The following is a 47,423-nucleotide window of genomic DNA, read 5'->3' on the forward strand; positions in this document are numbered from 1 at the left end:
CGGCCTGCACCGCGGGGTTTTCGGAATAGCCCTCATAGGAGCGGCCCCAGCGGTCGTCGCGGGGCACGGCCACGGTGGGGCCGAAAGTCCAGTCGACGCCAGTGGCCGCGACCTCGCGGGCGGTGGCCTCGCCGATGCGGCGGATGAGGTCCGGGTCGCGCGCGGCGCCCAGGCCGACATTATGCGGGAAGATGGTGGCGCCCAGGACGTTGTTATGGCCGTGCACGGCGTCGACCCCGAACATCAGCGGGATCTTCGCGCCAGGCCGTTTGGCGGCGGCCTCCCGAAAGGCCCGCCCCAGTTTCACCCACTCGATGGCCGGGGCGCGGTCGTCCCCGCCGGGGGCGGAATTGCCGCCGGCCAGGATCGAACCCAGCGGATAGGTGAGAAGGTCTTCGGGGCGGATGGAGCTGATGTCGCCTTGGACGACCTGGCCGACCTTCTCCTCCAGCGTCATCTTCGCCAGCAGGTCGGTGATGAAGGCTTCGGTCTTTTCGTCGGTCAGGGCCGCGGGGCTCTTGGCCTTGGGCCAGATCGTCGGGTCGACGGCGGGCGCGGCGGCAGGCGCGACCGTCGCCAAGCCCCAGGCCATGGCAGCGGCGAGGGCAAGACTCGAAGTGCCTGCAAGCATGGCCATGACGCCGCCAATCCACTCGTAGTGTCAGGAAAAAGGGGCGGCGCGGCGTCGCCGCCGCGCCGTGAGCTCCGGGGACGAGCTCAAAACCGGGCGTGCAGGCGCACGCCCCAGGTGCGGGGAGGATTGTAGAAGCCGACCCAGGTCCCGAGGTTGGTGGGTCCCGAGGTCGGGGTGCCGTTGGACGAGGCGCCGATGTTCTGGATGTCGGTCTTCACCGCCTCGTTCTCGATGTTCTGCACGAAGGCCTCGACCTGCCAACGGTCGTCGGGGGCCTCATAGCGGACCGCGAGGTCGGTCTTGGTGTAGGCGTCCTGCGCGCCGGCGCCGCGATAGAGCGACGGATAGACGTTGTTGAAGGCGCTGATGACGGTGTCGCCCTCGTAGTGGAACTGGATCCGCGGCACGATGCGTCCGCCACTGGCCAGGTCGAAGTCGTGCTCGTAGATCACGGTGGCCGAAAACTCCGGCGCATGGCGCAGGGGTTGGCCGGCCAGGTCGACGGTGTTGGCCAGGTTGCCCTGGTCGAAATAGGTGGTGTCGATGCTCAGGAACTCGTCGTATTCGGCGTTGAGGATGCTCGCGAAGCCGGACAGGCGGTCGTTCTCGGTGGGCCGCCAGGCGAATTCCAGCTCCACGCCCTTGATCGTGGCCGCCGCGGCGTTGGAGGTGACCAGCTGCTGCTGACCCGACGGCAGGCGCTCCACGGCGGAGACCTGCAGGTCCTGGTAGTCCATGAAGAACGCCGCCGCGTTCAGGGTCAGGGCGCCGTCCAGCAGCACCGTCTTGGCGCCCACCTCGTAGCTTGTGAGTTCCTCGGGCAGGTGGCGGCGTCCGCCGTCGGACAGGCCGCCCGACTTGAAGCCGGTAGAGACCGAGGCGTAGGTCATGACGTTCTCGGACAGGTCCCATTCGCCGCGCACCAGCCAGGTGGTCTTGGAGTCCTTGGTCTGGCCGTCATTGATGCCGCCGCCCGGCCAGGCGAAGGTCGGGTTGGCGGGCGTGGTATGGGCGCTGTTGCAGGTGGCGAGCGTCACGGGCGTGCCTGGGCCGAGGATACGGCTGCCTGAGCCGATCGTCCCGCCGAAATCGCTGCAGACCCAGTTGCGGCCGCCCCTGTCCTCCTTCTCGTCCGTCGTGCGCCGGGCGCCGAGCGTGAGGCGCAGGGCGTCGGTGACGTCGAAAGTGCCCTGGGCGTAGAAGGCCCGGGAATCCAGGGTGCGCTTGGGTTGGATGAACGACATCGACCAGGCCTGGTCGCCGGGGGCGCTCGGCGTGACCACCAGCGGCCCGGTCCCGGGCACGGCCGAGGAGGTGATGTCGATATCGAACCGGATGGCGTTGTCTTCCGAGGCCAGGAACGCGCCGACGATCCAGTCGAAGCGGCCCTCGCCCGTCGATCTGGCCTGGATCTCGTGGGAGTAGCTGTCGAAGGACGAGTTGTCCGTCCGGTGCTCCTGCTTGAAGCCGGGCGTCGCGCCGGCATCGTTGTCGGAGGCGTTGCGGCGGCTCATCTGGTTCAGGCCGCCGATATAGGAGACCTCCACCCAGTCGGCCGGGCGCCAGTCGACCCGCAGCCGGTAGCCTAGATTGTCCTGATCGAGGAAGCCGGGGGTGTCGACGAGGGCCGAGTAGCGGTCGGTCCCGGGTCGCGGTGTCTGCAGCAGCGCGATGTTCCCCGTACCCTGGTCCTTGAAGTACTCCACGGCGCCGGTGACGGTGAGCGCCTCGGACGGCGCCCAAAGCGCGGTCAGGCGGAAGCTCTGCTGGTCGGCGTTATTGTACTTGTCGCTGAACACCGCCGGGGACCGCGCCTGGAAGGCGACGTAGCCGTCGTGCTTTTCGGTGGCCGCGGCCAGGCGGATGGCGAAGGTGTCCGACAGCGGGATGTTGACATGTCCGCGGGTGGAGAAGCGGTTGTAGTCGCCGACCGTCACCTCGACGTCGCCCGAAAACGCGTCGAACTTCGGTTTGGCGGTGACGATGTTCACCGAGCCCGCCGTGGAGTTGCGGCCGAACAGCGTGCCCTGCGGCCCGCGCAGGACTTCCACGTGGCTCACATCGTACATCAGCTGGGTCGCGCCCTGCGGCCGGGGCGAATAGACCGAGTCGATATGGAACGAGACGGCCGGGTCGCCGAGTTCGGTGTGGTTGGACGAGCCGATACCGCGCAGATAGACGTGGACCCCGCCGGAATCCCCGTGCTGCTCGACGGTGAGGTTGGGCACCAGCGACTGCAGCGAGGCCAGGTCGCTGACCTTGGCGTCGTTCAGGGAAGACTGCGAAAAGGCCGACACCGCGATCGGGGTGTCCTGAAGCAGGGTCTCCCGACGCAGGGCGGTGACGATGAGTTCCTCCACGGAGGTGGGCCCGGTCTGCGCATAGGCGGGCGCAGCGATCAGAGCCGCGGCTCCGGCGAGCAAGGCGGCGCGATAGTTGGTCATGATGTCCTCCCCAGCTGGCGCCCTTTTGGCGGGCCCTGGCCATGGATGAAGCGTGTCCGGAAATGACAGCGCTGTCAATAGGATGTCTGAGGCATATTTATTCCGTTGTAGTTTCAAGGAAATTTTCCGACACTGGCGTCGAAAATAGACATTAGGAGAGACAGCGCTGTCAATATTACCCTTGGCCCACAGGGATGCGGGCCGCGCGCGCCAGCCTGGGCGGCGCGGAGGATTCGCGCGCGATCAGGGTGTAGGCGGCTTGGTGGACACGCTCCAGGCCGTCGTCGGTCTTGGCCTGGGCCGCGCTGATGAGCATACGGGCGGCGGTCTCGGCCATTTCGGCCACCGGCTGTCGGACCGTGGTCAGCTGTGGCATCGAGAACTGCGCGCTTGGCGTATCGTCGAAGCCGACCAGGGACAGATCGGCCGGCACGGCGAGACCGCCGCGGCTGGCCGCCTGCAGCACGCCGAACGCCATATCGTCGTTGGAGGCGAAGATGGCCGTGGGCCGTTCGGCGCCGGCGAGCATCCGCGCCCCGCACTCGAACCCGGACGTGAAGGTGAAATCGCCCTCGAGGACCCAGTCGTCGCGCACGGCCAACCCATGCTGGGCCATGGCCGCCTCGAAGCCTTCGCGACGCAGCCGGCTCGCGGCGTAGCGCGGATTGCCGACGATGAAGCCGATCTCCCGGTGGCCGAGGCGGGCCAGGTGCACGGTCATGTCGAAGGCCGCCCGCCGTTCGTCCATATAGACCCGCCGGCCGCGGTCCAGCTGGGTCTCCGGACCCAGCCGGACATAGGGTGTGCCGCGGGCCTCCAGAACGTCGAGCACGACGGAGGCATCGGAAATCGGCGGCGTCAGGATCACCCCGTCCGGCTTCAGCGACCCCAGCACCGAGGACATGTCGCGTTCGAGCGTCGGGGAGCCCGGATCCACCAGCTCGATCATCAAATGGTACCCGGAGTTGCGCGCCTCGATCAGCGCGCCCAGCTCCATTCGGCTCAGATAGTCGTTCCCGCGCCCGCTCCGCCAATGCTCGATCGTCAGGTCGGCGTCGACGAAGGCGGCGATCAGATAGGACGACGAACCGGCCAGGCTGCGGGCCGAGAGGCTGGGCCGATAGCCCAGGGCGTCCACCGCCTCCTGGACCTTGGCCCGCAAGGCGACGCTGACGTTCTGCTCACCGTTCAGCACGCGGGAGACGGATTTGATCGAGACGCCGGCCCGCTCGGCGACGTCGTAGATCGTCACGGCTCCCATGCGGCGAGGTCCTCTCGGGCGCGCTCGCGGAGGTGCGGCGCACGCACGCCATCTTGCCCGGCCGGCCAGCGAACGCAAACCGGAGCGCTTGCCGTGGAGCGCGAGAGCCTCGATCCTGCCTGCGGGCGAGGGGAGCCAGCCGCATGACCGACACCACCGCCCCGCCGGTTCGCGCGCCGGTCAGCGGCCTCTTCATCGCGGGCCTGACCCTGGCCCAGGTCGGGGCGTTCCTCTCGTTCACGCCGCTGCTCTCGATCCTCGTGCCGTTGAAAGCCGCGGCCATCGATCCGGTGAACAAGGCCGCGATCATGGCCGAGGTCAGCCTGTGGGCCGCGGTCATGGCCGGGCTCGCCAACCTGCTGGCCGGGGCGGTGAGCGACCGGACCCTCTCGCGGTTCGGTCGGCGGCGGCCCTGGATCGCCCTGGGCCTCGCGGGAACGGTCGCCTCGTACCTGGTGATCATGGCCGCCGACGAGTACTGGGGTTTGCTGGCCGGCCTGCTGATCTTCCAGCTCTGCTTCAACTTCCTGTTCGGTCCGCTGCTGGCGATCCTACCCGACCAGGTGCCCGATGCGCAGAAGGGCCGGGTTTCCGCTTTCGCCGGGCTTGCCCCGCCGTTGGGCGCCGTCTTCGGCGTGGTGCTCACCGGCGTGCTGCTGCCGACCGAAGCCATGCGTTACGCCGCTATCGCCTTCATTCTGGTGATCGCGATCGGGCCGTTCGTCGCGTTCGCCCGCGACCCGCCGAGCGCAGAGCGGACCTGGCTGCGCCTGACGCCCCGGCCGCTCAAGTTCGCGGTCATCAATCCCGTGGCCTATCCGGATTTCGCCGCCGCCTGGCTGTCGCGGCTCCTGATGCAGCTGACGCTCAGCGTCGTCTCGATCTTCGCCCTCTTCTACCTGCAGGACCGGGTGCGGGGCGCGCCAGGCCCTTCGGCCGAGGCCGGCCTGGCGGTGCTGATCGTGGTCGCCACGGTCTTCCACATCGCCACCAGCCTGGCGGGCGGGTTCCTCTCCGACCGCTGGGGGCGGCGCAAGCCGTTCGTGATCGCCGGCGGCCTGTTCCTCGCGGCGGGGACCCTGATCCTGGCCCTGGCGCCGGTCTGGCCGGCGACCATCGTGGCCTATGCGCTCTACGGCTGTGGGTTCGGCCTCTACCAGACCGTGGACGCGGCCCTGGTCGCCCAGGTGCTACCCTCCCTGCGCGACGCGGGCCGCGATCTGGGCGTGCTGAACCTGGCCAACACCATCCCGCAGATCCTGGCGCCGATCCTCGGGCTCTGGCTGCTGGGCGGCAGCCAGAACTACACCGCGCTCTTCGCGCTGGCCGCCATCTCGGCGCTCCTGGGCGCGGTGGTGGTGAATCGTATCCGCTCAGTGCGCTGACACCGCCGGCCACAGCCGCCTGGCCCAATCCGACCGGGAGGACGTTACGGGCGCGATGACGCGAGTGCGCGGCGAGCGGCCTGTGAAGGGCGGCACGAGAGCGCCAACGACAAACCACCAGGCCGCGTTGGGGGGCATGTCCCGTCGGCGACGTTCGTCGCCGTGAATTTCAAGGGAAGAATGGTGGATGCGACAGGGATTGAACCTGTGACCCCCTCGGTGTGAACGAGGTGCTCTCCCGCTGAGCTACGCATCCTCCGGAAGGGATGCGCCTATAGCCCGGTGGCTCGCGCCGTTCAAGCGGTGAGAAGACGAACGCACGCCGTGGGCAGTTCGTCGAAGTGGCCGATGAGGATGTCAGGGGCCAGTTCCGCCGCCGGAACCTCGGTGTAGCCGAAGCTCACCAGGACGAGCGGCACCCGCGCGGCGCGCGCGGCGCCGGCGTCGGTGGCGGCGTCGCCGATCATCACGGCGCGGCCGATCGTCCCGCCGGCCGCCTCGATGGCCGCGGCCAGATGGCCGGGATCGGGCTTGGCGGCGGGCACGGAGTCGCCGCCGACCACGGCGTCGAACAGCTGGGCGAGATCGAGCTTTTCCAGGATTCCGACCGAGAGGCCGGTCAGCTTGTTGGTGCAGACCGCCAGCCTGGCGCCGGCCGTCTTCATCCGCGTCAGAGCCTGGACCGCGCCGGGAAAGGGCCGGGTCAGGTCGGCGCTGTGCGCACCATAGTGGGCGATGAAGCGCGCGAAGAGGTCGTCCATGCGCGCGGCGGGGAGCGAATGGCCCTGGGCGGCGAAGCCCCGCTCGATCAGACGGCGCGCGCCGTGGCCAATGAGGGGGCGGCCCTCCTCGAGGGGCAGGGGGGCGAGCCCCTCCTGGGCCAGTAGCAGGTTCAGGGTCCCGATCAGGTCGGGGGCGGAGTCTACCAGGGTGCCGTCCAGGTCGAGGACAAGCGTCGCGCCATTCAGCGCTGAGAGATCGGCCAAGGCGCGCGCTCCATCGAAACCGCTCGCCGTTTCAGCTAAACGCCGCAAGATTGCAACGTTCCGCCCGACTCGAAGGACCGCTCGATGACCGCACGCGCCGCAGTGATCATGGCCGCCGGCCAAGGCACGCGCATGAAATCGCCCCTGCCCAAGGTGCTGCACAAGGTCGGCGGGCGGGCCATCCTCGACCGGGTGATCGACACGGTCGAGGCGTCAGGCTGCGAGAAAATCGTGGTGGTGGTCGGCGATCATAGCCCAGCGGTGCGTCAGTTGGTGGAGGCGCGGCTCGGCAAGGAGGCCGTGGCGGTGCAGGACCAGCCGCTCGGCACGGCCCACGCGGCCCTGGCCGCCCGGGACGCCCTGATGGACTTCGAGGGCGACGTGCTGGTGCTGAACGGCGACTGCCCGCTGCTGGCGCCGCAGGATCTCGCGCCCCTGTTCGCCATGCGCGAGGCCGGGGTGGCGTTGGCCATGCTGGCCTTCGAGCCCGCCGACGCCCTGCTCTACGGCCGGGTGATCCGCGGCGCCGACGGCCACGTGCTGCGCATCGCCGAGCCGAAGGACGCCACGCCCGAGGAACTGGCGGTGAAGGTCTGCAACGCCGGCATGATGGCCGCTGACCGGCGGCGGCTGTTCGACTGGCTCGCCAAGGTCGACAACAACAACGCCAAGCAGGAATTCTACCTGACCGACATCGTCGGGATCGCCGTGGCCGAGGAGGCGTTCGTCAAGGCCGCCGTCGCGCCGGAGAGCGCGGTGATGGGGACCGACACGGCCATGCAGCTCTCCCAGGCCGAGGCCGTCTTCCAACAGCGCCGCCGCGCGCATTTCCTGGCCGAGGGGGTGCAGATGCTGGCCCCCGAGAGCGTTCACTTTTCCTGGGATACCCAGATCGCGGCCGGCGCCCAGATCGAGCAGTTCGTGGTCTTCGCCCCCGGCGTCAGCGTCGAGACCGGCGCGGTGATCCGCGCCTTCAGCCATCTGGAGGGCGCCAAGGTGATGGCCGGGGCCTTGATCGGGCCCTATGCCCGCCTGCGGCCGGGCGCCGAGATCGGCGAGAACGCCCACATCGGCAACTTCGTCGAGGTCAAGAAGGTCAAGGTCGGCGCGGGCGCCAAGGCCAACCACCTGGCCTATCTGGGCGACGGATCGGTGGGGGCCAAGGCCAATATCGGAGCCGGCACGATTTTCTGTAACTATGACGGCTTCGATAAGTACGAGACCCACGTGGGGGAGGGGGCCTTCATCGGCTCCAACTCGGCGCTGGTGGCGCCGGTGACGATCGGGGCCGGGGCCTATACTGGCTCGGGTTCGGTGATCACGCGCGACGTCGCGCCCGACGCGCTCGCCCTGGAGCGCGGGCCCCCGGTGGAGAAGGAAGGCTGGGCGGCGCGCTTCCGGGCGGCCAAGCTCGCCAAGAAGGCCAAAAAATAGCGTCGCGGGCGCGGAAAGCTTCGCCTATGTCAGCGTCATGAGCGCGACGATCGACGAGCAGAAGCGGGCTAGCGGCGAGGCCGCCGCGGCCCTGGTGGAATCCGGCATGGTGGTCGGGCTGGGCACCGGCTCGACTGCGGCCTGGTTCGTCAAGGCCGTGGCGGCGCGAGGTCTGGACATCGTGGGCGTGCCGACGTCGGTGGCCACCGCCGAACTGGCGGCGAGCCTGGGGATCAAGCTGGCCGAGCTTGGCCAGGTGAAGTCCATAGACCTCACCGTCGACGGCGCCGACGAGATCGGGCCGGCCCTGTCGCTGATCAAGGGCGGAGGCGCGGCCCTGCTCCGCGAAAAGCTGGTCTGGGAGGCTTCCAAGCGCTGCGTGGTCATCGCCGACGCCGCCAAGCGGGTGAAGCTGCTGGGCCAGTTCCCCCTGCCGATCGAGGTGGTGGCCTTCGGCCACGAGACCACGGCCCTGCGGATCTGCGACGCCCTGGCCGAAAGCGACCTTGGGGTCGCGCCGCGCCTGCGATTGAAAGAAGGGGTCCCGGTGAAAACCGACGGCGGCAACCTCATCTATGACGCGGCGTGCGGGCGGATCGAGGAGCCCGCCCTGCTGGCCGCCGCGCTGAAAAGTGTGACCGGCGTGGTCGATCATGGCCTGTTCCTCGACCTGGCCGACCTGGCCCTGGTGGGTACGCCCGACGGCGTGGTCACCCTGGAACCCTAAGGAGCGTAAGCCTTGGCGAAATATGACTACGACCTCTTCGTGATCGGCGCGGGCTCGGGCGGTGTGCGCGCCGCCAGGCTGGCGGCCATGAGCGGCGCCAGGGTCGCCATCGCCGAGGAGCACCGGGTCGGCGGCACGTGCGTGATCCGCGGCTGCGTGCCCAAGAAGTTCATGGTCTACGCCTCGGAGTTCGCCCACAACGCCGAGATCGCCGAGGGCTACGGCTGGTCGGCCAGCCAGGCGACGTTCGACTGGAGGAAATTCCTCGAGGCCAAGGACCGCGAGATCGCCCGCCTGTCGGGGATCTATGTCACCAATCTGAACAACGCCGGCGCCGAGGTGGTCCACGCCAAGGCGCGCCTGAAGGACGCCCACACCGTCGAACTGGAAGGCAAGGGGGTCTATTCGGCCGAGAAAATCCTGATCGCCACCGGCGGGCGGCCCTGGAAGCCCGCCGACTTCGAGGGCGCCGAGCACATCATCACCTCGGAAGAAGCCTTCCACCTGCCGGAATTGCCCAAGCGGATCATGATCGCCGGCGGCGGCTATATCGCCGTGGAGTTCGCCGGGATCTTCAATGGCCTGGGGGTGGACACCACCCTGGTCTATCGCGGGGCCAACATCCTGCGCGGCTTCGACGACAACATCCGCGCCCACGTCACCGAGGAGATGAAGAAGCGCGGCATCAAGGTGGTTCTCGGCTGCCAGCACGAGCGCATCGAGAAGACCGCCAGCGGCTATGTCAGCCACATGAGCTCCGGCTCGGCCGTAGAGAGCGACCTCATCATGTTCGCCACGGGGCGCAAGCCCTACACTGACGGGCTTGGCCTGGAGAGGGCGGGCGTCAAGCTGAACGAGGTCGGCGCGGTGGCCGTCGACAAGTTCTCCAAGACCAATGTCGACAACATCTGGGCGGTCGGCGACGTGACCGACCGGATCAACCTGACGCCGGTGGCGATCCGCGAGGGCGCGGCCTTCGCCCAGACCGAGTTCTACGACAACCCCACCAGCTTCGACCACGACATGGTGGCCTCGGCGGTGTTTTCGCAGCCGCCGGTGGGCTCGGTGGGCCTGTCGGAGGCCGACGCCCGCCACCAGCACGGCAAGCTCGACGTCTACCTGTCGCGCTTCCGGCCGATGAAGACGACCTTCTATGGCGGCGACGAGCGCTGCCTGATCAAGCTGGTGGTCGAGACCGCCACCCAGCGGATCGTGGGCTGCCACGTGGTCGGACCCGACGCGCCGGAGATCATCCAGATGGCCGCCATCGCGCTGAAGATGGGCGTGACCAAGGCCCAGTGGGATTCAACCTGCGCGGTCCACCCGACGCTGGCGGAGGAACTGGTCACCCTGCGCGAGAAGTATATGCCCCAGGAGCTCGGCGCGGCCGCATGACCGACGGGGCGGCGAACCCTCAGGCGCGGGTCTCGGCCTGGTCGGGCTGGGTCCTGGCCGGGCTGTTCGTCCTGGTCCCCTTCGCCGCCTGGGGCGGGCCGCTGGCCTTCGCCCCGATCCTCGCCCTGGCCGGCCTGCTGACCTTGAGGGGGCTGCGGATCATCGACGCCGACCGGCCGGCGGCCATCTCGGTGGTGGTGATCCTGGCCTGGTCGCTGGGCTCCATGGCCTGGAGCCCCTACACGCCCAGCGACCTCGAGGGGGCCACCGCCTTCAAGCTGATCGCCCAGGCGGCGCTCTACTGGGCCGTGCTCTGCGCCGCCCGCGACGCCACGCCGGGAACCCGGGCCGCCGCCCTGCGCATCCTGGCCTGGAGCCTGGCGGCGCTGGGCCTGCTGATCAGCATCGAGACCGCCACCGGCGCCTGGGTCTACCGCGCGCTACGCGATGCGATGGGTGATCCGATCCGGCCGGACCTCGCCGTCAAGAACGTCGCCCAGGCCGGGTTCGTCCTGGCCCTGCTGACTCCCGCCGCGGCGCTGGGCGCCATCCGCACGGGGGAGAGCCGCTGGCTGATCCTGCCCATGGCGGCGGGCAGCGTCGGGGTGGGCCTGCTGTTCGCCACCGACGCGCCGCTGGTCGCCCTGGTCGCGGCCCTGGCCTCGGGCCTCGCCGTCTATCGCTGGCCGGTCGTGGCACCCCGGGTGATGGCCGGCATGGCGGCGACCTTCTTCCTGGGCGCCCCGGCCATCGTCTGGGCCGCCCAGAAGCTCGGCGTCTATGCGATGGTCGAGGCCAGGATGCCGCTCTCCTGGGAGATGCGGATGGGCTATTGGCGGCGCGCGGTGGCCTGGATCGGCGACCACCCGATGCGCGGCTGGGGGCTGGACGCCAGCCGGATGTTCTCGCCGGGCATCAAGCTGCATCCGCACGACACGGCCCTGCAGCTCTGGCTGGAGCTCGGCCTGATCGGCGCCACGGCCGCGGCGGTGTTCTGGGCCACCATCCTGGCCGGACTCAGCCAGCCCACGCGCGATCCGGCCCGGGCGGTGGGGGCGGCCACGGCGGCGGCCTATCTCACCTATTCGGCCTTTTCCTTCGGGGTCTGGCAGGAATGGTTCCTGGCCATCGGAGCCCTGGCGGCGGCGGCCTGCCTGCTCGCGGCGCGACAGCGGGCGGCGGAAGCCCCATCGACGGCGCGGCCCTTATCGGAGTAGAAGGCGCGGTTTCGTTTGCCCGCAAATCCGCGTGCAGGCGTGGAGTTGAGACATGACCGAACACTGGACGCCCGCTTCGTGGAGAAAAAAACCCGCGAAACACCTGCCCACCGACTATCCGGATCAGGCGGCGCTGGCCGGTGTGGAGCAGACCTTGCGCGGCATGCCGCCGCTGGTGTTCGCCGGCGAGGCGCGGCGGCTGAAGAGCCTGCTGGGCGATGTGGCGGCGGGCAAGGCCTTCCTGCTGCAGGGTGGCGACTGCGCCGAGAGCTTCAAGGAATTCCACGCCGACAACATCCGCGACACCTTCCGGCTGATCTTGCAGATGGCGGTGGTGCTGACCTTCGCGGGGGGCAAACCCGTTGTGAAGGTGGGCCGCATGGCCGGCCAGTTCGCCAAGCCACGCTCGGCGGCCACCGAGACCATCGAGGGGGTCGAGCTGCCCTCCTATCGCGGCGACATCATCAACGGCATGGACTTCGACGCCGCCAGCCGCGTGCCCGATCCCCAGCGCCTGCTGCAGGCCTACGGCCAGTCGGCCTCGACGCTCAACCTGCTGCGGGCCTTCGCCGGCGGCGGCTATGCCGACCTCTACAACATCCATCGCTGGACCCTGGGCTTCGTGGCCGACAGTCCGCAGGGCGCCAAGTACCGCGAACTCTCGGAGAAGATCAGCGAGGCCCTGACCTTCATGGCCGCCATCGGGGTCACCCCCGAGAGCCAGCCCGACCTGCACCGGGTGGAGTTCTTCACCAGCCACGAGGCCCTGTTGCTGGGCTTCGAGGAGGCCATGACCCGCGTCGATTCCACCTCGGGCGAGTGGTACGACACCTCCGCCCACCTGGTCTGGATCGGCGAGCGCACCCGCGACCTGGACGGCGCCCATGTCGAGTACTTCCGCGGCATCCGCAACCCGATCGGCGTCAAGTGCGGCCCGACCATGGAGCCGGACGATCTGCTGCGCCTGATGGAGACCCTGAACCCGCGGGACGAGCCCGGCCGGCTGACGCTCTACGGCCGCTTCGGCGCCGACAAGATCGCCGCGCGCCTGCCGCGCCTGCTGGACGCCACCAAGCGTTCCGGCCGTACGGTGGTCTGGGCCATCGACCCGATGCACGGCAATACGCTGACCGCCACCAACGGCTACAAGACCCGCCCCTTCGACCGCATCCTGTCGGAGGTGAAGAGCTTTGTGGAGATCGCCAAGGCCGAGGGCGTCCACCCCGGCGGCGTGCACCTGGAGATGACCGGCCAGAACGTCACCGAGTGCCTGGGCGGTGCGCGGGCCCTGACCGAGGGCGACCTGGCCGACCGCTACCACACCCACTGCGACCCGCGGCTCAATGGCGAACAAGCCCTGGAGCTCGCCTTCCTGGTGGCCGAGAAGCTGAAGGAAGAGCGGATCGAGGCGGCCCTGCGCGCGGCGGTCTGAACCGTCGCAGGGCCCCTGTGCCTCCGCGGCCACCGGCGCCCTGAAAACGGGCGCCGGCGAAGAAGCTTCGCTTGCCGCCGCCGCGATGAACCGCCACCTTCCGGGCTTCTTTGAAAACCGGTGCTGAAATGGCCGATCCGGCCCACGCGCCCCTTCCTGAAGGGCGCGAACAAAACGTCGTCCGCAAGGAAACGGCCGAGCTGTGGAAGCTCTCCTGGCCGGTCGTGCTGTCGCGCCTGGGCATCATGGTCATGGGCCTGTCGGACGCCATCGTGGTCGGACGCTTCTCGGCAACGGAACTCGGCTACCACGCCCTGGCCTGGGCCCCCACCAGCGTGGTGGTGACCATGGCCGTGGGCCTGCTGACCGGCGTCCAGGTGATGACCGCCCGGGCGATCGGGGAGGGCCGGCGCGAACGGACCGGGGCGGTGCTACGCCGCGGCCTGGCCTACAGCTTCTGGATCGGCGTGGTCTCCATGGCCGTGACCCTGCTGGCGGGACCGGGCTTCCTGCACGTGATCGGGCTGGAAACGGACCTGGCCGACGGGGCCAGCCGCGCCATGCTGATTTTCGCCCTGTCCCTGCCGGGCTACGCCTTCAGCGTTGCCGCCAGCTTTTGGCTGGAGGGTTTGGGCCGGCCCGGACCGGGGGCGGTGATGATGTGGATCGCCAATGCGGTGAACCTCGGCCTGCTGCTGATCCTGGTGCCGGGGAACTTCGGCCTCCCGGCCCTGGGGGCGGTCGGCGGCGCCTGGGCGACCACAGGGGCGCGGACCTTCCTGGCCGTCGCCATGCTGGTCTTCATCTTGATGATGAAGGAGAGCCGGACGCTGGGGGTGTTCGACAAGCCGGAGCGCGACCGGGCCGCCGAGCACGAGCAGCGCCGCATCGGCTATGGCGCGGGCGCCTCGAACTTCTTCGAGGTGGCGGCCTTCGCCTCGATGAACATCTTTGCCGGCTGGATGGGCGGGCTGACCGTGGCCGCCTGGGCGGTGGTGCTGAACGTGGCGGCCCTGGTCTTCATGGTGCCGCTGGGCCTCTCCACCGGCACCGCCGTGATGGTCGGCCGGGCCTATGGGGCTCGCGACAAGGGCGGCGTGGTGCGCGGGGGCCTGATCGGCTTCGCCATGACAGCGGCGTTCGGAGCGGTTATCTCCCTGGTGATCTGGCCTGCCGCCGGGCTCATCAGCCAAGCCTACACCTCCGACCCCCGGGTGATCGCCATGGCCTCCGCGGCCCTGGTGCTGTCGTGCCTGTTCTTCCTCGTCGACGCCCTGCAGGTGGTGATCGCCCAGGCCCTGCGGGCGCGCGGCGACGTCTGGCTGCCGACTTTCACCCACCTGACCAGCTATGTGTTCGTCATGATGCCGCTGGCCTGGTGGCTGGCCATCCCGATGAATCTGGGCTTGAACGGCATCGTCTGGGGCGTGGTCGGCGCCTCGTTCCTGTCGGCGGGCCTGCTCGGCGCCCGGTTCTGGCAGCTCAGCCGCCGGCCGCTCTAGGCGATTTCTCGAGCATTTGACGAAGGATTCACCGCGGTCTGTCAGGACTGGGCCATGGTCCCGTCCACGCAGAACGCCGCCCGGTTCCTCCTGATCGCCGCCGGCCTGATCTGCGCCGTCGGTATGATCGGCCCGTTCCAGGGCGTGGAGAAGGCCTTCGTGCCCGCCGACAAGGCGGCGCACTTCATCGCCTTCTATGGCCTGACCGCCCTGATGATGGCCGCCTTCCGCAAGAACCGCCGGCTGGAGATCGCGCTCTCGGCCGCCCTGCTGGGCGGCTCGATCGAGATCGCGCAGATGGTCGTGGGCCGCGGTGTCAGCCTAAGCGATCTGGCCGCCGATGCGGCCGGCGCCTTCGCGGTCTGGACGCCCATGTGGCTGCAGTCCTTGCGCAGCGGGCCCTACGAGGAGCGTCGGGCGCAGGCGGCGAAAGCCGCCGAGATCGCCTAGGCTTCCACGCCCAGGATCCAGCCTTCTTCCTGCTCCGCATCCAGCACCACGTCGGCCGCGGCGGTCTTGCCCGGCCCGAAGGCCGCCGCCAACTTGCCCGCCTCGTCCAGCTTGGCGAAATGCTCGGCGGTCACCCGCACCTGGGCCTGGTCCTTGACCTCGCCGGGCGCCGGCTGGGCCTTATAAAGCGACGGATAGACCTCGGCGACCACCACCTCGACCCCGGCCAGGTCGGCCTCGGTGAGGGGCTTGAAGCCGGTCTCGAAGGGCCAGGCGCGCAGCGCGTCGCCGCGGGCGAGCTTCAGGCGGCGGACCGCCGGGATGCCCAGGATCGCCTGACCGCCCACTGAGCCGTTGTAATAGAGCTTCCAGATCGACGAGGCGCCCTTGGCGGCAAGGTCGGCCCGGCGGAACTCCGGCAGATCATCTGGGCCATGGGCCTTGGTGCGCTTGGGCTGCAGGGTGGTGAGCGCGTCCTTGGGCGGGCAGCCCCAGAACGGGAAAGGCCCGCCGGTCAGGCGCCGGTTGATTTCCGAGCCCACGCCGAAGCGGTTGTTGGTGTTGTCGGCCTTGTCCTTGACCATCTTGTCGAGCTGGTCCCAGACCGCGCGCCAGGGAAGCTCGCCCGGCAGCTTCAGGCCGGCGGCCAGGCCGCGCGGGAAGCCCAGCGGGAAGTCGAAGCCCACCAGGGCGCGCTCGCCGCGCTTCCTCAGGTCGTCGAGGATCTCGGCCAGCTTCTTCTCGGCCTCGGCGCGGGTGGCCGGGTTGTGGCTCTCATAGGCCAGGCGGAAGCGCACATCGCGCTTCATCACCCCGATCCAGACGGAATCCGCCCCCGTGGACGGCTTGGCCGCCGCGCTCCAGTCGACGATCACATAGGCGCTGAAGAGACGGGACACTTGAGAAGCTCCGGGGAGGATACCCCGGGCTTGTAGCGGCTCGCTCCCGGCGGGCCAACGCCGGAAGCGGCCGTAGCCAAAGGAAACTAGGAGAGCTTGACCAGCATCTTGCCGAAGTTCTCGCCGGAGAAGAGCGCCAGGAAGGCGTCGGGGGCCTTCTCGATGCCCTCCATTACGGTCTCGCGCCACTTGATCTTGCCCGCGGCGTGCCAGTCGGCGAGCTCCTTGTGGAAGGCCGGCTGCAGGTCGTAGTGGCTGGAGACGATGAAGCCCTCCATGCGGAGCTGCTTGCCCACGGTCAGGAAGATGTTGGAAGGGCCGGGCGGGGGCGTGGCTTCGTTGTACATCGAGATCATGCCGCACATGGCGAAGCGGGCCTTGAGGTTGGCGGAGTTGAGCGCCGCCACCAGATGGTCGCCGCCGACATTCTCGAAATAGACGTCGATGCCCTCCGGCGCGGCGCGCTCCAGGGCCGCCACGATGGGCTCGGCCTTGTAGTCGATGGCAACGTCGACCCCCAGCTCGTCGCGCAGGAAGGCGGTCTTCGCAGGCCCGCCGGCCGAGCCGATCACCTTGTGGCCCTTGAGCTTGGCGATCTGGCAGACCACCGAGCCGACGGCGCCGGCGGCGGCCGAGACGAACACCACATCGCCCTCCTTCAGGGCCGCGACCCGCAGCAGGCCGGCATAGGCGGTCATGCCGGGCATGCCGGCGACGCCCAGGAAGGCCTGGACCGGCAGGCCGAAGGTGTCGAGCTTCTGGACCGCGGCGGCCGGGGCGTTGAAGGCCTCGCGCCAGCCGAAGAAGCTCTGCACGAGGTCGCCCGGCTTGAAGGCCGGATCGTTGGAGGCGATCACCTCGCCGGTGGCGCCGCCCTGCATGGCCTCGCCCAGGGCGAAGGGCGGGGTGTAGCTCTTGGCGTCGTTCATGCGCCCACGCATGTAGGGATCCACCGTCATCCAGGTGTTGCGCACCTGGACCTCGCCGGGGCCCGGATCGGGCAGGGTGATCGTGGTCAGTTCAAAGTTGTCGGCGGTCGGTAGGCCGACGGGGCGGCTCTTCAGGCGGATCTCGCGCGAGGTCGTCATGGGGGGCGTCTCCTTACACCGTAAGCGGCGTTCAAACGGATGTTTAAGACAAAGCGCCGTGTGGCGTCGACCCACAACGGCGTGTTAGGCGCGCAGCGAGCGATTTTCGGAGCTGAGTCCATGGCTGAACCCCTGCGAGGCGGCGTCATCGGCGCCGGCGTGTTCGGCGGCCACCATGCACGCAAGTATGCCGGGGCGCCGGGGGCGGTGCTGTCGGCGGTGCTGGACACCCACCATCCGGACCGGGCCGCGGCCATCGCCGTGCCCCTGGGCGGGCGGGCCTTCTACAAGCTGGACGAGTTCCTGGAGGCGGTGGATGTGGTCACCATAGCCTCGCCGGCCAGCGTCCACGCCGAGGGCGCGCTGGCGGCGCTCGCCGCCGGCAAGCCGATCTATGTGGAAAAGCCCCTGGCGGTCAGCCTGGCCGACGCTGACAAGATCATCGCCGAGGCGGCCAAGCGGAAACTGGTCATCGCCTGCGGCCACCAGGAGCGGGTGGTGTTCCAGGCCATGGGCCTGTTCGACATCCCCGAGCAACCCTTGAGGCTCGAGTCCGTGCGCCACGGCATGCCCTCGGAGCGCAGCCTGGACGTCTCGGTGGTGCTGGACCTGATGATCCACGACCTGGACCTGGCCCTGTCGCTGTCGGCCGCCCAGCCCATGGCGGTGGAGGGCGCTGGCAAGGTCGACTTCTCCGGCGGCTGGGACCGGGCCCGCGCCGAGGTCAGTTTCGACGACGGCTTCACGGCGCTCTTCGACTCCTCGCGCATGGAGCTGGCGCGCAAGCGGACCATGAAGCTGGTCTATCCGTCGGGCGAGGTGGAGATCGACTTCGTCACCCGGGCCTTCCGCAACACGACGGGCTATCCGCTAAATCCCGACTATGCCGACACCCCGGCGGTGAAGGACACCCTGGCCACCAGCGTCGAGGGCTTCCTGGCCGCCGTGCGGGGCCAGGCGCCTCGCCCCATCGTGACGGCGGAGGAGGCGGCCAGGGCGCTCGATCTGGCGCTCGCCGTCGAACAGGCGTTGGAGGACGCAAGGTAAGGGCGCTAGGCTGGCGAAAACCTCGGGAGGAGCCTCGCCATGGCCCAAGACGCCTACGATTTCTCGTTCAATTCCATCGATGGCGCGCCGCTGCCCCTGACCAGCTTCAAGGACAAGGTGGTCCTGGTGGTGAACACCGCCTCCAAATGCGGCCTGACCCCGCAATACGAGGGCCTGGAAAAGCTCTATTCCGAATACAAGGACAAGGGGCTGGTGGTGCTGGGCGTGCCCAGCAACCAGTTCGCCGGTCAGGAACCGGGCACGGACGCCGAGATCGCCGACTTCTGCATGACCAACTTCTCGGTCGACTTCCCGATGACCAGCAAGACCGACGTGAAGGGCGACGAGGCCCATCCGTTCTACAAGTGGGCCAAGGACACCCTCGGCGAACCCGCCGAACCGGTCTGGAACTTCCACAAGCTGCTGGTCGGCAAGGACGGCAAGCTGATCCGCGCCTTCGGCCCGCGAACCGAACCCCTGGACAACGAACTCACCGGGGCGATCGAGGCGGCGCTCTAAGGCGTCGACGTGGCCGTGGACTTGGGATCGATGTTTTGGATCTTGGTGATCGCGCCGATGTTTATCGGATCAATCGCGACGTTTCGGTGGGGCTCTAGAGGGTTGCTCGCGGCGCTAGCCGCCGGCCCGGCGATAGGGTTGGGCCTTGGTGTCTACGTCTTCATCCATGAGATCAGGCATCCGCCAAAGGTCATTCCGTACTCAGGGCCGGTGCTTCCCTTCATGTTGATCGCCATTCCAGGTTTTGTGATCGGCGGCGTGGGTGGCGGCGTCGGCTTGGTCGTTCGCGCATTGTCCCGGCGCGGGAGCAAGGCGGCGCACTAAGGCTTCACCTACTCAACCCAACGAAGCTCAATCCCGCTTCGGCCCGCGAACCGAACCCCTGGACAACGAACTCACCGGGGCGATCGAGGCGGCGCTGTAGGGCGACACCCGCGCTGAAACTTCATCGGAGCTTTGCAACACCGTCACCTGCCTAGTCCAGAGCCACGCCTTCGAGAAAATCAGGGTTCGAGGGCGTCATGTGGTTTGCGGGTTTCAAGCGTCGGCTTTGGGCGACGGCGGCCGTTTCGATCCTGGGTATGGCTGTGGCCGGCTCGGCCGCGGCTGAGGACGGCGTCGTTGACGAGGTGATCGTGACCGGCACCCGCGACACGACGCGGACCCAGTTCACGACCCTGGCCCCCGTCGATGTGCTGTCGGAGGAGGCGATCAGGGCCTCGGTGTCCAGCCAACTGGGCGACAGCCTCGCCCAGCTCGTCCCGTCGTTCAACGTCCAGAAGCTGCCGACCTCCGACGGCCTGCAGTTCGTTCGCCCGGCGACGCTGCGCAACCTCTCGCCCGACGAAACCCTGGTCCTGCTGAACGGCAAGCGCTTTCACCGCTCGGCGTTCCTGGGGTCGCGGGGATCGCAGGCGCCGGATCTGGCGCAGATCCCGACCCTCGCGATCCGGCGCATCGAGGTCCTGCGCGACGGCGCCTCGGCGCAGTACGGCTCCGACGCCATCGCCGGGGTCATAAACATCATCCTCAACGACCAGCCGGGCTTCTCCGCCTTCGGCCAGGGCGGGCAGTATTACGAAGGCGACGGCCGGAGCTATCGACTGGGCGCCCGCGCGGGCTTTGCGATCGGCGAGGGCGGGCATGTCTCGGCCACCGCCGAGTGGTCAAAGGCCGACGCCACCTCGCGCACCCGCCAGCGTCCCGACGCCATCGCCTTCCAGGCCGCCAACCCGACCGTCAAGATCGACAACCCGGTCCAGCGCTGGGGTAACCCCGACCTGGAAACCTATCACTTGGCCCTCGACGCGGCACTGCCGGTAGGCGCCATGGGCGAGGTCTATGGCTTCGCGACCTACGCCGAGACGGACGGGGTCAACGACATCAACTGGCGCAATCCGGCGACCAACCCGGCGATCTTCAAGACGACGCCGATTTTTCCCGGATTCGACCTGAAGACGATCTATCCGGGCGGCTTCACGCCGCACGAGGGCATCGAGGCCAAGGACTACCAGGCCGTGGGCGGCCTTCGGCAGAGCGCCGGCGAGCGGTTCACCTGGGACCTCAGCGCCTCCTACGGCCGCAATCAGAGCGGCTTCTTCCTTGAGAATTCGATCAACGCCTCGCTGGGTCCCAACAGCCCGACCGCCTTCGACCTCGGCCGCCTGATCCAGCGAGAGTTCAACCTGAACGCCGACGCCGTCTATCGGCTGGAGATCGCCGGGCTCCCCGAGCCGGTCAATGTCGCCTTCGGCGCGGAACGCCGCTTGGAAACCTTCAAGATCGAGACGGGCGATCCGGCGTCCTATGCGGTCGGGCCCGGCGCCGCGGCGGGCCTGGCCCCAAATTCGAATGGCTTCCCCGGGTACAATCCCCAGCAGGCCGGCGAGTGGGAGCAGGAGAGCTATGCTGGCTATGTCGACATCGAAAGCCAGCTCACGGAGCAATGGTCGCTGGGCGGCGCCCTGCGCTATGAGGACTTCTCCGAGTTCGGCGACACTCTGGACGGCAAGCTCGCGACACGCTTCGCATTCACGCCCGACCTGGCTGTCCGCGCCTCCTATTCGACCGGCTTCCGGGCGCCGACGCCGGGCCAGCTCAATTCTACCAGCACCTCGCAGGGACTGGACACCGTCACGCTCCAGCTGTTCACCGCCGGACGCCTGTCGCCGCTGAACCCCGTGGCCGCCTTCCTGGGCGCCAAGCCTCTGCAGCCCGAGGAGTCCGAAACCCTCACCGGCGGCCTGGTCTGGCGCACGGATTTCGGCTTCTCCGGCTCGATCGACGCCTACCAGATCGACGTCACCAAGCGCTTCAGCACCTCGCCCTCGATCACCGTGACGCCGGCCATTCGAGCCCAGCTCGTGGCCCTGGGCGTCTCGGGCGCCTCGGCCTTCACTTCGGTGAGTTGGTTCACCAACGATTTCGACACCCGCACGCGCGGGATCGATGTGGTCGGCTCCTATCGACGGGAGGTGGGCGCGGGCCGGCTCGACCTGACCGCGGCCTACAATTTCAACGAAACGACGGTGACCTCAGGCTCAATCGCCGCCAGCGCCACCCAGAAGCGACTGTTCGAGGAGGCCCGCCCGAAGCAGAACCTCACCGGCTCGGCGACCTACGCTATCGGCCCGGTCGAACTGCTGGGCCGCGTTCGCTACTACGGCAAGTGGACGGACTCCACCGGCAACGCCACCGGCGACATCTTCCAGGCGTTCGGCGGCGTCACCCTGGTCGACCTGGCGGTGACCTATCGCGCCAATGAGAACATCTCGATCCGCATGGGCGCGGAGAACGTGTTCGACGCCTATCCCGACGAGGCGGTGTTCCAGGCGAGCCGCGGCCTGGTCTATTCCCGCAACGCTCCCTACGACACCAATGGCGGGCAGTACTATCTGCGGGTGGACGCGAGCTTCTAGGGAGGGCGGCGTGACCGGCTTCACGCGAAGGGGGCTGATGGGCGCCGGGCTGGCCTTGGGGCCGGTCGCGGCCGCCGCGGCCGATGGAGATCCCTGGGCCAAGGTCGCCGCCCAGTTCGACGTCACCCGCGAGGTCGTCCAGCTGGAGAACGGCAACTGGGGCATGATGGCCCGACCGGTCCTGGAGGCCTATGGCCGTCACCAGGAGATGGTCAATCGGCGCACCTCGTACTATTCGCGCCGGCTGTACGGCCCGAATCTGGAGCGGGTCCGCGACCGGGTCGCGGCCTCACTGGGCGTCGACAAGGCCGAGATCGCCTTCACTCGCGGCGCGACCGAGGCCTTGCAAGCGCTGATCGGCGGCTACAACCGGCTGCGGCCGGGAGACGCCGTGCTTTATGCCGACCTCGACTATGACAGCATGCAATCGGCCATGCGGTGGCTGAAAGCGCGCCGGGGCGTCCAGCCGATCGCCATCGGCCTGCCGGAGCCGGCCACTCATCAGGGCCTGATCGACGCCTACGCCAAGGCGCTGGCCGACAATCCGCGTATCCGCCTCATCCTGCTGACCCAGGTCAGCCACCGGACGGGTCTGGTGGCGCCGGTCGCCGAGATCGTCGCCATGGCGCGGGCGCGCGGCGTCGACGCCATCGTCGACAGCGCCCACGCCTGGGGACAGCTTGATTTCAAACTTCCGGACCTCGGCGCCGACTTCGTCGGCCTGAACGCCCACAAATGGATCGGCGCGCCGGTGGGCGTGGGGGTGCTCTACATCCGCCAAGGCCGGGCCGTGGACATCGACCCCTATATGGGTAGCGCCGACTATCCCGAGGGGGACGTGCGCGACCGGATCCACTCCGGCACGGCGAACTTCGCCGCCTTCCTGGCGGTCGCCGATGCGCTCGACTTCCATGAGCAGGTCGGCGTAGGCGCCAAGGCTGCTCGGCTCGCCCAACTGCGCGCCCGCTGGACCGATCCCCTGCGCGAGGCTGGCGGTATCGAAATCCTGACGCCGCCTGATCCGCGGCTGGCGAGCGCGATTGGCGCGGTTCGACTGCGCGGCCGATCGAGCCCCGCGGAAAATGCACAGCTCGCGCGGACGCTGCTGGACCGGTTCGGCATCTTCACCGTCGCGCGCACGGGCCTGGCCAGCGGCGCCTGCGTGCGGGTCACGCCGGCGATTTTCACCAGGGACACCGACATCGACCGCCTGGTCGCGGCGCTTCGGACGCTCGGGGCGTCCTAGGCGCGCACGAAAGGATATTGTCGTGGCGCCCCGTCTCGCCACCGCGACGTGCGGTAGGGCCGCTCATATGGTCGTCATTTGAGGAAGTCTTGCCCCAACCCTTGGCGCCGCCAGCCTCCGCCGTTAGGGAAGACGCCTCTTCGTTGGAGGCGTCGTCATGACCAGGAAGCCGGACGGGACTTGGGACAAGTCAAACCTGCCCAGCCGTCACGTGACCGAGGGGCCCGCGCGGGCGCCGCACCGGTCCTATTATTACGCCATGGGCCTGGGCAGCCGTGAGATCGCCCAGCCGTTCGTGGGCGTAGCCTCCTGCTGGAACGAAGCCGCCCCCTGCAACACCGCCCTGATGCGCCAGGCCCATGCGGTCAGCGTCGGCGTCAAGAACGCCGGCGGCACGCCGCGCGAGTTCTGCACCATCACCGTCACCGACGGCATCGCCATGGGCCATGAGGGCATGCGCTCGTCCCTGGTCAGCCGAGACTTGATCGCCGACTCCGTCGAGCTGACCATGCGCGGCCACGGCTATGACGCCCTGGTGGGCCTGGCCGGCTGCGACAAGAGCCTGCCGGGCATGATGATGGCCATGCTGCGGCTCAACGTGCCCAGCGTGTTCCTCTATGGCGGCTCGATCCTGCCGGGCTCCTGGCAGGGCCGGGACGTCACCGTGGTCGACGTCTTCGAGGGCGTCGGCATGCACTCGGCCGGCAAGATGAGCCTGGACGACCTGTGCTCGCTGGAACAGCACGCCTGTCCGTCCGACGGGGCCTGCGGCGGCCAGTTCACCGCCAACACCATGGCCTGCGTGTCGGAGGCTATCGGCCTGGCCCTGCCGCTGTCGGCCTCGCTGCCGGCGCCTTACCTGAACCGCGACGAATACGCCGTGGCCTCGGGCGAGGCGGTCATGCGGCTGATCGAGACCCAGCTTCGTCCCCGCGACATCGTCACCCGCAAGTCGTTCGAGAACGCCGCCGTCGTGGTGGCGGCCACCGGCGGCTCGACCAATGGCGGCCTGCACCTGCCGGCCATGGCCCATGAGTGCGGGATCGAGTTCACCCTGCGCGACTTCGCCGAGATCGCCCAGCGCACCCCCTACATCGCCGACCTCAAGCCCGGCGGCCGCTTCGTGGCCAAGGACATGGGCGAGGCGGGCGGTATGCCCATGCTGCTGAAGACCTTGCTGGAGAACGGCCACATCCACGGCGACTGCATGACGGTGACCGGCAAGACCCTCGCCGAGAACCTCAAGGACGTGAAGTGGCGCGACGACCAGGTGGTCATCCGCAAGGCCTCCGAACCACTGTCGCCGACGGGCGGCGTGGTCGGACTGTGGGGCTCGCTCGCCCCCGACGGCGCCATCGTCAAGGTGGCCGGCATGACCAGCCACCGCAGCCATCGCGGCCCGGCCCGGGTGTTCGACGGGGAACAGGCCTGTTTCGACGCGGTCGAGGCCGGCGACTACCAGGACGGCGACGTCCTGGTCATTCGCTATGAGGGAGCCCGCGGCGGACCGGGCATGCGCGAGATGCTGTCGACCACGGCGGCGATCTCCGGCCAGGGCCGCGGCGACAAGGTGGCCCTGGTCACCGACGGCCGCTTCTCCGGCGGCACGCGTGGCCTCTGCGTCGGCCATGTGGGTCCCGAAGCCCAGATGGGCGGCCCGATCGGCCTGGTGAAGGACGGCGACATCATCGCCATCGACGCCGACGCCGGAACCATCGAACTGGAAGTCGACGTCGCCGAGCTGGAGCTTCGCCGCAAGGATTGGAAGCCGCGCGTGACCAACTACCAGTCCGGCGCGCTCTGGAAGTACGCCCAGATCGTGGGGCCCGCCCACCTGGGTGCGCTCACCCATCCGGGGGCGGCGGCCGAGACCCACGTCTACGCGGACCTCTGACCATGCGCACGCTCGGCCTTCTGGGCGGGATGAGCGCGGAGTCGACCACGACCTACTACCAGGCGCTGAACGGGGGGGTGCGCGAGCGGCTGGGCGGCCTGCATTCGGCGCAGCTCGTGCTCTGGTCGGTGGACTTCGCGCCCATCGCCGCGATGCAGGCCGAGGGCGACTGGGACGGGGCGGGCGCGGCGCTGGCCGAGGCCGCCGCGCGCCTGGAAGGCGCCGGGGCCGAGGCGATCCTGCTGTGCACCAACACCATGCACAAGGTGGCGCCAGCCATCGAGGCGCGGGTGGGGATACCGCTGATCCATATCGGCGACGCCACGGCCCTGGCGGTGCGAGCCAGGGGCTGTTCGCGGCCGCTGCTGCTGGCCACCCGCTTCACCATGGAGCAGGACTTCTACAAGGACCGCCTGCACGGCCACGGCGTGGGGGCCCTGGTCCCGGACCAGGCCGACCGCGACCGCCTGCACACCATCATCTATGACGAGCTTTGCCAGGGCGTGGTGGATCCAGGGTCCAAGCGCGAAGCCCTGGCGATGATCGCCAAGGCGCAGGGCGCCGACAGCGTCATCTTCGGCTGCACCGAGGTCGGGCTGCTGTTGTCGCAGGCGGATATCGCGCTGCCGGTGATCGACTCGACCCTGGTCCACGTCGAGGCCGGCGTCGATTTCATGCTAGGCTAGGGAAGCGCCGCCACGCCGAACATATAGGGGTGGCCCCAGACCAGGGCGGCCCAGATGGCGACCGCCAGCAGGATGCGCCACCAGCCGATCTCGCCGAGCTTCAGGGACTGCTTGCCCGCCAGGATCGCGGCGAACGGGACGTTGGAGGTCTGGGCCGCGAACCCGTCCCAGGTGGCGCCCAGGGCCCGCTTGCGCTTGGCGTCGATACTGGAGGTCCCGAACAGCGCCAGGACCAGCATCGACCCGAACAGCACCAGGCTCGCCCGGTCGCCATTGACCAGCAGATGGCCCAGCGCCCAGATCGCCACGCCCCACAGGAACGGATGGCGGGTGATGCGCAGCATGCCCTTCACGACGTCGGGCCGCTCCAGCGCCCCCTCCTGGCGTACGCCGGTGGGGTTGGGGGTGGTCAGGCCCGGGACGATGAGCAGCATGGCCAGGAGCTGCAGGCCGAGCTGGATGTGGCGGGTGACCGGCGTGACCTGCCAGTAGGCGGCGTTGCCGGGGTCGGCGCGCGCCGCGGCGAAGGCGAAGCCCAGCCAAGTCAGGCCGGCGATCGAGGCTAGGGCGAAGAGGCCCGTATAGGGGCCTTGCCCGATGGCGCCGGTGATCGCGTCGCGTACGCGAGTGCCGGACACAAGCAGGTGCAGCAGGACGAAGAACGCCGCGGCGGCGAGCAGACTGGTCATGGGCGAGGCCTCCCCAGGTGTGGCGGAGCCTGCGCTAGGGGTGGCGAGCCGTCAACGACGCTCGGGATCGGGCTCGTCGTCCTCGTCGAAGGGCGGTTCGTCGTCGTCGAAGTCGTCCGGTTCCGGCGCCCAGGGCGGCACGGCGGGCGGCGGCGGGGGCGCGGCGACAGCCACGACAGGCTCCGGCGCGCGGGGCGCATTGGGTCGGCGTAGGATCGCCTCAGCGCGGGCGAGCCAGCGGTTGGCCTCCTGGATCGCCTCGGCTGGGGTCGAGGGTTTGCGTCTGAGCTCGTCGCCGGCCATCCAGAGGTCGAGCTCGAAATCGGCGTGGTTCGGGTCGTCGAAGATCAGCCGCAGGGTGACCCGCGAGGCTTCCGAGGCCAGATGATCCAGAGCCTTGCGCGGCTCGCCGCGGAAGGCGCGGGCCACCACCTCGCCGTCGACAATGATCTCAACCCCTACCAGCTCGTAGATCCGGTAGACCAGGCACCAGGCGCCGCTGTCCCAGGCCACGGCCGCCAGGCCCGAGGTGAAGCTGAACCCCGCGCCCTTGCCGCGCCCGCGGGCGACGACCACCGCCTCGGGCGGGCTCTTGAGCACGTTGCGCAGGGCGCGCCGCACGCGGCGGCCCTCGTCCATGTACCAGATGACCGCCGATCCCAGCAGCGTCACGGCCACGCCTACGAGCGCCAGCAGCAGCAAAAGCCGGGGGAGTTCATCCATGCCGGCACGCTAGCGGGGTTTGCTAGCCGGGCTCAAGCCTTAGCCGTTAGGCGCGATCCAGCGCCGCAGGGCGGCCAGCATCCGCCAGCCGACGATCAGCAGCACGACCGCGACGACCGCTAGCACCGCGGCCACGCCGACGGCCGCGGTGGGATGGGTCAGGACCAACCACAGGCCGCCGAGGCTCGCCACGTCCTCGGCGGTGCTGACCGCGATGTTGCTGAACGGCTCGGGACTGGCGTTCACCGCCGCCCGCGCGCCGGCCTTGGCGCCGTGGCTGAGCAGGGCCGCTCCGCCCCCTAGCAGGAAGACCGCCACCTGCCAGGCGGGATCGGAGGCGTCCACCACCGCCAGGGCCAGCAGCGCGCCGCCCAGCGGCCGGATCAGCGTGTGGACCCCGTCCCAGAGGGTGTCGAGCCACATGACCTTGTCGGCGAACAGCTCGGCGATCGCGCCGAGGGCGGCGACGCCGATCACCCAAGGGTTGGCCAGGACGTCCAGGGCCGCGATCTTGTCGGGCAGGTCCAGCAGGCCGACCCGCATGGCGATCCCGACAGCGACGACGCAGGCATAGAGCCGCCAGCCGGCCAGAAGGCTGAGGCTCGCCGCGACGCCCATCAGTTCGATCGCGCCCACGGGCGTCTACAGATCCAGCTCGACCACCACCGGCACGTGGTCCGAGGGCTTGTCCCAGCCGCGCACGTCGCGGTGGATCACGCAGCCGCGCAGCAGGTCGGCGGCCTGGGGGGAGAGCAGGGCGTGGTCGATGCGGATGCCGTTGTTCCGCTGCCAGGCGCCGGCCTGGTAGTCCCAGAAGGTGTAGGCCTCCGGGGAGCCGTCGATCATCAGGAAAGCCTCGGTGAGACCCAGGTTCTTCAGGCCCCGGAACGCCGCGCGGCTCTCCGGCTGGAAGAGGGCGTCGCCCAGCCAGTTGTTGGGGAACGCCGCGTCGCGCGGTTCGGGGATGACGTTGTAGTCGCCCACCAGGGCCAGCGGCTCCTCGTAGGCCAGCAACTCTTGGGCGTGGGCGTTCAGCCGGGCCATCCAGCGCAGCTTGTAGCCGAACTTGTCGCTCTCGATGGGGTTGCCGTTGGGCAGGTAGATGGAAGCCACGCGCACCGGTGTGGGCCCGGAGACCACCGCCTCCAGATAGCGGGCCTGCTCGTCCTCGTCCTCCCCCGGCAGGCCCTTGCGGACGTCCTCCAGCGGGGTCTTCGAGAGCATGGCCACGCCGTTGTAGGATTTCTGGCCGTGGACGGCGACGTTGTAGCCCAGCCTCTCAAAGGCCTCGGCCGGGAACTTCTCGTCGACGCACTTGATCTCCTGCAGGCAGGCGACGTCCGGCGAGGCCTCCTCGAACCAGCGCAGCACGGTTTCCAGCCGCGCATTCACCGAATTGACGTTCCAGGTGGCGATTCGCATTGACGGCTCCCTTGCGGACCGGGACGCTAGAAGTCCTGCGGGAGGCGCTCAAGCCCTCGCGGACGCCTGAGCGGGGGGCATCTGAAATGTTACGGTGGTTTGTCGTCGTCCTGGCGGTCTCGTTAGGCTCGCCGGCCCTCGCCGCGGTGTGCGCGCCGCAGAACATGGTGCGCGTGGGCTCGGTCAACGCGACGCCGGGTCTCGACCCCGCCTCGCCCTTGGCTAGGCCGCGCATGGTCCACCGGTTGGGCGGGTTGTTCGCGCGGATCGACGAGGGCCCCGATCCCGCCAACAGCATGCACCGCGTGACCGTGATCCGCGAGCCGGACATCTGGATCGTCAACCGGTTCTCGAAGACCGGGCAGCACGTGCAGGACCCGGGTCCGGTGTTCGAAGTCCGCGCGCCGCTCTTCCAGGGCCCGGATCTGCCGACCCTGTTCCGGGAACTGGAACTGGGCTGCGAGCTCGATTTCATCGATGCCTACGCGCCGACGCCGCAGGCCAAGGTGGTCGTCGGCGGCGCGAAGCTGGTCCGGCACCAGATGACCATCGGCGCGCAGCGGATCGAGTTCCTGGTGCGTCCGCCCGCCGCCCGCGGCGCGACACGAAAGGTCTATTCCGTCGGACTTTACGTGAATGACCAGCCGAAATCGGTGATCCGCTACCTGACCTATGAGATCGGCCTGCCGGCCGACATGTCGCTTTTCGAACGGCCCAAGGGCTTCAACTTCACCCAGGCGCCAGCGCCTGCGCCGTCAAAACCCTAGATGGAGAAGCTGACGCCGCAGCCGCAGCTGGACTTGGCGTTGGGGTTGCGGACCTTGAACTCGGCGCCGGCCAACTCGTCGACATAGTCGATCTCCGAGCCCTTCAGCAGCACCAGGGACATCTCGTCCACCAGGGCCGCGGCGCCGTCGCGTTCGATCCGCAGGTCGTCGGGCTGGGCTTCATCCACCAGGTCGAACTGGTACTGGAAGCCTGAACAGCCGCCTCCCTCGACAGCGACGCGCAGCATCACGGGCCGGCCCTCGGCCGCGCCGAGATCGTGCAGCCGCTTGGCGGCGGCGGGGGACAGGGTCAGGTCGGTTGTGGTCATGACTTTGGCAAACCTTTGCCCTGCCTATATGAGTTCGCCAAGGGCTTCCACCAAGGGGCCGGCTTCACGCAGAGACAACATGGTCGCCCGCGCTCCCTACGCCGAAGACGCCGCCCTGTCGCTGGGGCGCAAGATCGCCGAGCCCGAGAGCCGCACCCGCACGCCGTTCGCCCGCGATCGCGACCGCATCATCCACGCCACCGCCTTCCGCCGGCTAAAGGAGAAGACCCAGGTCTTCGTGGCCCACGAGGGCGACCACTTCCGCACCCGCCTGACACATTCCCTCGAGGTGGCCCAGGTGGCCCGCTCACTGGCCACGGCCCTGGGGCTTGAGCCCGACCTCGCCGAAACCATCGCGCTCGCCCACGACCTCGGCCATCCGCCCTTCGGCCACGCGGGGGAAGATGAGCTGCAGGTGCAGATGGAGCGGTTCGGCGGCTTCGACCACAACGTGCAGACATTCCGGGTCGTCACCAAGCTGGAGCGCCGCTACCCGCGCTGGGACGGCCTCAACCTCACCTGGGAAACCCTGGAAGGCGTGATCAAGCACAACGGACCGGTGACCGAGAAGCTGGACCGGCCGTCCTGGAAGGCGATCACCGAGTTCGACGCCGAATACGACCTGGGTCTCGGGACCTGGGCCTCGGCGGAGGCCCAGGTCGCCGCGCTGGCCGACGACATCGCCTATAACAATCACGACGTCGACGACGGGGTGCAGGCGGGCCTCTTCGAGCTCAAGGAACTGCTGGACGTGCCGCTGATCGGGCCGACCCTGGCCGGGGTCTACAAGGACTATCCCGACCTCGATCCGGGCATCGTCCGCCTTGAGGCGGTGCGCCGGATGATCGGGGCCATGGTCGAGGACGTGCTGGCCGAGACCAATCGTCGCGCCGCGGCGTCCAAGGTCTCCTCCGCCGAGGAGGTGCGCAATCTCGACCATGCCCTGGTGGCCTTTTCCCGCGACATGCTGGAGGATCTGGGGCGCCTGCGCGAATTCCTGATGAGCCGGATGTACCGCCACTGGAAGGTCAATCGCACGCGCAGCCAGGCCCGCCGTATTCTGGCCGAGATGTTCCAGTTGTTCATGGCCGAACCCGACGTCCTGCCGACGGAGTGGTTCGCCCGGTCGCAAAGCCGCGACGAGACCGGCCGCGCCCGGGTGGTGTGCGACTACATCGCCGGCATGACCGACCGCTACGCCATCGAAGAGCATCGCCGACTTTTCCACCTCGACGTCTGGAACTAGCTGTTCCGAAAGGTTCGGAGTCGGGTCGCCTTCGGTAGACTGATCCGAAACCGGGCGCGATTCGCGACCCGGCCGAGACTATTCGAGGCCTTCGATGTCCGATCCCGACCGCGGCGCCTACGCCCCCCCGACCGACGCACCGTTGAGTTTCGACGCGCGCCAGCCCGTGCGGGGATCCAAGCCGGCGCCCCTGATGCTGATCATCAGCGCCATCGTGCTGATCCTGCTGGTGATCGCCATCGTGCTGTTCTACCGCTCCGGCGTCCGCGAGGCCGGCGCGCCGCCGCAGACCGTGGGCGCGCCGCTGGGCGAGCTGAAGGCCCCGCCGCCCGCCGAGGCCCAGCCCACTGATCCGGCGGCGGGACTACAGATCTATCGCGCCGAGGACGGCCCGCCCGACACCGCTGGCCCCACCTTCATCGATCCTCCGGAGGCGCCGCAGCCGCGTCCCGAGGCCGTGGTCATCCAGCCGCCGCCGAAACCCGCGCCGAGCTTGCCGGTGACCTCCGGCCCCGTGGCCGCCCTGCCGTCGGCGCCCGCATTGAAGCCCGCCATCGCCCCGCCGCCGCCGGCCCCAGCGCCCAAGGCCGCGGCTCCGGCGCCCAAGGTCGTCGCGGTCGCGCCGCCGCCAAAGGCCGCCGCGCCCGCGCCCAAGCCCGCCGCCACGACGGGAGGGGCCGCCGTCCAGATCGGCGCCTTCTCGTCCCAGGCCTTGGCCGACAAGGGTTGGAACGACGCGGCCAAGGTCGCGCCGAGCCTCGCCGCCGGGAAGGGCAAGCGCGTCGAGCAGATCCAAAAGGACGGCTCGACCCTGTTCCGCACCACCGTCACCGGCTTCGCCTCCCGCCAGGCGGCGACGGATTTCTGCAATCAACTCAAGGCCGCGGGCAAGAACTGCTTCGTGAGATAGTGACCAGCGCGTCGATCCTCGGCTGTTCCGGCAAGGTCCTCTCCCGGGAGGAGAGGGCCTTCTTCGGCGACGTCGCGCCCTGGGGGTTCATCCTCTTCGCGCGCAATATCGAGAGCCCGGACCAGGTGCGTCGCCTAGTCGACGATCTGCGCGCCACGGTCGATCGTCCCGACGCCCCGGTGCTGATCGACCAGGAGGGCGGACGCGTACAGCGCCTGGGCCCGCCGCACTGGCGGCGCTATCCGCCGGGCCGCGCCTATGGCGAGCTGCCGGCCAATGACCCCCTGCTGGGCCGCGAGATCGCCCGCCTGGGCGCGCGCCTATTGGCCCATGACCTGTCCGCCCTCGGCATCAATGTCGACTGCCTGCCCGTGCTGGACGTGCCGGTGGAGGGCGCCCACGCGGTGATCGGCGATCGCGCCTATGCCCGCACCCCCGAGGGGGTGGCCGTCCTGGGGCGGGCGGGCTGCGAGGGCCTGATCGCCGGCGGGGTGCTGCCGGTGATCAAGCACATCCCCGGTCACGGCCGCGCCATGGCCGACAGCCACCTGGACCTGCCCGTGGTGGACGCCGCCTATGAAGAACTCGAAGCCCGCGACTTCGCGCCGTTCAGGATGCTGTCGGACATGCCGATGGCGATGACCGCCCACCTGGTCTACGCGGCGATCGATCCGAAGCGGCCCGCCACCACCTCGAAGACGGTCATGCGCGAGGTGATCCGCGGGGCCATCGGCTTCGACGGCCTGGTGATGAGCGACGACCTCTCGATGAAGGCCCTGGGCGGCGGTTTCGCGGATCGGGCGCGGGCGGCCCTGGCCGCCGGCTGCGACGTGGTCCTGCACTGCAACGGCGACATGGCCGAGATGAAGGCGGTGGCTTCCGGGACCAAGGCGCTGGCGGGCCAGGCCCTGCGCCGCGCCAAGGCCGCCCTCGGGCGCGTCGCCCGGTCGCCGGAGCCGTTCGATGTGCGGGAAGCCCGCGCCCGCTTCGACGCCGCCTTCGAGGGTCGGTGGGCGGCATGAGCAACACCTTCCAGCCCAATCTCGACTTCGAGGCCGCCGCCACCGCCGCCGAGGATGGCGAGGCCCTGATCATCGACCTGGACGGCTATGAAGGGCCGCTTCACGTGCTGCTGGCCCTGGCGCGGACCCAGAAGGTCGACCTGATGCAGCTGTCGATCCTGAAGCTGGCCGAGCAGTACCTGTCCTTCGTCCAGCAGGCCCGGAAGGTGCGCTTTTCCCTGGCCGCCGATTATCTGGTGATGGCCTCGTGGCTGGCCTATCTGAAGTCGCGCCTGTTGCTGCCCAAGCCCGACCGCCCCAAGGCCGAGGAGCCGCCAGCCGAGGAGATGGCCGCACAGCTCGCCTTCCGCCTGGCCAAGCTGGACGCCATGCGCAAAGCCTCCGAGGAGCTGCGTGACCGGCCCAAGCTGCGCCAGGAGGTCTTCGTGCGCGGCGACCCCGAGGCCATCAAGGTGATTCCGTCCGCCCGGCTGGAAGGCGACCTCTACGGCCTGATGAGCGCCTATATCGACCAGCGCCGCAAGGAACAGGGCCGCCACTACACACCCCGCGCACCCCAGGCCTATCCGCTGGAGGACGCGCGCGACCGCCTGCGCCACATGCTGCCCGACCTGGACCGCTGGACCCCGCTGTCGGGCGTCGCCCCGCTCAAGCCCTCGGGCGAGGGGCCGAGCCAGGCCTCCTATACCGCCTCGACCCTCTCGGCCGGCCTGGAGCTGGTCAAGGAAGGCGCCATGGAGGTCCGCCAGATGGAGGCCTTCGCCGACCTCTATCTGCGCGCCCGCAAGCGAGCCGCCGCATGACCAGCGCCACCGAACGCCAGGTCGAGGCGCTGCTGTTCGCCGCCGCCGGCCCGCTCAGCCTGGACGACCTGGCCAAGCGGCTGCCGGAGGGCTCCGACATCGAGGCCGCCATCGCCGCCCTGCAGAAGACCTATGAGGGGCGCGGGGTGGAACTGGCCTGCGTGGCCGACCGCTGGCGGTTCCAGACCGCCGCCGACCTGGCGTTCCTGATGACTGAGGAGCGCGAGGAGCCCCGGCGGCTCTCCAAGGCCGCCCAGGAGACCCTGGCGATCATCGCCTACCACCAGCCGGTGACCCGGGCCGAGATCGAGGCCGTGCGTGGGGTGCAGGCCAGCCGCGGCACCCTCGACGTGCTGCTGGAGCTCAGCCTGGTGCGGATGCGTGGCCGCCGCCGCACGCCGGGACGTCCGGTCACCTACGGCACCACCGACGCCTTCCTCGAGCATTATGGGCTGGCCAGCCTGGCCGATCTGCCCGGCGCGGCCGACATGCGCGCCGCCGGCCTGCTCAGCCTCGACCTGCCGCCGGACTTCGCTGTGCCCGCGCCCGGCGTGGGGATTCCGGATGAGGATCCGTTGGACGACGGCGAGGCGCCCGAATTTCATACAGATTTCCTGGGTCAGGAAGAGCCGGGGCGTTAGGACGCGTTGGCGCTTTGCCACGCGACTGACTATATTCACGCCGAACGAAGGGCGGGCGCGCGGCCGGGGTCGGTCGCCGACGTGAAGGAGTTTTGTCGCCATGGGCGCAATGAGTTGGATTCACTGGGTCATCGTCATCGCGGTGGTCGCGCTGCTGTTCGGCGGCCGCGGCAAGCTGTCGGGGATCATGGGCGACGCCGCCAAGGGCATCCGGGCCTTCCGCGACGGGCTGAAGGACGAGCCGACGACGGCCGACGCCTCCAAGCCCCTGCCGAAGACCGAGAAGGACGAAGCCCGCGGCTGATCGGGCGGGATCCGCAGAAATCGCCCGCGCCGGTCTTGATCGGCGCGGGCTTACTTGTTTAGGCGACGTCTGATGCTACCCGAAGTCGGCGGTTTGGAACTCCTGGTCATCGCCGCGGTCGCCCTGATCGTGGTGGGTCCCAAGGACCTGCCCCTCATGCTGCGTAAACTGGGCCAGTTCACCGCCAAGCTGCGGGGCATGGCCAACGAGTTCCGCGCCAGTTTCGACGAGATGGCCCGCCAGTCGGAGCTCGACGAACTGCGCAAGGAGGTCGAGGCCATGCGCAAGGGCCAGCTCACGGAGACGACCGCGGCGATGGACGCGTCCAACGCCCAGGTCGACCAGGTCTTCAACGAGATCGGAAACAGCCTGCACGGCTCCGGCGTGAGCTTCTCGCCGGCCACGGTCTCCGCGTCTGAGCCGGTCGAGATGACCCAGATCGTCGAGGAGGCCAAGCCGCGGGCCCGAAAGGCGGCGGCCAAGCCCAAGACGGCTGCGGTCGCCAAACCCAAGGCCGCGACCAAGACCGCCGCGCCGAGCAAGACCGCCAAGGCCGGAGCCAAGGCGTGACCGATTCCTATGACGACGAGATCGAAGCCTCGCGCGCGCCGCTGCTCGATCATCTGGTCGAGCTGCGATCGCGGCTGATCATCTGCGTCGCCGCCTTGCTGGTCGGCTTCGCGGTCTGCTTCGGCTTTTCGGAGCCGATCTACCGGTTCCTGCTGCACCCCTTCGCCATCGCCTCCCAACTCCTGGCCGCCGAACAGGTGGCCCACGCCGAACAGGCGGGCGGCTTCGACATCGTGAAGTTTTTCGCCGGCACGCGGGACCTGTTCCTGGCCCTGGCGGGCGCGCGCGAGGTCCCGGCCTCGGCGGAGGGCGACAAGCTCAACCTGATCTTCACCGCCCCGCTGGAGTTCTTCTTCACCAAGCTGAAGCTGGCCGGGTTCGGGGCGGTGGTCCTGACCTTCCCGGTCCTGGCCTGGCAGGTCTACGGCTTCGTGGCGCCGGGCCTCTACAAGCGCGAGCGCAAGGCCTTCGTGCCGTTCCTGCTGGCCTCGCCGACCCTGTTCCTGATGGGGGCTGGTCTGGTCTATTACATCATCCTGCCGTTCGTTCTCTGGTTCTCGCTGAGCCAGCAGATCGTCGACGCCCAGGTCTCGGTCCAGCTTCTGCCCAAGGTCTCGGACTATCTCAGCCTGGTCACCACCCTGTTGCTGGCCTTCGGCCTCTGCTTCCAGCTGCCGGTGGTCCTGACCCTGCTGGGCATGGCTGGGATCGTCTCGTCCGACATGCTGAAGGCCGGGCGTCGCTACGCGATCGTGGCGGTCTTCGTGGTCGCCGCCGTGGTCACCCCGCCCGACCCGATCAGCCAGACCATGCTCGCCCTGCCGATCGTCCTGCTCTACGAGATCTCGATCTGGTGCGTGCGGCTCATCGAACGCGCCCGCCGCCGTGAGGACGAGGCGGGATCCGACATCGTTCCGGTCTAGCGTCGCCCAATTCCTCCCCCAGCGCGCAGCGCGATTTGGGGGAGGGGGACCGCCCCCGGGATCGACCGACGGTCGACCCGAGGACAGGCTCCGCGGTGGAGGGGGTGAAGCCCCAAGCAAGAGTCAAAGTCCCCCTCAGTCGGCCAATCGGCCGACAGCTCGCCCATCTGGCCGCGGCACGGCCGCTAGGGCTTTCCCGCCAAGCCAACGCGCTCTAGAGAAAGCCGCCTAACCCCACCGACGGCGGACCCATGCACGACATTCGAGCCATTCGCGAAAACCCCGAGCTTTACGAAAAAGCCTGGGCTGCGAAGGGCCGTTCCGGAGCCGCGGCCGAAGCCATCGCGCTGGACGCCAAGGTGCGCGCCGCCCAGGCCGCGCTGCAGGAGGCCCAGGCCGTCCGCAACAACGCCTCCAAGCTCATCGGCCAGGCCAAGGCCAAGAAGGACGAGGCCGAGGCCCAGCGCCTGATGGGCGAGGTCGAGGCGGTCAAGGGCGTGCTGGTCGAGCAGGCCGAGGCCGAAAAGGTCGCGGCGGCCGAGCTCTTTGAGCTGCTGGCCAGTTTGCCGAACATCCCAGCGCCCGACGTGCCAATCGGCGCCGACGAGAACGACAATGTCGAAGTCCGTCGCTGGAGCGAGCCCTTCGCTATCGCCAAGCCCAAGGACCATGTCGACCTCGGCGAGGGCCTGGGCCTGATGGACTTCGAGGCCGCCGCCCGCATGAGCGGCGCCCGCTTCGTCGTGCTGAAGGGCCAGCTGGCGCGGCTCGAGCGGGCGATCGGCCAGTTCATGATCGACATGCAGACCCGCGAGCACGGCTACACCGAGGTCTCGCCGCCCTTGATGGTGCGTAGCGAGGCGATGTTCGGCACCGGCCAACTTCCCAAGTTCTCCGACGACCAGTTCGTCGTGCTTCCAGGTCTCGAGGGGTTGGAGAAGCATAGAATTAGCGTGAGCGAACTGACGCTTGATCAGCTAGAGGCGATGCCCGAAATTCGCTGGCTGATCCCCACGGCCGAGGTCTCCCTGACCAATCTCGTGCGCGAGCAGATCACCCCGGAGGAAGAGCTGCCGCTGCGGCTGACCGCTCTGACCCCCAGCTTCCGGGCCGAGGCCGGCGCCTCTGGCCGGGACACCCGCGGCATGATCCGCCAGCACCAGTTCTACAAGGTCGAGCTGGTCTCGATCACCGCTCCGGACAAGTCCGAGGAGGAGCACGAACGCATGGTCGGCTGCGCCGAGGCGGTGCTGAAGGCGCTGGAGCTGCCCTTCCGCACCATGAAGCTCTGCAGCGGCGACATGGGCTTTTCGGCGCGCCGGACCTACGACCTCGAGGTCTGGTTGCCCTCGGAGGGCCGCTACCGCGAGATCAGCTCGTGCTCCAACTGCGGCGACTTCCAAGCCCGGCGCATGGACGCCCGTACCAAGGCCGCCGGCGAGAAGGGCACGCGCTACGTCCACACCCTCAACGGCTCGGGCCTGGCCGTCGGCCGGACCCTGGTGGCGGTCATGGAGAACTATCAGGACGAGAACGGCCGCATCGCCATTCCGCAGGCCCTGCACCCCTACCTGCCGGGCATGACCCACATCGGCGGGGTCTGATGCGCGTCCTGCTCACCAATGACGACGGGATCCATGCCGAGGGCCTGGTGGCGCTGGAGAAGATCGCCCGCGTCCTGACCGAAGACATCTGGATCTGCGCCCCGGAATACGAACAGTCCGGCGCCAGCCGGGCGCTCACCCTGTCCGACCCGATCCGGGTTCGGACCCTGGACCCGCGCCGCTTCGCCACCACCGGCACGCCCACCGACTGCGTCATGCTGGCCATCCACGAGCTGATGGGGGGCCTGAAGCCCGACCTCGTGCTGTCCGGGGTCAACCGCGGCGCCAACCTGGCCGAGGACGTCACCCTGTCGGGCACCGTGGCCGGGGCCATCGAGGGCATGGCGCTCGGCGTGCCCTCCATCGCGCTCTCGGCCACCAACTGGCCGGTGGACGACCAGGACATCTTCGCCCCGGCCGAGCACTTCGGCCCGGGTATCGTGCGCAAGCTGTTCGAGACCGGCTGGCCGGCCGGCGTGATCATGAACGTCAACTTCCCGGCGCGGCCGATCGAGGAGATCGTCGAGGTCGAGGTGACGCGGCAGACCTTCCGGGATGTGGCGGTTCGTCACGCCGAAAAGCGAACTGACCTGCGCAATCGGGATTATTACTGGATGGGGTTCCGGCAGGAGCGCTCCAAGCCTGCCGCCGGCACCGACCTGGCCGCCATCTATGAAGGTCGAATTTCCGTGACCCCCTTGCACATCGACCTGACTCACGCCGAAACGGTGCATCGCCTGAAGAGCGTCCTGGGCGGCGCGCCGCCGAAGGCTTGAGGCGACCCATGGCCAAGCACGACGCGGACAAGGAGGGGGACGGGCCGGACGTCCGGATGGCGCGCCTCATCATGTCCCTGCGCTCCCAAGGGGTCAGCGAACCCGCGGTGCTCAAGGCCATCGAGAGCACGCCGCGCGAGATGTTCACGCCGGACCTGTTCAAGGAGCGGGCCTTCGAGGACTCGGCCCTGCCCATCGCCTGCGGCCAGACCATCAGCCAGCCGTTCATCGTCGGCCTGATGACCCAGGCCCTGGGTGTCGAGAAGCGCGACCGGGTCCTGGAGATCGGCACCGGCTCCGGCTACCAGACCACCGTGCTCTCCAAGCTGGCCCGGCTGGTCTACACCGTCGAGCGCTACCGCACCCTGATGGCCGAGGCGGAGTCGCGGTTCAAACACCTCGGCCTCACCAACGTCATCACCCGGTTCGGCGACGGTGGGCAGGGCTGGCCCGAGCAGGCGCCATTTGACCGCATTTTGGTCACGGCGGCGGCGCCGGACGAGCCCAAGGCCCTGCTTTCGCAGTTGAAACCCACGGGCGTGTTGGTCGCGCCCATCGGCAGAGGACCGGTTCAGAGCTTGCGGCGCTACACGGGAGACGGGAAGGGCGGTTTCACGGTCGAAAGCCTGACCGATGTCCGCTTCGTCCCCCTGCTCGATGGCGTGGCCAAGGAACCTTAGACGACCCGAGCTGACGACTTTGTGGGGTGGCCTGGGCGTCGGCCGTAACCCATCATTAACCCTAGACGCCTCGACTGATTCCGAACCCTGTCTCCCGGAGCGGCGATGACGCTTTTCCTTTCGCGAACGGCTTTGATTCTTTTGGCGGGCAGCGCGCTGGCTGCGTGCGAGAGCCTGCCCCAGGCCACCTCGCCGAACTATCCCGTGCGCACCGCGCCGCCTGCTACCACCCCGGCTGTCCCGCCGCCGCCGCCCGTCGTCGCGGAGCAGGCGCCGTCCGCCCGGCCGACGGCGCCGGTCGAGAGCCAGAACCTGCCCTATATCGCGCCGGCCCGTGAGCTGCCGCCCGCGCCGGCGCCCACTCGGCCGCCGACCACGCGCCCGGCCGACGCGGGTCGCCTGGTGGAGACGCCGGTCGCCGCCCAGACCTACACCGTCAAGCGCGGCGACAACCTGGCCGCAATCGCCCGGACCCTGGGCGTCAGCCTCCAGCGGCTGGCCGAAGAGAACGATCTGGCCCCACCCTATGCCCTGCGTCCGGGCCAGGTGCTGAAGGCGCCGCTGACCGGCGCCACGGCCACGGCTTATGTGGTCGGCTCAGGAGACACCCTCTACGCCATCGCCCGCCGGTTTGGGGTGAGCCCCCAGGCCCTGGCAGAGGCCAACAGCATGGGCGTGAACGAATCCCTGGCCATAGGTCGCCGGCTGATTCTGCCCGGGGCCTTTGTCGACCGGGCGCCGCCGGCTTCTACCGTGCCCGGCCGCCGCCCGCCCGCCCGCATCGAGACCCCGGCCGCGGAGCCGCAACGCGAGACCGTCACGGTGCGGCGCGTCACCGGCAAGGTGGTCGAGGTCAGTGGTCCGCCGGTCAGCTACACGGTCAAGAAGGGCGACAACCTCGACGCCATCGCCCGCGAGCTCAAGACCGACCGCAAGCAGCTCGCCGATGACAACAAGCTCAAGGCGCCCTACGCCCTGCAGCCTGGCCAGAAGCTGAAAGGCCCCAAGACCACGGCCAAGGCCTATGTGGTCGGCGAGGACGACACCATGGCCCTGGTGGCCAAGCGGTTCGGCGTCACCGCCAAGGCGCTGGCCGCCGCCAACGACATGAAGGTCGGCGCGACCCTGCGTGAGGGCCGCAAGCTCACCCTGCCCAGCGGCTACAAGGACCGCGGCCCGATCCGCGAAACCGTCGCCGCCCCGCCGCGCCCCGAGGCGCCGGCTCCGCGCCCGGCCGCGCCGCCACCTGCCTACACACCGCCGCCCGTGACGCCGCCGCCGGCCGCGCCGCCTCCGGTCGTCACGCCGCAACCGACCCCGCCGCCGGCCGCCCGCCCGACGCCGCAACCCTACACGCCGCTGCCGCCCCCACCCGCGGCTCGTCCCACGCCGCCGGCGGCGACCCGGCCGCCGACCACCCCGATCGTGCCCAGCTCCGGCCCGGTCGCCGACAGCACCATCTCCAGCCTGGGCAAGGGCCGCTTCATCTGGCCGGTGCGCGGTGACCTGCTCTCCGACTTCGGCCCCAAGGGCACCGGCCAGCGCAATGACGGCATCAATATCCGCGCCCAGGTCGGCGAACCTGTTCGCGCGGCGGCCGGCGGCGACGTGGTCTATGCCGGCGACCAGGTGCCCGGCTTCGGAAACCTGGTGCTGGTCAAGCACGCCGACGGCTGGGTCACCGCCTATGGCCACCTCGGCCGCGTCGACGTGAAGATGACCCAGGACATCGTCCAGGGGCAGCAGATCGGCATGGCCGGCTCCACCGGCGGCGTCTCGGAGACCCAGGTCCACTTCGAGGTCCGCTACGCGCCCACCCCGCAGGACCGGGCCCGGCCGATCGATCCGAAACTTGTGCTGCCGAGATAGCTAGAGCGGCAGGTCCTTGCCGAGTTCGCCCGCCAGGTCGCGGATGAACTGCCAGGCGACGCGGCCCGACCGCGCGCCGCGGAGCTGGGCCCATTGCAGGGCGCGGCGATCAAGGTCCGGTGTCTTCAGGCCGAAGCGCTCGGCATAGGTCGTCACCGCCGCCAGGTAGGTCGGCTGGTCCATGGGCGGGAAGCCGACCCAGAGGCCGAAGCGGTCGGAGACGCTGACTTCCTCCTCGGCGTCCTCGGCCGTGGCGATCAGGCCGCGATCCTCGCCATGACCGCGCGGCATCAGGTGGCGTCGGTTGGAGGTGGCCACGAACAGCACGTTGCGGGGCGGGCCCGAGACCCCGCCCTCCAGGGCCGACTTGAGCGCCTTGGCCGCAGCCGCGCCCTCCTCGAAGGAGAGGTCGTCGCACAGCACCACGAACCGCTCGGACCGGTCCCGCAGGGTGTCGAACAGGGCCGGCAGCTCGGTCACCTGGTCGCGGTCGACCTCGACCAGCTTCAGGACCGGCGCCTTGCCCGCCACGTCCATGAAGGCCGCCTTGGCGAGCGAGCTCTTGCCGGTGCCGCGCACGCCCCAGAGCAGGGCGTGGTTGCTGGGCAGGCCGCCGGCGAAGCGCTCCAGGTTCTCGACGAAGCGCTCCTTCTGTCGCTCGACCCCCACCAGGGCCTCCAGGGGCAGGGGGTAGTCGGGGGCCGGATGGAAGGCGTTGGCGGTGGGATCGTGCCGGAACAGTCGCGCGTTATCGAAGACCGGAGGTACGCCGGCGGGGGGCGCGAGGCGCTCCAGGGCGTCGGCGATGCGTTCGAGAACCGGTTTCAATGCGTCATCCATGACTTGGCTGATTAGCCGCCAAGCCGTTCCATTGCAAAAGGCGGTCGCAACGCATAGCTTCCGCCGACTTGAAAACAGGGCGTGAACCATGCGCCCGGATACGGACTTCGGAGCGCCATGTTCGCCACCCCCGCTTTCGCCCAGACCGTCGGAGGCGCCGCAGGCGCCGGCCCGCAGGACATGCTGATCCAGTTCCTACCGCTGGTCGGCCTGGTCGTGCTGTTCTACTTCCTGATGATCCGCCCGCAGCAGAAGCGGATGAAGCTGCATCAGCAGATGATCTCCAACCTGAAGCGCAACGACACCGTGGTCCTGAATTCGGGCGTGATCGGCAAGGTCGTCCGCGTCGAGGACAAGGAGATCGGCGTCGAGATCGCCCAGGGCGTCACCGTCAAGGTGGTCAAGGGGATGATCTCCGAGGTCCGCGTGCGCGGCGAACCGGCTCCGGCCAACGACTCCAAGGCCTAGGGTCCAGTTCTCCCATGATGAATCTTTCGCGTTGGAAGGTCATCGCCGTCATCGTGTCGGTGATCTTCGGCGTGCTGTTCGCCCTTCCCGTTGCGCTGCCTCAGAGCGCGCGCGACGCGCTCCCTGCCTTCATGCCCAGGCAGACCCTCAACCTGGGTCTCGACCTGCAGGGCGGGTCCTATCTCCTGCTGGAAGTCGATACCGACGCCCTGCGGGTCGAAAAGCTGACCAATCTGGTGGAGGACGTGCGGACCACGCTGCGCGACGAGAAGATCGTGTTCGGGGACCTCCGCCAGTCGAACGGCGAGGTCAGCGTCCTGATCACCGACCCGGCCCAGGTCAACACCGCGGTCAACACCCTGCGCACGTCGGTGGCCGGCCCGCTCGTCGGCGCGGCGGGCGGCCGCGACACCATCGTCGAATCGACCGGCGGCGGCCGAATTCGGCTGGCCTTCGTACCCGAGGCCCTCAACGCCGAGGCCGGCAAGGCGGTTGAGCAGTCCATCGAGATCATTCGCCGCCGGATCGACGAACTGGGCACGCGCGAGCCCACGATCATCCGGCAAGGTGTCAACCGCATCGTCGTCCAGGCCCCGGGCGAGAGCGATCCTGAGCGGCTGAAGGCCATCATCGGCCAGACGGCCAAGCTCACCTTCCAGATGGTCGACGACAGCGTCAGCCTCGAGGAGGCCGCGGCCGGGCGCGTGCCGCCAGGTTCCGAACTGCTGCCCAGCGAGGACGGCTACTCCACCATACTGCTGGTGAAGAAGCGGGCCCTGGTCACCGGCGAGATGCTGACCGACGCCCAGCAGAGCTTCGAACAGCAGACCGGCGCACCGGTGGTCTCCTTCCGGTTCAACGGCCAGGGCGCCCGACGCTTCGCCGACGCCACGACCCAGAACGTCAACCGCCGTTTCGCCATCATCCTCGACGGCAAGGTGATTTCCGCGCCCAGCATCAACGAGCCGATCACCGGCGGCTCGGGCCAGATCAGCGGAAACTTCACCACCGAGTCGGCCAACGACCTGGCCCTGTTGCTGCGCGCTGGCGCTCTGCCCGCGCCGCTGAACGTCGAAGAGCAGCGCACGGTGGGCGCCGAACTCGGCGCGGACGCCGTCAGGGCCGGCATGATCTCGACGATCGTCGGCTTCGTTGCGATCCTGATCTTCATGCTGCTGTCCTATGGCCTGCTGTTCGGCGGCATCTCCGTCATCGCTCTGCTGGCCAATGCGCTGCTCATCGTCGCGGTGATGTCGCTGTTCCAGGCCACCCTGACCTTGCCTGGCATCGCCGGCCTGATCCTGACTCTAGCCGTGGCGGTGGACGCCAACGTGCTGATCTATGAGCGGATGCGTGACGAACTGCGCTCGGGCCGCTCGGTGATATCGGCCATGGACGCCGGCTTCTCCCGGGCCATGACCACGATCATCGACGCCAACGTGACCACGATCCTGGCCGCCCTGATCATGTTCCAGTTCGGTGCCGGGCCGGTGAAGGGCTTCGCCTGGACGCTCTCCATCGGCGTAGTGACCTCGGTCTTCACCGCCGTCTTGATCACCCAATTCCTTCTGGCGCTGTGGTTCCGCACCGCGCGCCCGAAGACCCTGCCGATCGTCTAGGGAGGGCGCGCCATGTGGCCTTTGATCAAGATACTTCCGGTCAAGACGAACTTCAGGTTTGTCTCATTCGCCAAGCTCGCGGCGGTCATTTCGGCCATCGCGGTGGTGATCTCGCTTGGGCTCACCCTGTATCCCTTCGAGCCGCCCTGCGGCGGCCTGGCCTGCGGCATCGACTTCAAGGGCGGGACGCTGATCGAACTCTCGACCGAGCCCAAGGCGGTGGACCTCGCCGTGGTCCGCAAGACGCTCGCGGCCCAGGACTTGGGCGACGTGCAGGTGCAGGCCTTCGGGGCGCCGACGTCGGCGCTCGTGCGGTTCCAGACCCCGGAGGGCACGTCCCCCGCCGAGGCCGTTGGCGGCGTGAAGGCCGCGCTCAAGGCCGCCCTCGGCGATGTCACCTTCGCGAAGACCGACGTCGTGGGCCCCAAGGTGTCGGGCGAATTGTTCACCAGCGGCATGCTGGCGCTAGGCTTCGCCATCGGGCTGATGCTGCTCTACATCTGGTTCCGCTTCGAGCTTCAGTTCGGGGTGGGCGCGGTCGTGGGGCTGTTCCACGACGTGATCCTGACCTTCGGCGTAATCGCCGGATTCAAGCTGGAATTCAGCCTCACCACCATTGCGGCCATCCTGACCATCATCGGCTATTCGATGAACGACACGGTCGTGGTCTTCGACCGACTGCGGGAAAACCTGCGTAAATACAAGCGAATGCCCCTGGGCGAGGTAATCGACCTGTCGATCAACGAAACCCTCTCGCGGACCGTCATCACCGGCTTGACGGCGGTGCTGGCGCTCGCGGGCTTGGCGATCTTCGGGGGACCGACCCTGTTCGCCTTCTCCATCATCATGATCTTCGGGATCATCGTCGGCACCTATTCGTCGATCTATGTGTGCGCGCCGGTGATCCTGCTGTGGGGGGTGCGGCGCGACGACGAGGCGCCGGAGCCGATCAAGCCCGCGGCCATGCGGTCCTAGGATCGCGATGGCCCGCGACGCGCCCCAGATCGACGCCTATGGCGACGGCGGCTTCCGCCTCTCCACCGGCCGGCATCAGGGCTCGCTGCTGATCCTGCGCGACGAGCCGACGGCCTGGCCGGTGCGTTCGCTGGCCGAGCTCACCCCCGACAGCCTGGCCGAAGTCCTGGCGGCGGGGCGGGCGGAGGTGGAGTTCGTGCTGCTGGGGGTGGGGGCGACCAACGCCCTCCCGCCCAAGGCGGTGCGCGAGACCTTGCAGAAGGCCGGAATCGGCCTGGAATTCATGGATACGGCCGCCGCGGCGCGGCTCTACAATGTCCTGACCGCCGAAGGCCGCAGGCTCGCCGCCGCCCTCATCGCGATCTGAGGCTCGCGCCTTCCCGCATCAGTGGAAACGCCCTATACCGGACTCCCTGGGTAGGAATCGTGAGGGGCTCATCGATGGCCGGACTGCTTTCAAATTTCCGCAACACCATGATCGTGAGCTTCATTCTCGCGATCATCATGGTCGTAGCCTACGCGGCCGGTCCGCAAGGCACGGGACCAGCGTTCTGGCAGGGCGTCTTCCGTTGGCTGCACGTCTTCTTCGGCATCCTATGGATTGGGCTGCTGTACTATTTCAACTTCGTCCAGATCCGCAAAATGCCGGAAATCCCGGCCGAACTGAAACCCGCAGTCTCCAAGTACATCGCGCCCGAGGCTCTGTTCTGGTTCCGCTGGGCGGCGCTGGCGACCTGGGTCATGGGCGTCATCCTGCTGGTCAGCCGCGGCTACTTCATGGAAGTGGTGACCCTGGGCATGTTCGGCGGCTTCGACGCCACCGGCGACCAGAGCGCCACCCTGCTTGGCGTCGGCGTCTGGCTGGCGACCATCATGTTCTTCAACGTCTGGGTGTTCATCTGGCCGAACCAGAAGATCGCGCTGGGCCTGGTCGAGGCCGACGCGGACGCCAAGGCCAAGGCCGGCCGCCTGGCCATGCTGTTCTCGCGCACCAACACCCTTCTCTCGGTGCCGATGCTTGTGACCATGACCATGAGCCAGACCATCTTCGGCTGACCGCCGAAATCCAATAGGATCGGAAGGCCCGCCGGACCGGCGGGCCTTTTGCTTTGAGCCATGCCAGACCAAGACCTCTCCGATGACCTCGACGGCCTGATCGCCCGGGTGGACCCCGATCGCTGGCTCTCCAGCCGGTTCGTCGCCAACGCCGGCGCGCGCGCCCATGTGATCGCCCTCTACGCCTATGACTACGAGCTGGCGCGCGCGCCGAAGGTCGCCTCCAACGCCTTGATGGGCGAGATCCGCCTGACCTGGTGGCGCGAGGTGCTGGACGAGGTGTTCGCGGGCGGTCCCGTCCGTCATCACCCCGCCGCCCAGGCCCTGGCCGCGGCCGTCGCCGCCCACGGCCTGCCGCGCGAGCCGCTGGAGGCGATGATCGACGCGCGTTACCGCGAGCTCTCGCCAGAACCCATGAACCTGGCCGACGCCCTGGCCTGGGCGGACGACACCGGCGGAGCGGCCGCGATACTGGTCGCCCGCATCCTCGACCCCTCAGCCGATCCCGCCAAGGCGGCCAGCGGCGGCCGGGCCTGGGCGATCGGGCGGCTGATGGGCACGGCGGGCATGACGGGGGAGGGCGCCCAGGCCGCCCTGGACACGGCGCGCTCCGGCGCGCGGGGCCTGTCGCCCGCGGCCTTCCCGGCCGTGGCCCATGCGACCCTGGCTCGCATCAGGGCCAGGGGCGCGCGCCCCTCGGAGTTGGCGGCGCGGGTTCGCCTGCTCTGGGCCGTGCTGACCGGCCGGGTCTGACTATTTCGCCGCCACCACCAGCTTGACGATCTCCTCGACCACGTTCGGCTCCAGGCCCTCGGTATGTCCCTTGTCGATGCGAACCAGGTCGGCGACCACCCGGCCGTCCTTGCAATTGGGATAGACGAAGGCCTCGGTGCGGCCAGGCGCGGCGGGCCGCCCCCACGACTTGGTCGCCGGGTCCTGGCGGCTGGTGTCGTAGACATAGCCCGCCTTCGTATCGACGATGTCGGCCCGCTTCACCCGCGGCGCGCAGCCGTACTTGGTCGCCCATTCCGAGGTGGCGGGCAGGGCGACGATCTCGTGCTCGCCGGTCGCATAGATATGGGAGAAGTCGCAGGCCAGCGGCGCGGCCATCGCCCGCGCCATGGCCGCCTGGCGATGATCCTGGACGGCCTGCGCGCGCGGCTGGCGGCCCAGGCGGCGAACGCCGCGCGCGCCTGATCTCTACTCGGCCGCGAGCGCTGTCGGGTCTTGAGCCCAGCGGTCCAGGTCGGCCAGGGCGCGCTCGCCCATCCCGAGCTTCTTGGCCCGGCCGCGTTCCTTCGAGCCGATCCGGCTGCCGTCCTCGCGCCGCTTGACCACGGCGTCGTCCAGCGGCGGCAGCAGGCCGTAATTGATGTTCATGGGCTGGAAGCTGCCCTTACCCCCGTCGATGTGGCCGCCGGTGATGTGGCCGATCAGGGCGCCCAAGGCCGTTGTGGCGGGCGGCGCCTCAATGGGCCGGCCCAGGCGCTCGGCGGCGGCGAAACGGCCGGCCAGTAGGCCGACGGCGGCGCTCTCCACATAGCCCTCGACCCCGGTCACCTGGCCTGCGAACCGCAGGCGTGGCTTAGACTTCATGCGAAGCTGGGCGTCCAACAATTTGGGACTGTTGAGGAATGTGTTGCGGTGCAGTCCGCCGAGGCGCGCGAACACCGCCTTTTCCAGGCCCGGGATCATGCGGAAGATATCGGTCTGGGCGCCGTGTTTCAGCTTGGTCTGGAAGCCGACCATGTTCCAGAGCGTCCCCAGCGCGTTGTCCTGGCGCAGCTGGACGATGGCGTACGCCTTGGTCTGCGGATCGTGGTCGTTGGTCAGGCCCACGGGCTTCATCGGCCCATGGCGCAGGGTCTCGCGGCCGCGCTCAGCCATCACCTCGATGGGCAGGCAGCCGTCGAAATAGGGGACGTGCTCCCAGTCCTTGAACTCGGACTTCTCGCCGGCCAGCAGGGCGTCGATGAAGGCCTCGTACTGGGCCTTGTCCATCGGGCAGTTGATATAGGCCGCC

General features: G+C 68.9%; 48 protein-coding genes and 1 tRNA gene (1 of these 49 only partly in view). 34 read left to right on the forward strand and 15 right to left on the reverse strand.

The genetic code is table 11. From position 1 onward, the window contains the following. The 3 genes from Q8Q88_RS01745 to Q8Q88_RS01755 form a co-directional block, all read right to left on the reverse strand. Window positions 1–631, reverse strand: the 5' end (the start) of a protein-coding gene (locus Q8Q88_RS01745; protein WP_371129799.1) for a glycoside hydrolase family 3 N-terminal domain-containing protein. 1,841 nt of this gene lie to the left of the window's left edge; 631 of the gene's 2,472 nt are visible here — the first part of the coding sequence; it begins with the start codon at window positions 629–631; its stop codon lies off the left edge, out of view. An 86-nt stretch (window positions 632–717) separates the two neighbouring features. Beyond that, entirely contained in the window at window positions 718–3,078 is a 2,361-nt protein-coding gene (locus tag Q8Q88_RS01750; protein WP_305673478.1) for a TonB-dependent receptor, read from the reverse strand. A 175-nt stretch (window positions 3,079–3,253) separates the two neighbouring features. After that, entirely contained in the window at window positions 3,254–4,339 is a 1,086-nt protein-coding gene (locus Q8Q88_RS01755) for a LacI family DNA-binding transcriptional regulator (protein WP_305673479.1), read from the reverse strand. A gap of 143 nt (window positions 4,340–4,482) precedes the next feature. Here Q8Q88_RS01755 and Q8Q88_RS01760 point away from each other — a divergent pair, with 143 nt between their 5' ends. Continuing rightward, the gene (locus Q8Q88_RS01760) at window positions 4,483–5,724 is read left to right on the forward strand and encodes an MFS transporter (RefSeq protein ID WP_305673480.1); all 1,242 of its coding nucleotides are present in this window, start codon (window positions 4,483–4,485) and stop codon (window positions 5,722–5,724) included. A 181-nt stretch (window positions 5,725–5,905) separates the two neighbouring features. Here the strand turns inward: Q8Q88_RS01760 and Q8Q88_RS01765 are convergent. Further along, window positions 5,906–5,980 (reverse strand) — tRNA-Val (locus Q8Q88_RS01765). Between the two features lie 40 nt (window positions 5,981–6,020). Then, window positions 6,021–6,710, reverse strand: coding sequence for a phosphoglycolate phosphatase (gene gph / locus Q8Q88_RS01770; RefSeq protein ID WP_305673481.1), 690 nt, complete (start codon window positions 6,708–6,710; stop codon window positions 6,021–6,023). A gap of 84 nt (window positions 6,711–6,794) precedes the next feature. Here gph and glmU point away from each other — a divergent pair, with 84 nt between their 5' ends. The 7 genes from glmU to Q8Q88_RS01805 all read left to right on the forward strand — a co-directional run bounded on the left by glmU (window position 6,795) and on the right by Q8Q88_RS01805 (window position 14,867). Continuing rightward, window positions 6,795–8,144 carry a bifunctional UDP-N-acetylglucosamine diphosphorylase/glucosamine-1-phosphate N-acetyltransferase GlmU gene (glmU, locus tag Q8Q88_RS01775; RefSeq protein ID WP_305673482.1) on the forward strand — a complete coding sequence of 450 codons (1,350 nt, stop codon included), beginning with the start codon at window positions 6,795–6,797 and terminating at the stop codon, window positions 8,142–8,144. 37 nt (window positions 8,145–8,181) lie between these two features. Continuing rightward, on the forward strand, window positions 8,182–8,871 hold the full coding sequence (gene rpiA, locus Q8Q88_RS01780) for a ribose-5-phosphate isomerase RpiA (protein ID WP_305673483.1): 690 nt from the start codon (window positions 8,182–8,184) through the stop codon (window positions 8,869–8,871). A gap of 12 nt (window positions 8,872–8,883) precedes the next feature. Next, window positions 8,884–10,266 (forward strand): glutathione-disulfide reductase, encoded by a 1,383-nt coding sequence (gene gor / locus Q8Q88_RS01785; protein WP_305673484.1) that lies wholly within the window; start codon window positions 8,884–8,886, stop codon window positions 10,264–10,266. Continuing rightward, on the forward strand, window positions 10,263–11,483 hold the full coding sequence (locus Q8Q88_RS01790; protein WP_305673485.1) for an O-antigen ligase: 1,221 nt from the start codon (window positions 10,263–10,265) through the stop codon (window positions 11,481–11,483). Before gor ends, Q8Q88_RS01790 begins: the two co-directional genes overlap by 4 nt. 52 nt (window positions 11,484–11,535) lie before the next feature. Then, entirely contained in the window at window positions 11,536–12,915 is a 1,380-nt protein-coding gene (locus tag Q8Q88_RS01795) for a class II 3-deoxy-7-phosphoheptulonate synthase (RefSeq protein WP_305673486.1), read from the forward strand. Between the two features lie 128 nt (window positions 12,916–13,043). Continuing rightward, entirely contained in the window at window positions 13,044–14,417 is a 1,374-nt protein-coding gene (locus tag Q8Q88_RS01800) for an MATE family efflux transporter (RefSeq protein WP_305673487.1), read from the forward strand. A 54-nt stretch (window positions 14,418–14,471) separates the two neighbouring features. After that, the gene (locus Q8Q88_RS01805; RefSeq protein ID WP_305673488.1) at window positions 14,472–14,867 is read left to right on the forward strand and encodes a VanZ family protein; all 396 of its coding nucleotides are present in this window, start codon (window positions 14,472–14,474) and stop codon (window positions 14,865–14,867) included. Here Q8Q88_RS01805 and Q8Q88_RS01810 read toward each other — a convergent pair. After that, window positions 14,864–15,766: a cobalamin biosynthesis protein CbiG gene (locus Q8Q88_RS01810; protein WP_305673489.1), complete on the reverse strand. Its 903-nt coding sequence runs from the start codon at window positions 15,764–15,766 to the stop codon at window positions 14,864–14,866. The genes Q8Q88_RS01805 and Q8Q88_RS01810 overlap by 4 nt on opposite strands. 86 nt (window positions 15,767–15,852) lie before the next feature. After that, a complete protein-coding gene (locus Q8Q88_RS01815) occupies window positions 15,853–16,854 on the reverse strand; it encodes an NADP-dependent oxidoreductase (protein WP_305673490.1) in 1,002 nt (333 codons plus the stop codon). 120 nt (window positions 16,855–16,974) lie between these two features. Between Q8Q88_RS01815 and Q8Q88_RS01820 the strand changes: the two genes are divergently transcribed. From Q8Q88_RS01820 to Q8Q88_RS01850, 7 genes are all read left to right on the forward strand, one after another. Beyond that, on the forward strand, window positions 16,975–17,901 hold the full coding sequence (locus tag Q8Q88_RS01820) for a Gfo/Idh/MocA family protein (RefSeq protein WP_305673491.1): 927 nt from the start codon (window positions 16,975–16,977) through the stop codon (window positions 17,899–17,901). A gap of 39 nt (window positions 17,902–17,940) precedes the next feature. Next, window positions 17,941–18,420, forward strand: a complete 480-nt coding sequence (locus tag Q8Q88_RS01825) for a glutathione peroxidase (protein WP_305673492.1) — start codon at window positions 17,941–17,943, stop codon at window positions 18,418–18,420. Window positions 18,421–18,450: 30 nt separating this feature from the next. Beyond that, entirely contained in the window at window positions 18,451–18,744 is a 294-nt protein-coding gene (locus Q8Q88_RS01830) for a hypothetical protein (protein ID WP_305673493.1), read from the forward strand. A 197-nt stretch (window positions 18,745–18,941) separates the two neighbouring features. Next, a complete protein-coding gene (locus Q8Q88_RS01835; RefSeq protein WP_305673494.1) occupies window positions 18,942–21,338 on the forward strand; it encodes a TonB-dependent siderophore receptor in 2,397 nt (798 codons plus the stop codon). Between the two features lie 10 nt (window positions 21,339–21,348). Continuing rightward, window positions 21,349–22,584, forward strand: a complete 1,236-nt coding sequence (locus tag Q8Q88_RS01840; RefSeq protein WP_305673495.1) for an aminotransferase class V-fold PLP-dependent enzyme — start codon at window positions 21,349–21,351, stop codon at window positions 22,582–22,584. 157 nt (window positions 22,585–22,741) lie between these two features. Continuing rightward, on the forward strand, window positions 22,742–24,478 hold the full coding sequence (gene ilvD, locus Q8Q88_RS01845; RefSeq protein WP_305673496.1) for a dihydroxy-acid dehydratase: 1,737 nt from the start codon (window positions 22,742–22,744) through the stop codon (window positions 24,476–24,478). Between the two features lie 2 nt (window positions 24,479–24,480). Next, entirely contained in the window at window positions 24,481–25,164 is a 684-nt protein-coding gene (locus Q8Q88_RS01850; RefSeq protein ID WP_305673497.1) for an aspartate/glutamate racemase family protein, read from the forward strand. Here Q8Q88_RS01850 and Q8Q88_RS01855 read toward each other — a convergent pair. The 4 genes from Q8Q88_RS01855 to xth are packed head-to-tail and all read right to left on the reverse strand — an operon-like array spanning window position 25,161 to window position 27,998. Further along, window positions 25,161–25,853 (reverse strand): NnrU family protein, encoded by a 693-nt coding sequence (locus tag Q8Q88_RS01855; protein WP_305673498.1) that lies wholly within the window; start codon window positions 25,851–25,853, stop codon window positions 25,161–25,163. The genes Q8Q88_RS01850 and Q8Q88_RS01855 overlap by 4 nt on opposite strands. Before the next feature lie 51 nt (window positions 25,854–25,904). After that, on the reverse strand, window positions 25,905–26,576 hold the full coding sequence (locus Q8Q88_RS01860; protein WP_305673499.1) for a hypothetical protein: 672 nt from the start codon (window positions 26,574–26,576) through the stop codon (window positions 25,905–25,907). Window positions 26,577–26,615: 39 nt separating this feature from the next. Beyond that, window positions 26,616–27,212 carry a DUF4126 domain-containing protein gene (locus Q8Q88_RS01865; protein ID WP_305673500.1) on the reverse strand — a complete coding sequence of 199 codons (597 nt, stop codon included), beginning with the start codon at window positions 27,210–27,212 and terminating at the stop codon, window positions 26,616–26,618. A 6-nt stretch (window positions 27,213–27,218) separates the two neighbouring features. Next, on the reverse strand, window positions 27,219–27,998 hold the full coding sequence (gene xth, locus Q8Q88_RS01870; RefSeq protein ID WP_305673501.1) for an exodeoxyribonuclease III: 780 nt from the start codon (window positions 27,996–27,998) through the stop codon (window positions 27,219–27,221). 86 nt (window positions 27,999–28,084) lie between these two features. Here xth and Q8Q88_RS01875 point away from each other — a divergent pair, with 86 nt between their 5' ends. Further along, complete coding sequence (locus tag Q8Q88_RS01875; protein ID WP_305673502.1) at window positions 28,085–28,765, forward strand: hypothetical protein; 681 nt, start codon at window positions 28,085–28,087, stop codon at window positions 28,763–28,765. Here the strand turns inward: Q8Q88_RS01875 and erpA are convergent. After that, a complete protein-coding gene (erpA, locus tag Q8Q88_RS01880; RefSeq protein WP_305673503.1) occupies window positions 28,762–29,094 on the reverse strand; it encodes an iron-sulfur cluster insertion protein ErpA in 333 nt (110 codons plus the stop codon). The genes Q8Q88_RS01875 and erpA overlap by 4 nt on opposite strands. Window positions 29,095–29,173: 79 nt before the next feature. Here erpA and Q8Q88_RS01885 point away from each other — a divergent pair, with 79 nt between their 5' ends. The 12 genes from Q8Q88_RS01885 (at window position 29,174) to Q8Q88_RS01940 (ending at window position 40,442) form a co-directional block, all read left to right on the forward strand. After that, a complete protein-coding gene (locus Q8Q88_RS01885; protein WP_305673504.1) occupies window positions 29,174–30,340 on the forward strand; it encodes a deoxyguanosinetriphosphate triphosphohydrolase in 1,167 nt (388 codons plus the stop codon). 94 nt (window positions 30,341–30,434) lie between these two features. Further along, entirely contained in the window at window positions 30,435–31,250 is an 816-nt protein-coding gene (locus Q8Q88_RS01890) for an SPOR domain-containing protein (protein ID WP_305673505.1), read from the forward strand. Then, window positions 31,247–32,272 carry a beta-N-acetylhexosaminidase gene (gene nagZ, locus Q8Q88_RS01895; protein ID WP_305673521.1) on the forward strand — a complete coding sequence of 342 codons (1,026 nt, stop codon included), beginning with the start codon at window positions 31,247–31,249 and terminating at the stop codon, window positions 32,270–32,272. The genes Q8Q88_RS01890 and nagZ overlap by 4 nt, the downstream gene beginning before the upstream one ends. Continuing rightward, window positions 32,269–33,075, forward strand: a complete 807-nt coding sequence (locus Q8Q88_RS01900) for a ScpA family protein (protein WP_305673506.1) — start codon at window positions 32,269–32,271, stop codon at window positions 33,073–33,075. The genes nagZ and Q8Q88_RS01900 overlap by 4 nt, the downstream gene beginning before the upstream one ends. Continuing rightward, window positions 33,072–33,716 (forward strand): SMC-Scp complex subunit ScpB, encoded by a 645-nt coding sequence (gene scpB / locus Q8Q88_RS01905; RefSeq protein WP_305673507.1) that lies wholly within the window; start codon window positions 33,072–33,074, stop codon window positions 33,714–33,716. The genes Q8Q88_RS01900 and scpB overlap by 4 nt, the downstream gene beginning before the upstream one ends. Before the next feature lie 100 nt (window positions 33,717–33,816). Then, complete coding sequence (gene tatA / locus Q8Q88_RS01910; protein WP_254833651.1) at window positions 33,817–34,020, forward strand: twin-arginine translocase TatA/TatE family subunit; 204 nt, start codon at window positions 33,817–33,819, stop codon at window positions 34,018–34,020. A 72-nt stretch (window positions 34,021–34,092) separates the two neighbouring features. Then, complete coding sequence (gene tatB, locus Q8Q88_RS01915) at window positions 34,093–34,590, forward strand: Sec-independent protein translocase protein TatB (protein WP_371129797.1); 498 nt, start codon at window positions 34,093–34,095, stop codon at window positions 34,588–34,590. Next, window positions 34,587–35,513, forward strand: a complete 927-nt coding sequence (gene tatC / locus Q8Q88_RS01920; RefSeq protein ID WP_305673508.1) for a twin-arginine translocase subunit TatC — start codon at window positions 34,587–34,589, stop codon at window positions 35,511–35,513. Before tatB ends, tatC begins: the two co-directional genes overlap by 4 nt. Window positions 35,514–35,764: 251 nt before the next feature. Next, the gene (gene serS / locus Q8Q88_RS01925) at window positions 35,765–37,117 is read left to right on the forward strand and encodes a serine--tRNA ligase (RefSeq protein ID WP_305673509.1); all 1,353 of its coding nucleotides are present in this window, start codon (window positions 35,765–35,767) and stop codon (window positions 37,115–37,117) included. Then, on the forward strand, window positions 37,117–37,893 hold the full coding sequence (gene surE / locus Q8Q88_RS01930) for a 5'/3'-nucleotidase SurE (protein WP_305673510.1): 777 nt from the start codon (window positions 37,117–37,119) through the stop codon (window positions 37,891–37,893). The genes serS and surE overlap by 1 nt, the downstream gene beginning before the upstream one ends. A 56-nt stretch (window positions 37,894–37,949) precedes the next feature. Further along, on the forward strand, window positions 37,950–38,573 hold the full coding sequence (locus Q8Q88_RS01935; protein WP_305673522.1) for a protein-L-isoaspartate(D-aspartate) O-methyltransferase: 624 nt from the start codon (window positions 37,950–37,952) through the stop codon (window positions 38,571–38,573). 141 nt (window positions 38,574–38,714) lie between these two features. Further along, window positions 38,715–40,442 carry a LysM peptidoglycan-binding domain-containing protein gene (locus Q8Q88_RS01940; RefSeq protein WP_305673511.1) on the forward strand — a complete coding sequence of 576 codons (1,728 nt, stop codon included), beginning with the start codon at window positions 38,715–38,717 and terminating at the stop codon, window positions 40,440–40,442. On the opposite strand, the gene Q8Q88_RS01945 is transcribed toward Q8Q88_RS01940, so the two are convergent. Continuing rightward, on the reverse strand, window positions 40,443–41,282 hold the full coding sequence (locus tag Q8Q88_RS01945; RefSeq protein ID WP_305673512.1) for an ATP-binding protein: 840 nt from the start codon (window positions 41,280–41,282) through the stop codon (window positions 40,443–40,445). 117 nt (window positions 41,283–41,399) lie between these two features. Between Q8Q88_RS01945 and yajC the strand changes: the two genes are divergently transcribed. The 6 genes from yajC to Q8Q88_RS01975 all read left to right on the forward strand — a co-directional run bounded on the left by yajC (window position 41,400) and on the right by Q8Q88_RS01975 (window position 46,153). Then, the gene (gene yajC, locus Q8Q88_RS01950; protein WP_371129798.1) at window positions 41,400–41,750 is read left to right on the forward strand and encodes a preprotein translocase subunit YajC; all 351 of its coding nucleotides are present in this window, start codon (window positions 41,400–41,402) and stop codon (window positions 41,748–41,750) included. A gap of 14 nt (window positions 41,751–41,764) precedes the next feature. After that, on the forward strand, window positions 41,765–43,369 hold the full coding sequence (gene secD, locus Q8Q88_RS01955; protein ID WP_305673513.1) for a protein translocase subunit SecD: 1,605 nt from the start codon (window positions 41,765–41,767) through the stop codon (window positions 43,367–43,369). Window positions 43,370–43,381: 12 nt separating this feature from the next. Then, window positions 43,382–44,344 carry a protein translocase subunit SecF gene (gene secF / locus Q8Q88_RS01960; protein ID WP_305673514.1) on the forward strand — a complete coding sequence of 321 codons (963 nt, stop codon included), beginning with the start codon at window positions 43,382–43,384 and terminating at the stop codon, window positions 44,342–44,344. Window positions 44,345–44,351: 7 nt separating this feature from the next. After that, window positions 44,352–44,711: an Mth938-like domain-containing protein gene (locus Q8Q88_RS01965; RefSeq protein WP_305673515.1), complete on the forward strand. Its 360-nt coding sequence runs from the start codon at window positions 44,352–44,354 to the stop codon at window positions 44,709–44,711. A 74-nt stretch (window positions 44,712–44,785) separates the two neighbouring features. After that, a complete protein-coding gene (locus tag Q8Q88_RS01970) occupies window positions 44,786–45,400 on the forward strand; it encodes a urate hydroxylase PuuD (RefSeq protein WP_305673516.1) in 615 nt (204 codons plus the stop codon). Window positions 45,401–45,460: 60 nt separating this feature from the next. Next, on the forward strand, window positions 45,461–46,153 hold the full coding sequence (locus tag Q8Q88_RS01975; RefSeq protein WP_305673517.1) for a squalene/phytoene synthase family protein: 693 nt from the start codon (window positions 45,461–45,463) through the stop codon (window positions 46,151–46,153). On the opposite strand, the gene Q8Q88_RS01980 is transcribed toward Q8Q88_RS01975, so the two are convergent. Together Q8Q88_RS01980 and trmFO are read right to left on the reverse strand one after the other, a co-directional pair. After that, window positions 46,154–46,522 carry a hypothetical protein gene (locus tag Q8Q88_RS01980; protein ID WP_305673518.1) on the reverse strand — a complete coding sequence of 123 codons (369 nt, stop codon included), beginning with the start codon at window positions 46,520–46,522 and terminating at the stop codon, window positions 46,154–46,156. Window positions 46,523–46,600: 78 nt separating this feature from the next. Then, window positions 46,601–47,423 (reverse strand): methylenetetrahydrofolate--tRNA-(uracil(54)-C(5))-methyltransferase (FADH(2)-oxidizing) TrmFO (gene trmFO, locus Q8Q88_RS01985; protein ID WP_305673519.1); only part of this gene is annotated, 823 nt, incomplete at its 5' end.

The organism is Phenylobacterium sp. (assembly GCF_030697925.1).
Lineage (GTDB): Bacteria > Pseudomonadota > Alphaproteobacteria > Caulobacterales > Caulobacteraceae > Phenylobacterium.

Coding starts and splice junctions, on each gene's coding strand:
- Q8Q88_RS01900 (WP_305673506.1), top strand. CDS start 32,269: ATGAGCAACACCTTCCAGCCCAATCTCGACTTCGAGGCCGCCGCCACC.
- erpA (WP_305673503.1), bottom strand. CDS start 29,094: ATGACCACAACCGACCTGACCCTGTCCCCCGCCGCCGCCAAGCGGCTG.
- glmU (WP_305673482.1), top strand. CDS start 6,795: ATGACCGCACGCGCCGCAGTGATCATGGCCGCCGGCCAAGGCACGCGC.
- tatA (WP_254833651.1), top strand. CDS start 33,817: ATGGGCGCAATGAGTTGGATTCACTGGGTCATCGTCATCGCGGTGGTC.
- yajC (WP_371129798.1), top strand. CDS start 41,400: ATGTTCGCCACCCCCGCTTTCGCCCAGACCGTCGGAGGCGCCGCAGGC.
- Q8Q88_RS01875 (WP_305673502.1), top strand. CDS start 28,085: ATGTTACGGTGGTTTGTCGTCGTCCTGGCGGTCTCGTTAGGCTCGCCG.
- Q8Q88_RS01945 (WP_305673512.1), bottom strand. CDS start 41,282: ATGGATGACGCATTGAAACCGGTTCTCGAACGCATCGCCGACGCCCTG.
- Q8Q88_RS01860 (WP_305673499.1), bottom strand. CDS start 26,576: ATGGATGAACTCCCCCGGCTTTTGCTGCTGCTGGCGCTCGTAGGCGTG.
- Q8Q88_RS01760 (WP_305673480.1), top strand. CDS start 4,483: ATGACCGACACCACCGCCCCGCCGGTTCGCGCGCCGGTCAGCGGCCTC.
- Q8Q88_RS01825 (WP_305673492.1), top strand. CDS start 17,941: ATGGCCCAAGACGCCTACGATTTCTCGTTCAATTCCATCGATGGCGCG.
- Q8Q88_RS01890 (WP_305673505.1), top strand. CDS start 30,435: ATGTCCGATCCCGACCGCGGCGCCTACGCCCCCCCGACCGACGCACCG.
- secD (WP_305673513.1), top strand. CDS start 41,765: ATGATGAATCTTTCGCGTTGGAAGGTCATCGCCGTCATCGTGTCGGTG.
- Q8Q88_RS01835 (WP_305673494.1), top strand. CDS start 18,942: ATGTGGTTTGCGGGTTTCAAGCGTCGGCTTTGGGCGACGGCGGCCGTT.
- Q8Q88_RS01790 (WP_305673485.1), top strand. CDS start 10,263: ATGACCGACGGGGCGGCGAACCCTCAGGCGCGGGTCTCGGCCTGGTCG.
- Q8Q88_RS01800 (WP_305673487.1), top strand. CDS start 13,044: ATGGCCGATCCGGCCCACGCGCCCCTTCCTGAAGGGCGCGAACAAAAC.
- Q8Q88_RS01795 (WP_305673486.1), top strand. CDS start 11,536: ATGACCGAACACTGGACGCCCGCTTCGTGGAGAAAAAAACCCGCGAAA.
- Q8Q88_RS01815 (WP_305673490.1), bottom strand. CDS start 16,854: ATGACGACCTCGCGCGAGATCCGCCTGAAGAGCCGCCCCGTCGGCCTA.
- secF (WP_305673514.1), top strand. CDS start 43,382: ATGTGGCCTTTGATCAAGATACTTCCGGTCAAGACGAACTTCAGGTTT.
- xth (WP_305673501.1), bottom strand. CDS start 27,998: ATGCGAATCGCCACCTGGAACGTCAATTCGGTGAATGCGCGGCTGGAA.
- Q8Q88_RS01830 (WP_305673493.1), top strand. CDS start 18,451: ATGTTTTGGATCTTGGTGATCGCGCCGATGTTTATCGGATCAATCGCG.
- Q8Q88_RS01755 (WP_305673479.1), bottom strand. CDS start 4,339: ATGGGAGCCGTGACGATCTACGACGTCGCCGAGCGGGCCGGCGTCTCG.
- tatB (WP_371129797.1), top strand. CDS start 34,093: ATGCTACCCGAAGTCGGCGGTTTGGAACTCCTGGTCATCGCCGCGGTC.
- Q8Q88_RS01850 (WP_305673497.1), top strand. CDS start 24,481: ATGCGCACGCTCGGCCTTCTGGGCGGGATGAGCGCGGAGTCGACCACG.
- Q8Q88_RS01935 (WP_305673522.1), top strand. CDS start 37,950: ATGGCGCGCCTCATCATGTCCCTGCGCTCCCAAGGGGTCAGCGAACCC.
- Q8Q88_RS01750 (WP_305673478.1), bottom strand. CDS start 3,078: ATGACCAACTATCGCGCCGCCTTGCTCGCCGGAGCCGCGGCTCTGATC.
- Q8Q88_RS01855 (WP_305673498.1), bottom strand. CDS start 25,853: ATGACCAGTCTGCTCGCCGCCGCGGCGTTCTTCGTCCTGCTGCACCTG.
- Q8Q88_RS01820 (WP_305673491.1), top strand. CDS start 16,975: ATGGCTGAACCCCTGCGAGGCGGCGTCATCGGCGCCGGCGTGTTCGGC.
- Q8Q88_RS01805 (WP_305673488.1), top strand. CDS start 14,472: ATGGTCCCGTCCACGCAGAACGCCGCCCGGTTCCTCCTGATCGCCGCC.
- serS (WP_305673509.1), top strand. CDS start 35,765: ATGCACGACATTCGAGCCATTCGCGAAAACCCCGAGCTTTACGAAAAA.
- surE (WP_305673510.1), top strand. CDS start 37,117: ATGCGCGTCCTGCTCACCAATGACGACGGGATCCATGCCGAGGGCCTG.
- rpiA (WP_305673483.1), top strand. CDS start 8,182: ATGAGCGCGACGATCGACGAGCAGAAGCGGGCTAGCGGCGAGGCCGCC.
- Q8Q88_RS01965 (WP_305673515.1), top strand. CDS start 44,352: ATGGCCCGCGACGCGCCCCAGATCGACGCCTATGGCGACGGCGGCTTC.
- Q8Q88_RS01970 (WP_305673516.1), top strand. CDS start 44,786: ATGGCCGGACTGCTTTCAAATTTCCGCAACACCATGATCGTGAGCTTC.
- ilvD (WP_305673496.1), top strand. CDS start 22,742: ATGACCAGGAAGCCGGACGGGACTTGGGACAAGTCAAACCTGCCCAGC.
- Q8Q88_RS01885 (WP_305673504.1), top strand. CDS start 29,174: ATGGTCGCCCGCGCTCCCTACGCCGAAGACGCCGCCCTGTCGCTGGGG.
- Q8Q88_RS01980 (WP_305673518.1), bottom strand. CDS start 46,522: ATGGCGCGGGCGATGGCCGCGCCGCTGGCCTGCGACTTCTCCCATATC.
- Q8Q88_RS01975 (WP_305673517.1), top strand. CDS start 45,461: ATGCCAGACCAAGACCTCTCCGATGACCTCGACGGCCTGATCGCCCGG.
- scpB (WP_305673507.1), top strand. CDS start 33,072: ATGACCAGCGCCACCGAACGCCAGGTCGAGGCGCTGCTGTTCGCCGCC.